At 71.0% G+C, this 56,772-nt stretch carries 50 protein-coding genes and 1 riboswitch (1 of these 51 running past the window's edge); of the genes, 17 read left to right on the top strand and 33 right to left on the bottom strand.

Annotated features, from left to right (window positions below; translation table 11 throughout):
• Positions 1 to 376, top strand: the 3' portion of a protein-coding gene (locus tag OG892_RS05485; RefSeq protein ID WP_073739418.1) for a nuclear transport factor 2 family protein. The gene continues 44 nt to the left of window position 1, outside the view; only the last 376 of its 420 coding nucleotides appear in the window; its start codon lies beyond the left edge, outside the window; its stop codon occupies positions 374 to 376.
• A 462-nt stretch (positions 377 to 838) separates the two neighbouring features.
• On the opposite strand, the gene OG892_RS05490 is transcribed toward OG892_RS05485, so the two are convergent.
• Positions 839 to 2,206, bottom strand: a complete 1,368-nt coding sequence (locus OG892_RS05490) for a peptidase C39 family protein (RefSeq protein WP_371628604.1) — start codon at positions 2,204 to 2,206, stop codon at positions 839 to 841.
• Between the two features lie 225 nt (positions 2,207 to 2,431).
• On the opposite strand from OG892_RS05490, the gene OG892_RS05495 reads away from it, so the two are divergent.
• Together OG892_RS05495 and OG892_RS05500 are read left to right on the top strand one after the other, a co-directional pair.
• Positions 2,432 to 3,043 carry a uridine kinase gene (locus OG892_RS05495; RefSeq protein WP_073739422.1) on the top strand — a complete coding sequence of 204 codons (612 nt, stop codon included), beginning with the start codon at positions 2,432 to 2,434 and terminating at the stop codon, positions 3,041 to 3,043.
• A 376-nt stretch (positions 3,044 to 3,419) separates the two neighbouring features.
• Positions 3,420 to 5,324, top strand: coding sequence for an AAA family ATPase (locus tag OG892_RS05500; RefSeq protein WP_199884563.1), 1,905 nt, complete (start codon positions 3,420 to 3,422; stop codon positions 5,322 to 5,324).
• A 49-nt stretch (positions 5,325 to 5,373) separates the two neighbouring features.
• Here OG892_RS05500 and OG892_RS05505 read toward each other — a convergent pair whose 3' ends face one another.
• The 11 genes from OG892_RS05505 to OG892_RS05555 form a co-directional block, all read right to left on the bottom strand.
• Positions 5,374 to 6,471: a hemolysin family protein gene (locus OG892_RS05505; protein WP_073739426.1), complete on the bottom strand. Its 1,098-nt coding sequence runs from the start codon at positions 6,469 to 6,471 to the stop codon at positions 5,374 to 5,376.
• The gene (locus tag OG892_RS05510; protein ID WP_371628605.1) at positions 6,468 to 7,838 is read right to left on the bottom strand and encodes a hemolysin family protein; all 1,371 of its coding nucleotides are present in this window, start codon (positions 7,836 to 7,838) and stop codon (positions 6,468 to 6,470) included. Before OG892_RS05510 ends, OG892_RS05505 begins: the two co-directional genes overlap by 4 nt.
• A gap of 184 nt (positions 7,839 to 8,022) precedes the next feature.
• On the bottom strand, positions 8,023 to 8,487 hold the full coding sequence (locus tag OG892_RS05515; protein ID WP_073739430.1) for a PH domain-containing protein: 465 nt from the start codon (positions 8,485 to 8,487) through the stop codon (positions 8,023 to 8,025).
• 22 nt (positions 8,488 to 8,509) lie between these two features.
• Complete coding sequence (gene hisG / locus OG892_RS05520) at positions 8,510 to 9,358, bottom strand: ATP phosphoribosyltransferase (protein ID WP_073739432.1); 849 nt, start codon at positions 9,356 to 9,358, stop codon at positions 8,510 to 8,512.
• Positions 9,359 to 9,417: 59 nt separating this feature from the next.
• Complete coding sequence (locus OG892_RS05525; RefSeq protein ID WP_073739434.1) at positions 9,418 to 9,690, bottom strand: phosphoribosyl-ATP diphosphatase; 273 nt, start codon at positions 9,688 to 9,690, stop codon at positions 9,418 to 9,420.
• 34 nt (positions 9,691 to 9,724) lie between these two features.
• Positions 9,725 to 10,210 carry a 6,7-dimethyl-8-ribityllumazine synthase gene (ribH, locus tag OG892_RS05530; RefSeq protein WP_024493156.1) on the bottom strand — a complete coding sequence of 162 codons (486 nt, stop codon included), beginning with the start codon at positions 10,208 to 10,210 and terminating at the stop codon, positions 9,725 to 9,727.
• Positions 10,211 to 10,263: 53 nt separating this feature from the next.
• Complete coding sequence (locus OG892_RS05535) at positions 10,264 to 11,562, bottom strand: bifunctional 3,4-dihydroxy-2-butanone-4-phosphate synthase/GTP cyclohydrolase II (RefSeq protein ID WP_073739436.1); 1,299 nt, start codon at positions 11,560 to 11,562, stop codon at positions 10,264 to 10,266.
• Positions 11,559 to 12,203, bottom strand: coding sequence for a nicotinamide mononucleotide transporter family protein (locus OG892_RS05540; protein ID WP_073739438.1), 645 nt, complete (start codon positions 12,201 to 12,203; stop codon positions 11,559 to 11,561). Before OG892_RS05540 ends, OG892_RS05535 begins: the two co-directional genes overlap by 4 nt.
• The gene (locus OG892_RS05545) at positions 12,200 to 12,817 is read right to left on the bottom strand and encodes a riboflavin synthase (protein ID WP_073739440.1); all 618 of its coding nucleotides are present in this window, start codon (positions 12,815 to 12,817) and stop codon (positions 12,200 to 12,202) included. Before OG892_RS05545 ends, OG892_RS05540 begins: the two co-directional genes overlap by 4 nt.
• A complete protein-coding gene (gene ribD, locus OG892_RS05550; protein WP_328867733.1) occupies positions 12,818 to 13,918 on the bottom strand; it encodes a bifunctional diaminohydroxyphosphoribosylaminopyrimidine deaminase/5-amino-6-(5-phosphoribosylamino)uracil reductase RibD in 1,101 nt (366 codons plus the stop codon).
• A gap of 155 nt (positions 13,919 to 14,073) precedes the next feature.
• Positions 14,074 to 14,204, bottom strand: a riboswitch (FMN riboswitch).
• A 516-nt stretch (positions 14,205 to 14,720) separates the two neighbouring features.
• Positions 14,721 to 15,938: an ROK family transcriptional regulator gene (locus OG892_RS05555; protein ID WP_371628606.1), complete on the bottom strand. Its 1,218-nt coding sequence runs from the start codon at positions 15,936 to 15,938 to the stop codon at positions 14,721 to 14,723.
• Between the two features lie 155 nt (positions 15,939 to 16,093).
• On the opposite strand from OG892_RS05555, the gene OG892_RS05560 reads away from it, so the two are divergent.
• Together OG892_RS05560 and OG892_RS05565 are read left to right on the top strand one after the other, a co-directional pair.
• Positions 16,094 to 17,323 (top strand): MFS transporter, encoded by a 1,230-nt coding sequence (locus tag OG892_RS05560; protein WP_073739446.1) that lies wholly within the window; start codon positions 16,094 to 16,096, stop codon positions 17,321 to 17,323.
• Between the two features lie 161 nt (positions 17,324 to 17,484).
• Positions 17,485 to 18,879: a uracil-xanthine permease family protein gene (locus OG892_RS05565; RefSeq protein WP_371631582.1), complete on the top strand. Its 1,395-nt coding sequence runs from the start codon at positions 17,485 to 17,487 to the stop codon at positions 18,877 to 18,879.
• Between the two features lie 78 nt (positions 18,880 to 18,957).
• Here OG892_RS05565 and OG892_RS05570 read toward each other — a convergent pair whose 3' ends face one another.
• The 6 genes from OG892_RS05570 to OG892_RS05595 all read right to left on the bottom strand — a co-directional run bounded on the left by OG892_RS05570 (position 18,958) and on the right by OG892_RS05595 (position 26,509).
• Complete coding sequence (locus OG892_RS05570) at positions 18,958 to 19,890, bottom strand: GNAT family N-acetyltransferase (RefSeq protein ID WP_328867731.1); 933 nt, start codon at positions 19,888 to 19,890, stop codon at positions 18,958 to 18,960.
• Positions 19,887 to 22,022, bottom strand: a complete 2,136-nt coding sequence (locus OG892_RS05575) for a peptidase C14 (protein ID WP_371628607.1) — start codon at positions 22,020 to 22,022, stop codon at positions 19,887 to 19,889. The genes OG892_RS05570 and OG892_RS05575 overlap by 4 nt, the downstream gene beginning before the upstream one ends.
• 74 nt (positions 22,023 to 22,096) lie before the next feature.
• Complete coding sequence (locus tag OG892_RS05580) at positions 22,097 to 22,936, bottom strand: SDR family oxidoreductase (RefSeq protein WP_328867729.1); 840 nt, start codon at positions 22,934 to 22,936, stop codon at positions 22,097 to 22,099.
• A 173-nt stretch (positions 22,937 to 23,109) separates the two neighbouring features.
• Complete coding sequence (locus tag OG892_RS05585) at positions 23,110 to 23,955, bottom strand: amidohydrolase family protein (RefSeq protein WP_073739454.1); 846 nt, start codon at positions 23,953 to 23,955, stop codon at positions 23,110 to 23,112.
• The gene (locus OG892_RS05590) at positions 23,952 to 25,139 is read right to left on the bottom strand and encodes a mandelate racemase/muconate lactonizing enzyme family protein (RefSeq protein ID WP_371628608.1); all 1,188 of its coding nucleotides are present in this window, start codon (positions 25,137 to 25,139) and stop codon (positions 23,952 to 23,954) included. The genes OG892_RS05585 and OG892_RS05590 overlap by 4 nt, the downstream gene beginning before the upstream one ends.
• Positions 25,139 to 26,509: an aspartate aminotransferase family protein gene (locus OG892_RS05595; RefSeq protein ID WP_311306808.1), complete on the bottom strand. Its 1,371-nt coding sequence runs from the start codon at positions 26,507 to 26,509 to the stop codon at positions 25,139 to 25,141. The genes OG892_RS05590 and OG892_RS05595 overlap by 1 nt, the downstream gene beginning before the upstream one ends.
• Positions 26,510 to 26,797: 288 nt before the next feature.
• Between OG892_RS05595 and OG892_RS05600 the strand changes: the two genes are divergently transcribed.
• From OG892_RS05600 to OG892_RS05645, 10 genes are all read left to right on the top strand, one after another.
• Entirely contained in the window at positions 26,798 to 27,655 is an 858-nt protein-coding gene (locus tag OG892_RS05600) for an IclR family transcriptional regulator (RefSeq protein WP_328867728.1), read from the top strand.
• Between the two features lie 208 nt (positions 27,656 to 27,863).
• Positions 27,864 to 30,011: a peptidase C14 gene (locus OG892_RS05605; protein WP_371628609.1), complete on the top strand. Its 2,148-nt coding sequence runs from the start codon at positions 27,864 to 27,866 to the stop codon at positions 30,009 to 30,011.
• A 41-nt stretch (positions 30,012 to 30,052) separates the two neighbouring features.
• Positions 30,053 to 31,309 carry a Gfo/Idh/MocA family protein gene (locus OG892_RS05610; protein ID WP_073739462.1) on the top strand — a complete coding sequence of 419 codons (1,257 nt, stop codon included), beginning with the start codon at positions 30,053 to 30,055 and terminating at the stop codon, positions 31,307 to 31,309.
• 41 nt (positions 31,310 to 31,350) lie between these two features.
• A complete protein-coding gene (locus OG892_RS05615) occupies positions 31,351 to 32,607 on the top strand; it encodes an ABC transporter substrate-binding protein (RefSeq protein WP_073739464.1) in 1,257 nt (418 codons plus the stop codon).
• A gap of 93 nt (positions 32,608 to 32,700) precedes the next feature.
• Complete coding sequence (locus tag OG892_RS05620; protein ID WP_073739466.1) at positions 32,701 to 33,606, top strand: carbohydrate ABC transporter permease; 906 nt, start codon at positions 32,701 to 32,703, stop codon at positions 33,604 to 33,606.
• Positions 33,607 to 33,608: 2 nt separating this feature from the next.
• Entirely contained in the window at positions 33,609 to 34,556 is a 948-nt protein-coding gene (locus OG892_RS05625) for a carbohydrate ABC transporter permease (protein ID WP_079193691.1), read from the top strand.
• Between the two features lie 6 nt (positions 34,557 to 34,562).
• A complete protein-coding gene (locus tag OG892_RS05630) occupies positions 34,563 to 35,591 on the top strand; it encodes an NAD-dependent epimerase/dehydratase family protein (protein WP_371628610.1) in 1,029 nt (342 codons plus the stop codon).
• Between the two features lie 8 nt (positions 35,592 to 35,599).
• On the top strand, positions 35,600 to 36,703 hold the full coding sequence (locus tag OG892_RS05635; protein WP_371628611.1) for a dihydrodipicolinate synthase family protein: 1,104 nt from the start codon (positions 35,600 to 35,602) through the stop codon (positions 36,701 to 36,703).
• On the top strand, positions 36,687 to 37,712 hold the full coding sequence (locus OG892_RS05640) for a hydroxyacid dehydrogenase (RefSeq protein WP_371628612.1): 1,026 nt from the start codon (positions 36,687 to 36,689) through the stop codon (positions 37,710 to 37,712). The genes OG892_RS05635 and OG892_RS05640 overlap by 17 nt, the downstream gene beginning before the upstream one ends.
• A gap of 58 nt (positions 37,713 to 37,770) precedes the next feature.
• Positions 37,771 to 38,619 carry a fumarylacetoacetate hydrolase family protein gene (locus OG892_RS05645; RefSeq protein ID WP_073739474.1) on the top strand — a complete coding sequence of 283 codons (849 nt, stop codon included), beginning with the start codon at positions 37,771 to 37,773 and terminating at the stop codon, positions 38,617 to 38,619.
• Positions 38,620 to 38,625: 6 nt separating this feature from the next.
• On the opposite strand, the gene OG892_RS05650 is transcribed toward OG892_RS05645, so the two are convergent.
• From OG892_RS05650 to OG892_RS05670, 5 genes are all read right to left on the bottom strand, one after another.
• Positions 38,626 to 40,326: an NAD(P)/FAD-dependent oxidoreductase gene (locus OG892_RS05650; protein WP_073739476.1), complete on the bottom strand. Its 1,701-nt coding sequence runs from the start codon at positions 40,324 to 40,326 to the stop codon at positions 38,626 to 38,628.
• A gap of 50 nt (positions 40,327 to 40,376) precedes the next feature.
• Positions 40,377 to 41,174: a carbon-nitrogen hydrolase family protein gene (locus OG892_RS05655; protein WP_073739478.1), complete on the bottom strand. Its 798-nt coding sequence runs from the start codon at positions 41,172 to 41,174 to the stop codon at positions 40,377 to 40,379.
• Positions 41,175 to 41,382: 208 nt separating this feature from the next.
• Positions 41,383 to 41,838 carry an Lrp/AsnC family transcriptional regulator gene (locus tag OG892_RS05660; RefSeq protein ID WP_371631583.1) on the bottom strand — a complete coding sequence of 152 codons (456 nt, stop codon included), beginning with the start codon at positions 41,836 to 41,838 and terminating at the stop codon, positions 41,383 to 41,385.
• Positions 41,839 to 41,976: 138 nt separating this feature from the next.
• Entirely contained in the window at positions 41,977 to 43,434 is a 1,458-nt protein-coding gene (locus OG892_RS05665; RefSeq protein ID WP_073739480.1) for an aldehyde dehydrogenase family protein, read from the bottom strand.
• Between the two features lie 220 nt (positions 43,435 to 43,654).
• A complete protein-coding gene (locus tag OG892_RS05670) occupies positions 43,655 to 45,121 on the bottom strand; it encodes a GuaB1 family IMP dehydrogenase-related protein (protein WP_073739482.1) in 1,467 nt (488 codons plus the stop codon).
• 307 nt (positions 45,122 to 45,428) lie between these two features.
• On the opposite strand from OG892_RS05670, the gene OG892_RS05675 reads away from it, so the two are divergent.
• Entirely contained in the window at positions 45,429 to 46,445 is a 1,017-nt protein-coding gene (locus tag OG892_RS05675; protein WP_073739522.1) for a terpene cyclase, read from the top strand.
• Between the two features lie 69 nt (positions 46,446 to 46,514).
• On the opposite strand, the gene OG892_RS05680 is transcribed toward OG892_RS05675, so the two are convergent.
• The 10 genes from OG892_RS05680 to fmt all read right to left on the bottom strand — a co-directional run bounded on the left by OG892_RS05680 (position 46,515) and on the right by fmt (position 55,940).
• Positions 46,515 to 47,531: a sugar-binding transcriptional regulator gene (locus OG892_RS05680; RefSeq protein ID WP_024488660.1), complete on the bottom strand. Its 1,017-nt coding sequence runs from the start codon at positions 47,529 to 47,531 to the stop codon at positions 46,515 to 46,517.
• A 164-nt stretch (positions 47,532 to 47,695) separates the two neighbouring features.
• Positions 47,696 to 48,379, bottom strand: coding sequence for a ribulose-phosphate 3-epimerase (gene rpe, locus OG892_RS05685; protein ID WP_073739484.1), 684 nt, complete (start codon positions 48,377 to 48,379; stop codon positions 47,696 to 47,698).
• Positions 48,380 to 48,562: 183 nt separating this feature from the next.
• Positions 48,563 to 49,660, bottom strand: a complete 1,098-nt coding sequence (locus tag OG892_RS05690; protein WP_328867721.1) for a glycosyltransferase family 4 protein — start codon at positions 49,658 to 49,660, stop codon at positions 48,563 to 48,565.
• 87 nt (positions 49,661 to 49,747) lie between these two features.
• Positions 49,748 to 50,635 carry a class I SAM-dependent methyltransferase gene (locus OG892_RS05695; protein ID WP_073739489.1) on the bottom strand — a complete coding sequence of 296 codons (888 nt, stop codon included), beginning with the start codon at positions 50,633 to 50,635 and terminating at the stop codon, positions 49,748 to 49,750.
• Between the two features lie 120 nt (positions 50,636 to 50,755).
• Complete coding sequence (folE, locus tag OG892_RS05700; protein WP_073739491.1) at positions 50,756 to 51,406, bottom strand: GTP cyclohydrolase I; 651 nt, start codon at positions 51,404 to 51,406, stop codon at positions 50,756 to 50,758.
• Between the two features lie 48 nt (positions 51,407 to 51,454).
• A complete protein-coding gene (locus OG892_RS05705; RefSeq protein WP_073739493.1) occupies positions 51,455 to 51,973 on the bottom strand; it encodes a 6-carboxytetrahydropterin synthase in 519 nt (172 codons plus the stop codon).
• A complete protein-coding gene (queE, locus tag OG892_RS05710) occupies positions 51,973 to 52,608 on the bottom strand; it encodes a 7-carboxy-7-deazaguanine synthase (protein ID WP_073739495.1) in 636 nt (211 codons plus the stop codon). The genes OG892_RS05705 and queE overlap by 1 nt, the downstream gene beginning before the upstream one ends.
• Entirely contained in the window at positions 52,605 to 53,306 is a 702-nt protein-coding gene (gene queC / locus OG892_RS05715; protein ID WP_073739497.1) for a 7-cyano-7-deazaguanine synthase QueC, read from the bottom strand. Before queC ends, queE begins: the two co-directional genes overlap by 4 nt.
• 194 nt (positions 53,307 to 53,500) lie before the next feature.
• Positions 53,501 to 54,934, bottom strand: a complete 1,434-nt coding sequence (locus OG892_RS05720; protein ID WP_073739499.1) for an RsmB/NOP family class I SAM-dependent RNA methyltransferase — start codon at positions 54,932 to 54,934, stop codon at positions 53,501 to 53,503.
• Positions 54,935 to 55,007: 73 nt separating this feature from the next.
• Positions 55,008 to 55,940 (bottom strand): methionyl-tRNA formyltransferase, encoded by a 933-nt coding sequence (gene fmt, locus OG892_RS05725; RefSeq protein ID WP_073739501.1) that lies wholly within the window; start codon positions 55,938 to 55,940, stop codon positions 55,008 to 55,010.
• A 241-nt stretch (positions 55,941 to 56,181) separates the two neighbouring features.
• Here fmt and OG892_RS05730 point away from each other — a divergent pair, with 241 nt between their 5' ends.
• Positions 56,182 to 56,724, top strand: a complete 543-nt coding sequence (locus tag OG892_RS05730) for a hypothetical protein (RefSeq protein WP_073739503.1) — start codon at positions 56,182 to 56,184, stop codon at positions 56,722 to 56,724.
• Positions 56,725 to 56,772 lie beyond the last annotated feature (48 nt).

Raw genomic sequence — 56,772 nt, forward strand, 5'->3', positions numbered from 1 at the left:
CGCCGAGGACAGGGACGTCGCCGGATGGATCGCGGCCTTCACCGATGACGGGACCTTCACCGACGAATCCATCCCGCGCACCTACCGCGGCGCGGAAGAGCTGGGCAAGACGGTCGAGGTCTACGCGAAGGCGTTCCCCGACATGCACCGTGAGCTCGGCCGGTTCTACGTGACCGGTGACGTGGTCATCGTGCAACTGAGCTTGCAGGGCACCCACCTCGGTCCGCTCGAACTGCCCTCGGGAACCGTCCCGCCGACCGGCAAACGCATGGATGCCCCGTGCTGCGACGTGTTCGAGCTGACCGACGGCAAGATCAAGCGCTTCGACTGCTACGCGGAAGGATCCGTCGTCGCTGCCCAACTCGGCCTGACCTGAACCCAGGACGGACGTGAGCCTTCAAGCCGAGGGATGGGGCTTCGGCTTGAAGGCTTGCGTGATGGGGATCACGACCACCGCGACGCCAGAGTCAGGTGTAAAGGCGCACGGATGGTTCACCTGGCGACTGCGAGCAGGCTCTTGGCGAATGCCCGCAGGCGAAGGACCCCGCCCAGAGCTCGCCGCAGGCCGCATGTCGCCCAGCCGGTAGTTCAGAGAACCGAATTAACCCACACGTAAGACCCTGATCATGCACGATCGCGTTGAAAGGCGAGTGCTCCGGATCCGTCGTCAGTGACGACGGTGAACCCTTCACCCGGAGCCATGCGGACGGCGCCGTCGAGGCGAGTCCTCGGACATCGCTCGATCAAGGTCACGGTCGACCAGTACGGCCACCTCACACCGGACGGCCATGAGCGCTGCCGCCAGGTGGTCGAGGTGGCCGTGTGGGGCCCTACATGCTCACAGCAGGCCTAGCGACCTCAGAGCGCGGTGCTGAGCGGGTGCTGGGTCAGACGGCCAGTAGACGTAACAGACCCCACCCGTACCACTTTTGACCTGCCCGTTCGCGTCGTAACGCTTGGTGCGGAGCCAGATCGTCTCCCACTCGTGCCGCTTGTAGACGTGGCGGACCGCCTCGTCGTCCGGGGACGCCGGGTCGTTGGCGATCACGTCGCCGTCCGCGGTGAAGCCGATCACCGTCATCAGGTGACCGGAGGTGCCGTAGCCCGCGCCCGTCAGCTCCTCCTTGAGGAACGACTGAGACGTTATGGCCGGAATCCCCGCCCGGACCAGGGTCTCCAGGTCCTTCAGCGAGCCCAGCCGGGTCACCACGGCGCTCATGTCCTCGTACGTGGCGGCGTAGGCGGCGTTGAACGGCCAGTTGCCGCAGCCCTCGTACTGGTTGTCGTAGGTGAACCGCGCCGCGTGGCAGACCTGTGGGTCCGCCAGCCCCGGCTTGACCCAGGCGAGGTCCGCCGCGCTGGGGTGGCGGCCCCAGTACTCGATGATCATCTGCGAGGAGGTGGGACTGCACCACGCCTCGCCGCCGTTGTCGTACTCGGGGTACTGGCCCGCGTGCACGTTCTGCGAGTAGCGCGGCACCCGCAGCTCCCGGACCAGTCCGGGGACGGAGGCGGGCACGGTGAAGCGGTCGGGGATGTCGGAGGCCATCGCGCCCAGACGCCACACCGTGGGGGTGAGCCGGGTGCCCGGGGTGCGATACAGGGTCAGCCGCAGCCGGTAGGACGCGAGCCGCAGGCCGCTCGCCGCGTCGTCCACCGAGAAGGTGTCGGTCCAGATGGAGCTCTTGCCGTCGCTCTGGCCGTCGACGGACGTACGGCGGATGTCGCCGTCGCCGTCGCCGGACGCCCAGCGCCCCATGACGTACCAGGGGGTGTCCGTGCCGTCCGAGTAGGTGCCCCGGAGCTCGATCTGGATCCAGGTGCCGGCCGGCGTGTGCGCGTTCCAGGAGGCGATCACCTCGGTGGCCGGGACGGCGGAGCGGTGGACGGGTGAGGTCCAGGTCGCGTACTCCCAGGCCGCCGTCGTACCCGTGTGCGGGTCGGTGTAGTCGGTACGTCCCAGCGGGTGGCCGATCACCAGGCCCGCCCGGCGCCCCGCGACGGCGCGGGTCCCGGCGCCGGAACCGCAGCGCCAGTCGGTGTACGTACTCCAGGAGTGGTTGTCCACGGGAGAGGCTGCCGCCGAAGGTGCGTGACGCGGGACACGGGAGGGAGCGGCGGAAGCGGTGGACGACACCGCTCCGGCTCCGGCCGCTGCCGCGATGGCGGCGGCGAGTACGGTTCGGCGTGAGGTCGGACTGGGCATGGGCGAGACCCCCGGTCGTAAGCGGAATGGGGCTTCAGGTGCACGACAGTGCGCCAACTATCGCGGCTTCTTCCCCGGTTCGGCCAGCGATTCGCCTCGCGCCGCCCGACCAATATTGGTCTCGACCACTGGCGTGACCTGCGACGGCTACGCAGCGGCTCGTAGACCGGACGCACTCGCGGGCCGGACGGACTCGTAGGCCGGACGGACTCGTAGGCTGGACGGATGAGCGACCTCTCGCAGCACGCCGCGCGGCTGCGCACCCTGCCACCGTCCTGCGGGCCGGTCCGGCTGATCGCCGTCGACGGCCACGCGGGATCGGGCAAGAGCACCTTTGCCGCCCGGCTCGCGGCAGCGCTCGACGGCGCACCCGTACTCCACCTGGACGATCTGGCCAGCCACGAGGAGATGTTCGACTGGACGGCCCGGCTCCGGAGCCAGGTGATCGAGCCGCTGTCGCACGGGGAGCCCGCACGCTACGAGCCGTACGACTGGACCGCCCGGCGCTTCGGCCCGGCGCGCACCCTGGAACCCGCCCCGGTGGTCCTGATCGAGGGGGTCGGTGCCGGACGACGGGCACTGCGCCCCTTCCTCGCACACCTGTTGTGGATGGATCTGCCCGCCGCCGAGTCCTGGGAACGGGGCCGACGGCGGGACGGTCCGGCCCTGACGGCGTTCTGGGACGACTGGACCGTCGCTGAATCGGCTCATTTCTCGGCCGATCCCTCCCGCCCCTCGGCCGAAACGTTGGTGCGTCAGTTGCCTGTGGGGTACGAGTGGTTGAAGGGATCCGGCGCGACAGCAAAAGCGAGTCGTTCCGTCACCCAAAGTGATTAATCGGCACCGCCATACCGACCAGTCGGAAATCGGTCCGGAAGTGCCCCGGCTCTGCTTGACCCGGCGCGGTACAGGTCTTACGTTCTCAATGTGCGGCTTTTCGGAGCCCCCGCAGACGCGAAGCCCCCGGTTGTTCCCCCGTGATCGGGGGCTTCGTTCTGTGCCCCACGCCGGTTCCCGGCCACCTTTCACCCCATGCCGCTCACCCTGGGTCACGACCCCTCTTCGGCCTGCGGCGCCCTTAGTCGGACACTCCCTGCGCAGGTACGATGCCTCTCGGTGCGGTCAATTCCCGTTCGCGGCACAGCGGTTCGGCACGCCTCGGCGGGCAGCCGTGCGGCGGGACATCCTGGGGGCACGGTTTGTGGGGGACCAGATGGACATCGGCACGCAGGGCGCACAGGCCCCGGCCGACCTCGCCTGGCTGCGCGGCGTGGACGCCTACACGATGGGCGCCTACCCGCAGGCAGAGGAGGAATTCAGAGCTGCGGTACAGCTCGATCCCGGCATGGCGGACGCCTGGCTGGGCCTCCACGCGCTGCGGGTCGACACCACATCGGCACTGCTGCACATGTACAGCCATCGCGACCGCTTCGGGGAGCAGCGCGGCCGCCACCGCCGCACGCTGAACTCCTGGTACTGGCTGGGCTGGTGGGTGCAGCCGGTGCTGGAGAGCCCGCGCGACCTGCTGCTGGCGCACGCCTCGCACTGGCTGGACGGACGCCATGTGCCGGAGCTCGACCGGGCGTTGGCCGGTCTGCCGCCGGTGGACGCCGACGCGCAGGTGCGCTTCCTGCACGCCTGCCGGTCCTACCTGGTCAAGGACTGGGAGCAGCTCGTACGCCATACGGAACAGCTGATCGAGGACCCGCTGCTGGGCATCGAGGCGGGGCTGTTCGGCGGTATGGCACGGGTCCGGCTGGAGATGTACGGACAGGCCGAGCCGCTGCTCTCCACCGCGCTGATGCGCTGCCGCAGCGAGCAGCCGCAGCGCAAGGAGCTGCGCTACTGGCTGGCCCGCGCGCACGAGGGAACCGGCCGCAGCGCGGCCGCGCTGCCGCTGTACCGGGCCGTGCACCGGATCGATCCGGCGTTCATGGACACCTCGGCGCGGCTGGCGGCGATCGCGGACTACGACGGGCTCGACGGCTCCGACGAGTTCTCCGGGCTGGCCGCGGTCTCGCTGACCGGCCTGGGCGGCGACGGCGCCTTCGTGGAGGCCCAGCCGGACGGCGACGCGGTCCTGGGCACCGACCTGGTGGACGGCCGGGATCTGCGCCCCGGCGGCGGGGAACCGCAGGACCTGCCGGGGGTCGGGGTGTCGCCTCCGCCCGGTGGGGCGCGGGAGAAGACCTCGGTACCGGGCCAGTCGGCGCCGTCGCTGTTCCCGGCGGGCCCGAGCGATCCGGTGCTGCTGGCCGAGGCCTTGGCGGAGCTGGAGCGGATGGTCGGGCTGGAGCCGGTGAAGCGGCAGGTCAAGGCCTTGTCCGCGCAGCTGAACATGGCGCGGCTGCGGGCCGGCCAGGGGCTCCCCGTGCAGCCGCCGAAACGGCATTTCGTCTTCTCCGGGCCGTCCGGCACCGGGAAGACCACGGTGGCCCGCATTCTGGGCCGGGTGTTCTACGCACTCGGCCTGCTCGGCGGGGACCATCTGGTCGAGGCCCAGCGGGCGGACCTGGTCGGTGAGTTCCTGGGCCAGACGGCGGTCAAGGCCAATGAGCTGATCGACTCCGCGCTGGGCGGGGTGCTGTTCGTCGACGAGGCGTACAGCCTCTCCAACACGGGCTACAGCAAGGGCGACGCGTACGGGGACGAGGCCCTTCAGGTGCTCCTCAAGCGTGCGGAGGACAACCGGGACCATCTCGTCGTCATCCTGGCGGGATACCCGGAGGGCATGGACCGGCTGCTCGCCACCAACCCCGGGCTGTCCTCTCGGTTCACCACCCGGGTGGACTTCCCCAGCTACCGCCCCCTTGAGCTCACCTCGATCGGTGAGGTCCTGGCCGAGGAGAACGGGGACGCGTGGGACGAGGAGTCGCTGGACGAGCTGCGGGCCATCAGCGGCCACGTCGTCGACCAGGGCTGGCTCGACGAACTGGGCAACGGACGGTTCCTGCGCACGCTGTACGAGAAGAGCTGCGCCTACCGCGATCTGCGGCTCTCCGGCTATGCGACGGTGCCGACGCGGGACGATCTGGCGACGCTGCGGCTGCCGGATCTGATGCAGGCGTACGGCGAGGTGCTGTCGGGGCGCCGGCCCCCGGAGCGGCCGGCCGGGTGATCCCGGGCCGTCGGACGGGTCCAGCGACCCGTCCGACGGCCCGGGAGCCTCAACCGACCAGGGCCGTGAGTTCGTCCGAGCCGGTCTGCCTCTCCCCGGTGCGGCGCGGCTCCGAGACCCGGTGGGCCGGGTCCCGCACCTCACCGACCAGCATCTCCAGGACGTCCTCCATGGCGACCAGGCCGAGTACCCGGCCCGAGGCGTCCGCGACCTGGGCCAGGTGCGTCGCGGCGCGGCGCATCACCGTCAGGGCGTCGTCCAGCGGGAGTTCGGCCCGTACCGTGGCCATCGGGCGCCATACGTGCTGCGGGACCGCCCGCTCGCCGTCCTCCAGGTCGAGGACGTCCTTCACGTGCAGGTAGCCCATGAACGGGCCGCCGCCCTCCGCGCAGACGGGGAACCGCGAGTAGCCGGTCCGCACCGTGAGCGCCTCGATCCGGTGCGGGGTGACGGACGGGTCGACCGTCACCAGGTTCGCCCGGCGCAGCAGCACATCGGTGACGGGCCTGCTGCCCAGCTCCAGGGCGTCCTCCAGCCGCTCCTGCGCGTCCGGCCCCAGGAGTCCGGCCTGTCCGGAGTCCTCGACCAGCCGGTTGAGCTGCTCGCTGGTGAAGACGGCCTCCACCTCGTCCTTCGGCTCGACGCCGAAGAGCCGGAGCACCAGCCGGGCGCAGGCGCCCAGCGCGGAGGTGACCGGGCGGCAGAGGCGGGCGAAGCCGACCAGGCCGGGGCTGAGCCACAGCGAGGTCTTCTCCGGGGCGGCCATCGCCAGGTTCTTCGGGACCATCTCGCCGATGACGAGGTGGAGGAAGACGACGAAGACCAGCGCCAGCACATAGCCGAGCGGATGGATCAGGCCCTCGGGCAGGTGGACCGCGTGGAAGACCGGCTCCAGCAGCTGGGCGACGGTCGGTTCCGCGACGGCGCCGAGAGTCAGCGAGCAGATGGTGATGCCGAACTGGGCGGCCGCCATCATCTGCGGCAGGTTCTCCAGGCCGTACAGCACCTGCCGGGCCCGGCTGGACCCGGTTGCCGCGAGCGGTTCGATCTGGCTGCGGCGTACCGAGACGAGTGCGAACTCGGCGCCGACGAAGAAGCCGTTCGCGAGGACCAGGAGTCCGGCGAAGAGCAGTTGGACCAGGCTCATCGCGCCGCCTCCAGGACGCCGCGGGCCGCCGGTTCCGCGGTGAGCTGCTCGTTGACCCCGGCCAGCCGCACGAAGCGGACCTTCTCGGCCCGGTAGTGGCCGACCTGGCGGACCGAGATGCGCCAGCCGGGCAGTTCGGCCCGGTCTCCGGGGGCGGGGATCCGGCCCAGCAGATCGGCGACGAGACCGGCCACGGTCTCGTACGGGCCGTCGGGTACGTCGAGCCCTATCCGGCGCAGGGTGAGGACTCGGCAGCTGCCCTCCGCGTCCCAGGCGGGCCTGCCGTCCTCGGGGGCGGCGGGGGCAAGCTCGGGACGGTCGGCGCCTTCGGCGTCGTGCTCGTCCCTGACCTCCCCGACGAGCTCCTCGATGATGTCCTCCAGGGTGACGACACCGGCGGTACCGCCGTACTCGTCGACCACGACGGCGATCGGCTGCTCCTTGCGGAGCCGCTGGAGGAGCTGTTCGACGGGCAGCGTCTCCGGGACCAGCAGCGGGGGCACCGCGATCCGGCCGGCCGTGGTGCGCAGCCGGTCCTGGGAGGGAACGGCGAGCGCGTCCTTGAGGTGGATCATGCCGACGACCTCGTCGATGCGCTCCCGGTAGACGGGGAAGCGGGAGAGGCCGGTGGCCCGGGTGAGGTTGAGGACGTCGGCCGCGGTGGCGGACGTCTGGAGGGCGCTGACCTTCACCCGAGGGGTCATGACGTGCTGGGCGGTGAGGCCGGCGAGCGACAGGGTCCGTACGAAGAGATCCGCGGTGTCCTGTTCGAGGGTGCCGGCCTCTGCGGAGTGCCTGGCCAGCGAGACGAGCTCGCCCGGGGTGCGGGCGGAGGCCAGTTCGTCGGTCGGCTCCACGCCCAGCAGCCGCACCAGCCGGTTGGCGACGGTGTTCAGCAGCCCGATCACGGGCCGGAAGACCATGGTGAACCGGTGCTGGGGTCCGGCGACGAACCGGGCGACCTGGAGCGGCTTGGAGACCGCCCAGTTCTTCGGTACGAGTTCACCGATCACCATCTGGACGGCGGCCGCGAGGAGCATGCCGATCACCACGCTGATGCCGGGGACGGCACCGTCGGGGAGACCGGTCAGGGTGAGGGGGCTCTCCAGCAGCTGGGCGAGCGCCGGCTCGGCGAGCATGCCGACCACCAGTGAGGTGATCGTGATGCCGAGCTGGGTGCCGGACAGCTGGAAGGAGAGTTCGCGCAGGGCGTCGACGACGGTACGGGCCCGCCGGTCGCCCTCGGTGGCGGCGCGCTCGGCGTCCGCCCGTTCCACGGTGACGAGCCCGAATTCGGCTGCCACGAAGAATCCGTTGGCGAGGATGAGAAGGAATGCCGCACCGAGAAGCAGCAGGGGGGTGGTCATGCCGCCGCCTCCACAGAAGGGGCGGCGCAGGTACTACCGGAAGATCCGTCCATTGCTGGAGGGAGTCACTCCTTGGGTCGCAGGAAAGCCCCGCGGGTCTCAAAGACCTCTGGTGGGGGCGGGGCGCCACAGGGCGCCGCCGCCCCCCAGAGTAATCAACAAGAGGCCCTGCGGGGCAGGGGGCTCAGCCGTTGTCCGTACCCGTGCCGTGGTTCTCGGCGAGGGCGCGGAGCGCGCGGGCGTCGCGAATGGCCTGCTCCTTGGCGATTCCGGGCTGGATGCCGAGGGCGGGCATGCTGGTGCCGTCGCTGAGGTCGAGGAAGACCCAGGGGTCACCGACGCGCAGGTTGACGCGCACGATCTCGGCCCAGGACAGCCGCCTGGTACGGGTGAGATTGACCACGGTCACCCCGCTGTCGTCCGCGACGACCTTGGGACGGCTGAGCAGCGCCAGCACACCGAGGAAGACCAGCGCGGTGAAGACGAAGCTGGCCCGCTCCCCGTTGCTGAGCTGCTCCAGGGTGAAGGCGACGACGGTGATGACGACGAACATCATCACGCCGACGCTCAGCAGGACCACGCGGGTGCGGGTCGGCCGGAAGGTGACCGGAAGCGCGGGGGCTCCGGCCGGGGGTACGGGGGCTGACATGGTCTTCTTCCGTGTCCCGCCGTCAGAGCCGGCAGGCGTGGATGGCCGTGGTGAGGATGGCGCGGGCGCCGAGGTCGTACAGGTCGTCCATGATCCGCTGCGCCTCCTTGGCGGCGACCATGGAGCGGACGGCGACCCAGCCCTCGTGGTGCAGCGGGGAGATGGTGGGCGACTCCAGGCCCGGGGTGAGGGCGACCGCGCGCTCCAGGTGCTCGACGCGGCAGTCGTAGTCCATCATCACGTAGCTGCGGGCGACCAGGACGCCCTGGAGGCGGCGCAGGAACTGCTGCACCTTGGGCTCGTCGTCCGGGGCGCCGACGCGGCGGATGACGACCGCCTCCGACTTCATGATCGGTTCGCCGATGACTTCGAGGCCGGCGTTGCGCAGGCTGGTGCCGGTCTCGACGACGTCGGCGATGATCTGCGCGACACCGAGTTCGATCGCGGTCTCGACGGCGCCGTCCAGGTGGACGACGGAGGCGTTGACCCCGACATCGGCCAGGTGCTTGGCGACGATGCCCTCGTAGGAGGTCGCGATCGTCAGCCCGTCGAAGTCCTGCGGGCCCGCGGCCGTGCCGGGCTTGGTGGCGTAGCGGAAGGTCGAGCGGGCGAAACCGAGCTGGAGGATCTCCTCCGACTCGGCGCCGCTGTCCAGCAGCAGGTCACGGCCGGTGATGCCGATGTCGAGGCGGCCCGAGCTGACGTAGATCGCGATGTCGCGCGGCCGCAGGTAGAAGAACTCCACCTGGTTCTCGGGGTCGACGAGGACGAGCTCCTTGGACTCCTTGCGCTGCTGGTAGCCGGCCTCATGGAGCATCGCCATCGCAGGCCCTGAGAGTGAACCCTTGTTGGGGACGGCGATGCGCAGCATGAGGTCGGGTTTCCTTTGCGAAAGGGGTCTGGGAGCGTCGGACGGGTGCGAGGTCGTGCTCAGAGATGGGCGTAGACGTCGTCGAGCGAGATTCCGCGCGCGACCATCATCACCTGGACGTGGTAGAGCAGCTGGGAGATCTCCTCGGCTGCCGCGTCCTTGCTCTCGTGCTCGGCGGCCATCCAGACTTCGGCGGCCTCCTCCACGACCTTCTTGCCGATGGCATGCACACCCTTGTCCACCAGTTCGGCGGTACGGGAGGTGGAGGGGTCGCCGTCGGCGGCCTTGAGCTGCAGCTCGGCGAAGAGCTCTTCGAAGGTTTTGTTCGCCATGATGTCCTTAGAATACGGGGTCCCGGACACGCACTCAGCGCCAGGGTTCGCTGACCGAGCGCAGCGTGGTGGCGGTGGCGACGGCGGCGGTGACCGCTTCGTGCCCCTTGTCCTCGTTGGACCCCTCGATGCCCGCCCGGTCGAGTGCCTGCTCCTCGGTGTCACAGGTGAGGACGCCGAAGCCGACCGGTACACCGGTGTCGACCGCGACCTGGGTGAGGCCGTTGGTGACGCCGTGGGACACGTATTCGAAGTGCGGGGTGCCGCCCCGGATGATCACGCCTAGCGCGACGATCGCGTCGTACCCGCGCCCGGCCAGTACCTTGGCGACCACCGGGAGCTCGAAGCTGCCGGGGACCCTCAGCAGGGTCGGCTCGTCGATGCCCAGCTCGTGCAGGGCGCGCAGCGCGCCGTCGACGAGTCCGTCCATGACCTTCTCGTGCCACTGCGCGGCGATGACCGCCACGCGCAGGTCACCGCAGTTGCGTACGGACAGTTCGGGTGCGCCCTTGCCGCTCATGTCTCTCCTACCGCTCGTTTCCTTGATGGCTGCTGGAAGTGCTGGTGGTCCGGCTACTGGTTGCCGCAGGTCGACACCGTGGCGGCGTCGAGCCAGGGCAGGTCGTGGCCCATCCGGTCCCGCTTGGTGCGCAGGTAGCGCAGATTGTGCTCGCCGGCCTGGACGGGCATCGGTTCCCGTCCGGTGACGGCCAGTCCGTGCCGCAGGATCGCGGCGGTCTTGTCGGGGTTGTTCGTCATCAGGCGCAGGCTGCGGACGCCGAGGTCCTTGAGGATCTGGGCGCCGGCCGCGTAGTCGCGGGCGTCGGCGGGCAGTCCGAGCTCCAGGTTGGCGTCGAGGGTGTCGACGCCGCGCTCCTGGAGCTCGTACGCGCGGAGCTTGGAGACCAGGCCGATGCCGCGTCCCTCGTGGCCGCGCAGATAGACGACGACGCCGCGTCCCTCGTCCGTGATGCGTCGCATCGAGGCGTGCAGCTGGGGGCCGCAGTCGCAGCGCTCCGACTGGAAGATGTCGCCGGTCAGGCACTCGGAGTGGACCCGGACCAGGACGTCGTCGCCGTCCCCGATGTCGCCGTGGACCAGCGCGACGTGCTCGACGCCGTCCACGGTGGAGCGGTAGCCGTACGCGGTGAACGCGCCGAAGTCCGTCGGCAGCCGGACCTCTGCCTCGCGGCGGACGGTCGGCTCCGAGGTGCGCCGGTAGGCGATCAGGTCCTCGATGGAGATGATCGTGAGCCCGTGCTTGCGGGCGAACGGGACCAGCTGGGGAAGGCGCAGCATGACGCCGTCCTCGCCCGCGATCTCGACGATCGCCCCGGCGGGCCGCAGTCCGGCGAGCCGGGCGAGGTCGACGGCCGCCTCGGTGTGCCCGTTGCGCACGAGCACACCGCCGGTACGGGCCCGGAGCGGGAAGATGTGGCCGGGCCGTACGAAGTCACCGGGGCCCGCGACGCCGCCGGCCAGCAGCCGGAGCGTGGCGGCCCGGTCGGCGGCGGAGATGCCGGTGGTGACGCCGTGCGCGGCGGAGGCGTCGACGGAGACGGTGAAGGCCGTCTTCATCGACTCGGTGTTGTGGTCGACCATCTGCGGGAGTTCGAGCCGTTCCAGCTCGGCGTTCTCCATGGGCGCGCAGATCAGTCCGCGGCACTCGCTCATCATGAAGGCGACGATCTCGGGGGTGGCCTTCTCGGCCGCGATGACGAGGTCGCCCTCGTTCTCCCGGTCCTCGTCGTCGACGACCACGACGGGCCGGCCCGCCGCGATGTCGCGGATGGCCTGCTCGACGGGGTCCAGGGTGAGGTCCTCCGCGGGCGCGTGGTGTTCCCGGTGCAACCAGGTGGGCTGGGCAGTCATGCCGTGGCTCCTTCCAGAGCGGGTGTCCGCGTACGCAGCCACCAGTCGCGCATGCCCCACAGGACGAGGGCCCCGTAGACGACGTAGATGAGACCGGAGAAGGCGAGACCGCTGTGGAAGTTGAGCGGTACGCCGACCAGGTCGACGAGGAGCCAGGCGAACCAGAACTCGACCATGCCGCGGGCCTGGGCGAGCATCGCCACGAGCGTGCCGGCGAATATGTACGCGTCCGCCCACGGGCTCCACGAGAGCGAGGGGAACGCGGTGAACAGGCCGCCGACCGCGAGGGTGCCGACCGCCGCCCCGCCGAGCAGGTAGCCGCGCTCGCGCCAGGTGGCGAACCGTACGGCGATGGAGCCGTCCTGGGCCTGCTGCCTGCCCCGGGTCCACTGCTGCCAGCCCCAGACGGCCACCGCGATGACGATGACCTGTTTGCCGACGCTGCCCGCCTGGTGCACGGAGACGTTGGCGGCGACCAGGACGACGCCGGACAGCAACTGCGCCGGCCAGGTCCAGATCGAGCGCAGCCAGCCCAGCGTGAGGGCGATCAGACCGATCGTGTTGCCGATCATGTCGGACCAGATGATGTGCTGTCCGAAGACGCTGAACGCCTCCGAGTTCAGCCAGTGCAGAGCGCTCACTTCACCGGCTCCTCTGGCTCCTGCGCGCGGTGGCCGAGCAGCCGCTCGACGTACTTCGCGATGACGTCCACCTCTAGGTTGACCGGGTCGCCGGGCTCCTTGTGGCCGAGCGTGGTCAGGGCGAGGGTGGTGGGGATGAGGCTGATGGTGAAGTAGTCGGGTCCGGCGTCCACGACGGTCAGGCTCACGCCGTCGACGGTGATCGAGCCCTTCTCCACCACGTACCGGGTGAGCTCGGCGGGGAGGGAGACCTTCACGATCTCCCAGTTCTCGGAGGGCTTGCGCTCGACGATGCGGCCCGTGCCGTCCACATGGCCCTGCACGATGTGCCCGCCGAGCCGGCCGCCGACCGCCATGGGCCGCTCCAGGTTGACCCGGGAGCCGGCCCGCAGTGCGCCCAGACTGGACCTGTTCAGCGTCTCGGCCATCACATCGGCGGTGAACTCCTGCCCGCCGTGGTCGACGACGGTCAGGCAGACACCGTTGACGGCGATCGAGTCGCCGTGCTTGGCGCCCTCGGTGACCACGGGTCCGCGCAGGCGGAATCGGGAGGAGTCGCCGAGGTTCTCGACGGCGGTGACCTCACCCAGTTCTTCGACAATTCCGGTGAACACTCAGTTTCCCTTCGGAGCAGGGCCGGGGACGGCGGTGATGCGCAGATCGGGGCCGATACGCACGGTCTCGGTCATCTGGAGGCGCAACGCCTTGGAGATGGTGGGGATTCCGGCGTCGGCCAGGGCCGCGGGGCCCGCGCCGAGGAGCACGGGGGCGAGGTAGCCGACGATCCGGTCGACGGCTCCCGCCGCGACGAAGGCCCCGGCCAGGGTCGGCCCGCCTTCGAGGAGTACGGAGCGGATGCCGCGCCCGTGGAGGGCGGCGAGCAGCGCGGCAAGGTCCAGCCCGGGGCCGGGCACGGCGCGCGGCAGCCGCAGGACGGCCTCTTCCGGAAGGTGGCGGACGTCCGCGTCGTCGGCCACGGCGATCAGAGTGGGGGCGCCCGCGTCGAGAACCCGGGCGCCGGGCCGGACGGCGGTGGCGGCGGTGTCCACGACGACCCGCAGCGGCTGGACCGCGCCGTCGATGCCCCTGACCCCGAGCTGGGGGTCGTCGGTGCGGGCGGTTCCGGAGCCGACGACGACGGCGTCCGCCTCGGCGCGCAGCCGGTGGACGTCGGCGCGGGACTCCGCTGAGGTGATCCAGCGGCTGGTGGCGTCGGCGGCCGCGATCCGGCCGTCCAGGGTGGCCGCGTACTTCCAGGTGACATGGGGCCGGCCCAGCCGCACGGAGGTCAGCCAGGCTGCGTTGCCCTGCTCGGCCTCCTCGGCGAGGAGGCCCTGCTCGGCCTTGACCCCGGCGCCGCGCAGGGTGTCGGCACCGCCGGTGGCCTGCGGGTTCGGATCCCCGACCGCGTACACGACGCGGGCGATTCCGGCCGCGATGAGCGCCTGGGCACAGGGGCCGGTGCGGCCGGTGTGGTTACAGGGTTCGAGGGTGACGTAGGCGGTGCCGCCCCGGGCCTTCTCGCCGGCCGCGCGCAGGGCGTGGACCTCGGCGTGCGGCCCTCCGGCGCGCTGGTGGAAGCCCTCACCGGCCGGCCGGCCCGTCGCGTCGAGGACGACACATCCGACGACCGGATTGGGGCTGGTGGAGCCGAGACCGCGGGCTGCGAGCGCGATGGCTCGGCGCATTGCGGTGGTGTCGGCTGCGGTGTCCACCGGGTCCTCCTGCCTCTTCGGGCACGGACTCCGGGGCCTGTCGATGACGACAGATGAAGCGGAACGCGGAACGGGGACGCCGAATGCCGGAAAAACGGATGGATCGGTCGCCCGAAAACCATCCGCCGACGGCGGCGTACCCGCGAAACGGCCCGCCGCGCACTGCCTCCCATCCGGACTTTAACCGTCGGTCCAGGAATCCCACCTGGTCAACCGGCCGCTGGATGCGGACGGGTCGCGGACTATAACCGCCGGTTCGGAATTGCACCGACCCCGGAGTGCGCTGCTGCTGGTACAGGATCAGTGTGCCACGACTGGCCGTGGGCCATGCGGGTGAACGCTGTGGAGTGGCTCACAGACAGCCCGTGACGTTGCGGCTTTTCCTTGGTGCGGGGTTTTGTCCTCAATCGCCGGACGGGCTTGGGTGCGGGTGCTCCGCCGGGTGCGGGGTGCGCTTTCCCGGTGGGTGGGGGTCCGGGGTCCCTCCGGGGCGTCTCCTCGAACGACGAACGTGCGGCGGGTCCGCATTGCGTACCCGGGTATCTGTTCGTCGTTCTGCGGGGACTCCCCTGCACGCCCCCGAACCCGGCCGCCGCGCGTCTGCGACAGCAGCTCCGCCGGTGTGCAGACGCGACTGACGCTGGGGTGGGGACGTGCAGGGGAGTCCCCGCAGGAAATGGCGTACGACCCGGGTCCCTCACGTACCCGGGTGAACACGCCATTTTCGAGGAGACGCCCCGGAGGGGCACCACCCCCCCACCCACCGGGCAGGCGCACCCCGCACCCGGCGGAGCACCCGCACTCAAGCCCGTCCGGCGATTGAGGACGGAACCCCGCGCCCCGGGGACCCGTCACCGAACAGCGCGTCCTGCGCCGCCTCCCGCGCCGCGAGCAACGCGCCGCGCAGGACCGCCGTGCCGCCGAGCAGGCCGGCCCTGACCTCGGTGCGCAGGGGGGACATCACGGCGAGCCGTTCCTCGACCCGTGCGGCCAGCGCGTCGCCGCCCGCGAGGCCGACCTCGCCCGACAGCAGCACGCACCCCGGGTCCAGGACCGAGACGACGGCTGCCGCGCCGATTGCCAGCCGGTCGGCGAGCGCGCCGAGGAACGCCTCGCTGTCGCCCTCCCCCGCCAGGGCCGCGCGGACGGCGTCGGCGGCGCCCGGCTCCCGGCCGCCGGACGGCGTGGCGATGCCGTGGTCGGCGGCCAGTGCACAGAGCGCCACCGAGCCCGCCAGCGAGTGGAAGCCGCCGTCGCAGCTGACGGCCGACGGGATACCGATCGTGCCGGGCACCGGGAGGAAACCGAGTTCGCCCGCGCCGCCGGAGGCACCGCGGCGCACCTTCCCGTCCAGCATGACGGCCGCCCCCACCCCGTGCCCGAGCCAGAGCAGGACGAACGTGTCGTGGTCACGGGCCGCTCCGACCCGGTGCTCGGCCACAGCCGCCAGATTGGTCTCGTTCTCGACGAGCACGCCGGCAGGCAGCCGCTGCTGGAGCGCCAGGACCAGTCGGCGGTGCCAGGCCGGCAGTCCTGTGGTGTCGCGGAGTTCCCCGGTGACCGGGTCGATCAGGCCGGGGGCGCCGATGCCGACACTGTGCAGCGGCGCGGTGCCGGCCCGGCGCGCGGTGCGTTCGAGGAGGGCCACGGCCTGCTCGACGGCGTCGTCGGTGGCGGTCTCGCTGCCGATCGGCAGGGTGGCCTCGGCCAGGGTCGCGCCCAGGAGGTCGGCGACGACCACCGCGAGGCTGTCGGTACGGACGTCGAGGGCGGCCAGATGGGCGCGGTCCGCGACGATCCCGTAGAGCCGGGCGTTGGGGCCGCGGCGCTCGGCCCCGGCCTCTCCGACCACCCGGACCAGACCCGCTCCCTGGAGCCGTTCGACCAGGTCGGCGACGGTGGGCCGGGAGAGCCCCGTCAGGGTCTTCAACTGCGTGGCCGTCAGCGGGCCGTCCTGCTGGAGGAGCCGCAGGGCGAGCCGGTCGTTGATGGCCCTGGCGGTGCTCGGTGATGCGGGCATGCCGGGATCCTTCCAGACCGTCGCCGCTGTCGATGCCGGCACGGCCTATTTATCAGGCAGGGTTCCTGATAGTTTACTGCCCGCATCGTGGAGAAGGGCGCCGGGGAGCGTCGGAACCACGGCAGCGGAGAATTCCCAGGGGAGGGCACGGCGGCATGACGACGGATTCCACGGCAGCGGTCTTCAGCACGGAGCAGGTGAGGCGCGCCAGGTACGCCATCGCCGCGGTCTTCGCGGTACACGGGGCGGTGACCGGCAGTTTCGCCACCCGGGTGCCGTGGATCCAGGACCACGCCGGGCTCAGTGCCGGACAGCTCGGCATAGCCCTGGCCTTCCCGGCGATCGGCGCCTCGCTGGCGATGCCGCTGGCCGGCGCGATCAGCCACCGCTTCGGCGCCCGAACCGCGCTGCGCGGGCTGCTGATGCTGTGGACCCTGGCGCTGATCCTGCCTTCCATAGCCCCCAGCCTGCTGACGCTGTGCGCGGCCCTCCTGGTGTACGGGGCGTCGGCGGGCATGTCGGACGTGGCGATGAACGCGCTCGGGGTCGAGGTGGAGAACCGCCTCAACAAGTCGATCATGTCCGGGCTGCACGGGATGTGGAGCGTGGGCGCCCTGGTCGGATCGGCGGCCGGCACGGTGGCCGCCCATCTGGGGGCCGACGCGCGACTGCACCACGCCATCGCCGCGCTCGCCCTCACCGCGCTCGGCCTGATCGCCTGCCGGCAGGTGCTGGATCTGCACAGCGAGCCGGACGCGGAGGCTCCGCCGCGCTTCACCCTGCCGCCCAGGTCGGCCCTGATCATCGGCGCGGTGGGCTTCTGCGCGGTGTTCGCGGAGGGCGCCAGCCTGGACTGGTCGGCGGTCTACCTCCGGGATGTCCTGGACAGTTCCGCAGGTCTGGCGGCCGCGTCGACGACCGCGTTCGCACTGACGATGGCGGTGGCCCGGATCGCCGGTGACCGGGTCGTCGACCGCTTCGGCGCGGTGCGGACCGTACGGACCGGCGGCGTGCTCGCCACGGTCGGCGGGGTCCTGGTGGTCACCGCGCCCAACGTGGTCCTGGCGTTGTGCGGCTTCGGTCTGATGGGCCTCGGCATCGCCGTGGTCGTACCGCTCGCCTTCGCGGCGGCCGGGCGCAGCGGGTCGAACCCGAGCCGGGCGATCGCGGGTGTCGCGACGATCACGTACACCTCGGGGCTGATCGCCCCGTCGGCCATCGGCTCGCTGGCCGAGGCGACCTCGCTGGTCGTCTCCTTCGGCCTGGTCTCGGTGCTGGCCTTCGGGCTGGTGCTCGGAGCCGGAGTGCTGCGGGCGGGCGATCGCAAGGTGTCCTCCTCCGACGCCGGGGTACCGGGACCGGCTCCGGCCGAGCCGCGCCCCTGAGCCGTCCTGGTCACCGGGCGCGGCGGGCGGTGGCTCGCTGTGCCCGGATCCCGGCGGGGGGCGGTTGACGAACCGGCACTAACATGGCGCTGATCTTTTCCGCGGTCCGCGCCGTGCCCCGTGAGGCACCGGCCCGCCGCACCTACACACAGGGAGCAACCATGGGCGGCCTCGGCGTGCGCTGGACCTTGCACGGCGACGGGAAGACGCCCGCACCGGGAGCGGTCGTCCGCCCCGACGAGCGGCTCTCCTGGCCGCGGACGTTCGTGCTGGGCGCCCAGCACGTGGTCGCGATGTTCGGCGCCTCGTTCGTCGCCCCGGTGCTCATGGGTCTCGACCCGAACCTGGCGATCATGATGTCGGGTGTCGCGACGGCCATCTTCCTGCTGGCCACGCGCGGGCAGGTGCCCAGCTATCTGGGCTGTTCGCTCTCGTTCGTCGGGGTTGCCGCGACCATCCGGGCCAGTGGCGGCAGCAGTGCCGTGGTCACCGGGGCGGTCTTCGTGGTGGGGGCGGTGCTCTTCCTCGCCGGCCTCGCGGTGCAGCGGTTCGGCGCGCGGATCATCCACGCGGCGATGCCGCCCGTGGTGACGGGTGCGGTCGTGATGCTGATCGGCTTCAACCTGGCGCCGGTCACCGCGTCGACGTACTGGCCGCAGGACCAGTGGACGGCCCTGCTGGTGATGCTGTTCACCGGACTGGCCGTGGTCTGTCTGCGCGGTTTCCTGTCCCGGATCGCGATCTTCCTCGGGCTGGTCTTCGGCTATGTCCTGTCCTGGGTTCTGGACCGGGTGTTCGGGAAGATCCACTCGCCCGCCGGGGGCGCCGAGGCCGTGGACCACTGGCGGCTGGACCTGTCGGGGGTGGGCAAGGCCGACTGGGTCGGGCTGCCGTCGTTCCACGCCCCGAGCTTCGAGTGGTCCGCGATCCTGGTCGCGCTGCCCGTGGTCATCGCGCTCATCGCGGAGAACGCCGGCCACGTGAAGGCGGTCGGCGAGATGACGGGCCGCTCGCTGGACGGCAAGCTCGGCACCGCGATCGCCGCGGACGGTGCCGCCTCGATGCTGTCGACCGCGGTCGGCGGTCCGCCGAACACGACGTACTCCGAGAACATCGGCGTGATGGCCGCGACCCGGGTGTACTCCACCGCGGCCTACTGGGCGGCCGCCTGCTTCGCCCTGCTGTTCGGTCTGTGCCCCAAGTTCGGCGCGGTCGTGGCGGTCATTCCGGGCGGGGTCCTCGGCGGCATCACGGTGATCCTCTACGGCATGATCGGTCTCCTCGGTGCCCAGATCTGGCTGAACGCCAAGGTCGATCTGCGCAACCCGCTGAACCTGGTACCGGCCGCGGCGGGCATCATCATCGGCGTCGGCGGGGTCAGCCTGAAGGTGTCCGACAACTTCGAGCTGAGCGGGATCGCGCTCGGCACCATCGTCGTGATCACCGGCTATCACGTGCTGCGGGCCTTCGCCCCGGCCCACCTCAAGACCCAGGAGCCGCTGCTCGACTCCGGGACCTCCGGCTACGACGGGAAGCCGCCGGCCGACGAAGCCTGACCGCCCGGCGGCCCGGGCGGTACGCATGGCCAGGCCGTCGACAGGCGGCGCGGCCAGCAGCAGTCGCCGTACCGGCGCTCAGAAGCAGTCGCCGTACCAGTGGACCGCGCCGGGCGCCGTGACCGCGGCGCGCACCGACCCGGCCGGGGCGTGCAGCGGCCGTGCCATCCCCACGTGCTCCGTGACCTGCCCGGCGTCCGCCAGCAGGACCGGCAGTGCGGCCCGCACCCCGGGAGTGACGGGAATCCGGACCCGGGCCCTGGTCAGCCCCGCCGCACGGGCCCGGGAGCCGACGGCGGCGAACAGCGCCCCCAGACACGCGTCCGCACCCGCGAACTCGCGCACCTCCACGCACTCCCCCGCGTGCTGCGCCACGATCCAGCCGGTGAGCGCACCGGAAGCCGGGTCCCGCGCCACGAGCGACTGTTCGAGCGCGCCGTACCAGGCGGGCACGCGCACCGCCCAGTCCTCCGGGGCCCGCAGCGAGCTGAGCGGCCGCCGCGCGTTGTACGCGTGGTGCAGCGCGGCCACCTCCACGGCGTCCCGGGCCGTGGCCGCACGGACCGGGAAGGGCTCCGGAGCGGACGAGGGTGCGAGCGTCCCCTCGGTGTAGCTGCTCGCGAACTCCTGCCACCCGGAGCCCCGGTAGACGCCGGGCGTTCCGGTGAACAGCAGCGACCATGCGCACTGTTCGGCCGTCATGGTGCGCTCCGCCGCCACCAGCAGCCGTCGCACCAGTCCCTGCCCCCTGGCCTCGGGGCGGGTCGCCACGCTGCCGATGCCGCCGACCCTGCGCGGGGTGCCGTCCGCGTCCCGGATCAGCCTCGGTACGTAGACGACGACCGCGTCGATCCCCTCCCCCGCGTCGTTCTGCGCGACGAAGGTGTGCCGGTGGCGGTCCGGGTCGAGCGCGTGGAGGGCCGCGAGGTGCGGGGACTCGAAGCACCTCTTCCACAGGGCGGCCAGAGCCGGGTCGTCGGCCGGGGTGGCGGTGCGGACGGTGGCGCTCACAGGATCAGGTTCCCGTCCGTGCGCACCCGTTCGCCGTCCTTCGGCATCGCGCTGCGCCGGGCGCCGTCCTCCACGCACCCGGTGTGCAGGACCGAGTCCAGGGCTTCCGGGGCGAGATGGAGGACGCCGCCGGTGAAGCGGCTGCCGGTCGCCGCGTAGTGGTTCACGCCGTCGGCGATGCGGATGTGCGCGGTGTCCGCCCCGGCGGCGGTGCTGCTGAGACCGGTGAGGTCCCAGGTCGTGCTCCCGGAGCCGGCCGCCCGGCCGAGCAGCGCTCCCGCCTTGTTGCCGCCGGTGATCCTGGCGCCGCCGGTGACGGTGATCCGCTGGTCGCGCACGCCGCTGAGTTCGATACCGGTGTTGTGGAACGTACCGCCGTCCAGTCGCAGATCGGCCGAGCCGACCGAGAGCGGGGCCGCGTCGTCGGCGCCGGTGACGGTGCAGTCGGTGAGGTGGACGGGGCCCGCACCGCGCAGGACGACACCGTCGACGCCCTTGAACGTGCAGCGCACGAAGTGGACGGGTGCGGTGACGGGAGTCTGGACGAGGACGGCTCCGGCGGGCGGTTCGAAGGAGCAGTCGCTGACGGTGGTCGGCCGGGTGGAGCGGTCTGAGCGCTGGGCGACGGCGAAGGTCTTCGCGGTGCAGCCGCGCACCTGGGCCCCGTCGGCGTTCACCGTGAGGGTGCCGGCCTGGTCGAAGGTGGGGCGGGCGATCACCGTGACGTCGTCCAGGGTCAGATCCGTGATCTTGGTGTTGGCGGTGAACCAGGAGCAGACGTGTCTGCGTACGGTGATCCGCTTGGCGGAAATGCCCCACTGGGCACCCGAGTTGGCGATGTCCATGAGCCCGGAGTTGCCGTCGAAGAGCAGATCGTGTTCGTACTGGCCGTGGGTGGTGAAGGGGTTGCCGCCGGCGTCGTCGCCGTCGCCGTGGCAGTTCACGACGGTGCAGTAGGCGGAGGCGGTGAGGTCGTTGAGGTGGCGCACGTTGCTCGTGGTGCAGTCGGCCACCCGCCCGTACAGGCAGTAGATCTGCTGGGTGAGGTAGCCCGCGCCGCCGTACTCGACGGTGGGCGGGTTCTTCAGCGAGCAGCTCTCGGTACGGAAGCGGGTGCACCAGCGGCGCATGACGACCGGCCAGAAGGTGCCGGTGGCGTGGATGCCGGAGACGTCGCAGCCGACGGCGTACTCGAAGCTGACGGGGTGGGAGCCGGTGTACTCGTCGGGGCCGGCGCCCTCGAAGAGCATGTTGCGGATGTGGCTGTTGCGGACCGGCTCGATCCGGGTCCAGTTGAGGGTGCGGCCGGCGGCGAGTTCCCAGCCGTTGAGGTAGCCGATCCGGATGTGGCCCGCGTCGATGATCTCGGTGACCTCGACCAGCTTCTGGAGCTCGCGCTCGTCACCGCCGCCGCCCTCGACCGGGTCGACCTGCACCGACCACCACTGACCGACCTCGAAGGCCTTCGCGTCGGGAACCGGGAAGGTGTCGGTGAGTTCGATGACCTTGCCGGAGAGCGGGTGCGTGACGGTGGTGTCGGTGACGGTGCCTCGGAAGGAGAGGACGGCGCCGAAGGGGTTGTCGTGGGTGTTCTTCTCGATGCCTGTGGTGTGGATGTGGTGTCCGCCGAAGTCGAGTTCGATGTTCGAGCGGTCGAAGAGGTGGCGCTTGGTGAACAGGAGGTCGGTGTGGGCCTCGATGCGGTGGACGCTGTTGTCGTTGACCATGGCGTCGAGTGCTGCGTCGGCCGGGGTCTTGGCGTCGAAGTGGCCGAAGGTGCGGAAGTCGAGCGTTCCGGTGTGGAGCTGGTGCCAGCGGCCGGTCTTCGCCCCGTCGGGGGCGATGACGGTGCCGCCGTTGTGGGCGGCGGTGGACTTCTTGTTCCAGCGCAGGGCCATCGCGCCGCCGTCACCGGGGGTCCGGTAGCCGGCCAGCAGGATCTGGGTGCCATCGGCCAGTGGCTTGGTGTTCAGGGCCCGCAGCGCGGCGACCGTGTCCAGGTTCAGTACGTCGCCGGTGTGGGCGGGGGTGGCCTGGGCGGACCCGGCGGCCACGGCCGAACCGGCCATGACCAGACCGGCGAGACCCGAGGCCCGCAGCAGATTCCGGCGGGACGAAGCGTTCGCGGACATGACGGAGGTGCTCCTCGCGTGGTCGGTGCGTGCTCGATGGGGCTCGAAGGGAACCGGCTGCCGCCCGGTCGCGGTCAGATCGTGCTGCGGTACGGCGGCATGAAGCGCATCCGCGGCATCTGGTCGGCCAGCACCCCGCCGTCCACGACGATCCGCGTCCCGGTGAGGTAGGCACCGGCGTCGGAGGCGAGCAGCAGCAGGGCGCCCACGCACTCGTCGGGCTGTGCGTACCGGCCGAGCGGGATGCGCTCGCGGTACGCGGACTCGAAGGCCTCCCGGTCGAAGGGGAACTCGCCGTCGATGGGGGTCTCGACCATTCCGGGGGCCAGGGTGTTGGCGGTGATGCCGTACGGGGCGAGCTCGACCGCCAGGGTCTCGGTGAGCAGTTGGGCGGCGGCCTTGGAGGCGTTGTAGTGGGCCAGGCCCGCTTCGGCCACCAGGGCGTTCTTCGAGGTGATGGTGATGATGCGGCCGGCCACGGAGTCCGCCGTCATGTGTTCGGCGACGCGCTGGCTGAGGAAGAACACCGCGTCCACGTTGACCCGCATGATGTGCGACCAGCTGGCCGGGGTGATCTCGTTGAAGCGTTCCAGCGCCGCCGTGCCCGCGTTGTTGACCAGGATGTGCAGCGGACCGTTGTCGGCGCGCACCGCGTCGGCGAAGCCGGCCAGCGCGTCGATGTCCGCGAGGTCCTGGCCGTACACCCGGCAGCGCCGCCCGAGCGCCTCGACCTCCGCCCGGGTCCGCTCGATGCCCTCCGCCCCCGGTAGGTCGACGAGCACCAGATCGGCGCCCGCCTCCGCCAGTCCCACGGCGAAGGACCGGCCGAGGCCCCGGGCGGCCCCGGTCACGAGCGCGGTGCGGCCGGTCAGGTCGAAGCGGTCGGTGCCGCGGGGCGGGACGGCTGCGGTCATGGCGGGGCTCCTCCAGGCGGAGAGATACGGAACAGGGCCTTGCCTTCGGGCTGGGTCGGGCCGCCGCGCGAGGGGACACATGGGTGAGTGCGCGGCGGCCCTGCTACCGGCCGGCGCCCCTGGACAGGGGGTGAACCGGGGCGCCGTACCGGTAGTTCGGGGGGAACGGCGGGTCAGCCGTTCAGGCCCAGCAGATCGAGCGAGGGCCGGTGGATGATCTCCTCGATCGCGTCCGCGTCCAGCGGCGGCAGCCCGGGGATGCCGGGGATACGGGCGATCTCCCGGAGCCCCTTCACCGAGTCGTCGACCGTCGTGAACGGGTAGTCGCTGCCGAACAGCACCTTGTGGAAGACCCCGTAGTCCTGGACCAGCCGGAGGCTGTGCCAGAGCTGGAAGGGCCGGTAGTGCAGGGCGCTGAGGTCGGCGTACACGTGCGGGTGCTTGCGGATGACCGCGATGCACTCGCCCTCGAAGGGGTGGCCGAGGTGGGCCAGGACCATCCGCAGCTCGGGATGGCGGATGGCGACCGCGTCCAGGTGGCGGGGCATCGCCCACTCCAGCGGCGCGCTGGACACGAACGTTGTGCCGGTGTGCACCAGGAGCGGCAGCCCGTGCCGTTCGGCGTACGTGTACAGCTCGTCGTACTCCTCCGCGGCCGGGTCGAAGCCCGCGTACATCGGCATCAGCTTGATGCCGCGCAGGCCCAGCTCCTGGTGGCCGTAGCGCAGCTCCTCCTGCCAGCCGGGCTGGGTGGGGTCGAGCGCCAGGTAGCCGATCAGCCGGTCGGGGTGTTTCCCCACGTACGCGGCCACGGCGGCGTCGTCGACCCAGAGGCCGCTGCGTCTGGCCTTGCCGCCGACGACGATCGTGCGGGTGGAGTCGGGCGCCGTGGCGGCGTACTCCTCCCACTTCACCGTGAGGTCGACCTCGCCCGCGTGGGCGCGGGCGGAGTCGGAGCTGAACGGGTCGGTGAAGTCGTGGCTGTGCCGGAAGAGATGGGAGTGGACGTCGGTGATCATGTGCGGTTCCGCTTCTCCCAGCCGTCCGCGAACATGTTCCAGAAGCGGTGGCTGGGCGGGTGTTCCTCGAAGACCTCGTCGACGAGTTCGACGCCGAGCCCGGGGGCGGTCGGCAGCCCGATGCGGCCGTCCTTCATCGGGAGGGTGCCCTTGAGGGCGTCGAAGACGAACGGCTCCAGGAGCCCGTCGAAGGTTTCGAGGATCTTGAAGTTGGGGATTCCGAGCGCCGCGTGCACCGAGACGGTGGTGCAGAGCGGCGAGTTGGAGTTGTGCGGGGCGACGAGCATGCCGTGGGTGTCGGCGATCGCGGCGAGCTTCCTGACCTCGGTGAAGCCGCCGGCCATCGACAGGTCGGGCTGGATGATGTCGACGGCGTTGGTGGCGAAGAGCTGCTTGTACTCGTAGCGGTTGTGGAAGTGCTCGCCGCCGGAGATCGGGAAAGTGGCGCGCTGGCGCAGTTCCGCGTACCGCTCGATGTGGGTCCAGGGCATCGGCTCCTCGAACCAGCCGATGTCGAACGGTTCCAGTTCCCGTACGAGACGGGCGGCGGTCGGCATCGCGAAGCGGGCGTGGCCCTCGATGAAGAGGTCGATGTCCGGTCCGATGGCTTCGCGGACGGCGGCGACGAGGTCGATGGAGCGGCGCAGTTCGGCGCGTTCCAGCTCGTGCAGGCCCGGGCCGAAGGGGTCGAACTTGAGGGCGGTGAAGCCCTTGGCGACGGTCTCCTTCGCCTTGGCCGCGAAGGTCTCGGGCTCGCGTTCCCCGGTGTACCAGCCGTTGGCGTAGACGCGTACGTCGTCGCGGCAGGCGCCGCCGGTCAGCCGGTAGGCGGGGACGCCGAGCGCCTTGCCCATCAGGTCGTACATCGCCTGGTCGAGGCCGGACAGGGCGACGCCGCCCATGTCGCCGCCGCGCAGGAAGTCGCCCTGGTAGACGCGGAGCCAGAGTTCCTCGACGTCGAAGGGGTCGGCGCCGATCAGGTGGCGCCGGGCGATGGCCTCGGTGAGCGCGCAGACCTCGCCGACCCGGTAGGGGTGGGTGATCTCCCCGATGCCGGACAGGCCCTCGTCGGTGTGGACCCGGACGTAGCCGAAGTCGCGCCAGGAGGTGCCGAGCATCAGGGTCTCGACGCGGGTGATCCGTCCGGCGGGGCCGACGGGGCGGGTGCGGTTGACGGTCAGCATCAGCGGGTCGCTCCACCCATGGTCGAGGTGTTCTCCAGGTCGCGGGCGCCGCCGTCGGCGAGGACGGCCTTGACCGCGGCCTCCGTGCCCTCGATCAGGCGGTCCACGTCGGCGTCGGTGTGCGCGTAGCTGATGTGGCTGCGCTTGAGGTTGAGCGGCAGCTCGAACAGGCCGTGCTCCAGGAGCTTGCGGCGGTAGCCGACGAACAGCGAGGCGTCGTTGTTCAGCAGGTCCGCGTAGGTGCGGGGGGCCTCGCCTGGCATGAAGTAGCTGACGAAGACGGAGCCGTAGCCGGTGACGACGGCGGGGACGCCGAGGCGCTCGTACAGTCCGGTCAGTTCGGTGCGGACGCGGCCGCCGAGCCGGAAGACGTGGTCGTGGACCGGCTCCTCGCGGAGTTTGCGCAGGGTGGCGAGGGCGGCTGCGACGACGGAGGGGTGGCCGTTGTACGTGCCGGCGAAGAAGGCCGGGGCGCCGGGGCGGGTGGAGAAGAGGTCCATCAGCTCTGCGCGGCCGCCGATCGCGCCGACGGGGGCGCCGTTGGCGATGGCCTTGCCGAGGGTGGTGAGGTCGGGGGTGACGCCGGAGATCTGCTGCCAGCCGCCCAGCGCGTGGCGGAAGCCGGTGATGACCTCGTCGAAGATCAGGACGCTGCCGGCCTTCGTGGTCTCCTCGCGCAGCGTGGTGAGGAACTCCTGGTACGGCAGGAGCGCGCCGACGTTGTGCGGGACGGGTTCGACGATGACGGCGGCGATGTCGGAGCCGTGCTCGGCGAAGGTGCGCCGGACGGCCTCGCTGTCGTTGAACGGCAGGACGAGGGTGGCTTCGAGGACCTCGGGCAGGATGCCTGTCGAGATCGGGTCGTGGCCGCCGACCTTCTCGGGCGCGGAGATGACGTTGAGGCTCACCGAGTCGTGCCAGCCGTGGTAGCAGCCCTGGAACTTGACGACGAGGCGGCGGCCGGTGGCGGCGCGGGAGACCCGCAGCGCGTGGAACGTGGCCTCGCTGCCGGTGCTGGTGAGCAGCACCTTCTCGATCGAGGGGATCAGCTCGGTGAGCTGCTCTGCGAGGAGGACCTCGCCCTCGGTGACGCCGACGCCCATGTGGCCGAGGGTCGCGCCGGCCTCGGCGGTGGCGGCGGCCACGTCGGGGTCGTTGTGGCCGAGCAGCGGCGGGCCGAACGCCGAGTGGAAGTCGGTGTACTCGCGTCCGTCGGCGGTTCGGAACCGTGCTCCGTCGGTCCCGGTGACGACCAGGTCGGTCAGTCCGGGAACGCTGCGCTGACCGCTGTTCACGCCGCCGGGTACGACCTGGCGGGCGCGTTCGGCGAGTCGGGCTCCGGATTCGTTGCCTACCGGGCCTGAACTCATGGTGCTTGCTCCTTGCGTCGAGAGTCGTCGGTTTTCGCGGGCCCTGCCCGGCCCGTGAGTCCCTGGCGCCATCCGCCCGGCAGTCGCCGCAGGAAGAGGTGATCCGTGGTGCTCGGTACTGCGTTTCACTTTTTCAGAACACTGTTCTGTAGAGCAGAACAGTGCCTGGATATTACGTCCGCCCCTGAGACCGGTCAACCCCCTTTCGGCCACTCAAGGCGCCGATTTCCGGGTTTTCTTGACTCGCACGTGCACCACAAGACCCCACAGGCACTAGGCTGTTCTGCTATGACGAACAGTGCTGCCCCTGAGGAACCGAAATACTGGGTCAAGAGTGTGGCCAGGGCAGCCGACATCCTCGAAGCTCTTGCCGCCCCCTCCCAGGGGAACGGTCTGAGCGTCACCGAGGTCGGCCAGGTCTGCTCCATCTCCAAGAGCGCCGCGTTCGGCATGCTCCAGACCCTGCGCGCCTACGGCCTGGTCTCGGACGACGGCGAGGGCATGAACCGCCGCTACCGGCTCGGCATGAGCCTGGCCAGGCTCGGCGACCGGGCCAGGTCCCAGGTCTCGCTGCGCGGGGTCGCCCACCCCGTCCTGCGCGAGCTCAGCCGCGCCACCGGCATGGCCTCCAGGCTCGCCGTCCCGGAGGACGGCCACGCGGTCGTGGTGGACCAGGTCGAGCTGGACCAGCGCGTCCGGCTCGATCTGCGGATGGGCCAGCGCGAGCTGCCGCACTGCACGGGCCTGGGCAAGGCGCTGCTCTCCGCGGTGCCGCAGGGCGAGGCCGCCTCGATCGTCGAGCGGTTCGGGCTGCCCCGGCGCACGTCCCGCACGATCACCGACCCGGCGACCTTCCTGTCCCACCTCCGCGACATCGCCAGGGTCGGCTACGCCCTGGACGACGAGGAGGACGCCGAGGGGATCATCTGCATCGGCGCACCGGTCTTCGACGACCGCTCGGTGTGCGCCGGGGCCGTCTCCATCACCGGCCTGAAGACCGGACTGCCGGCCTGGCGCTACCAGGAGCTGGGCGGCCAGGTGCGGGACTCGGCGCACCGGATCAGCGTCTCGCTGGGCTGGGTCGACGACCCGGAGGACGGCGTTTCGGACACCACGACGTCGCATTCCGACGAAATCGGGTCTTGACCGATCGGCACAACCCGCCGTAGGTTCCCTGCCAACCCCGGTGACGCTCACCCGTCACCGCCGATTTACCCCTCCCGGTCCGATTCCGACGCCTGCCCAGCGCGTCGTGAACATCCGACGGCCGGACCCTTTTCAGCCATCCGCCCCATGGCAGTCCACCGCAGGAACGCTCCCTCACTTGTCGCGCTTCTTGGAAGGCGAAGTCCGCATGAGCGTTCCGCACCACTCCACCCCTGCCTCGTCCCGTCGCAATGTGCTGCGGGCCTCGGGTCTCGCCGGTCTGGTCATGGCCGGTTCGGCCGTGGCCGCCGGGTCCGCCCAGGCCGCCCCCGCCCACACGGGCGACGTACTGAACCTGGACACGGTCGCCGCGCTGCGGGCCCTGAACACCAAGCCGCTGGCCGATGGCACCCAGATCCTGCTGGCCGGCTACCGGACCCCCGGTGACGGCGGCGCGATGGCCCTGCGCTGGGACAAGAAGTCCACCGCCGCCCACAACGGCGGCACCGTCATCGCCCCCGACGGGGCGAAGACCGGCCGCTGGCACCAGCTCCACACCGGAACGCTCGACTTCCGCACCTTCGGCCACTTCGACGCCAAGACCCCGGCCGACGCAGCACTCGACGCCATGGTCAACGACAACAGCGTCCACCGCATCGAGGCCCACACCGACCTCCTGTTCACCAAGCGCCACCTCTTCGACCGCTCGAACATCGAACTCGACTTCGGCGGACACCACATCCACACCACAGGCATCGAGAAGAACACCCACGACAACCCCTTCGGCGCCGTCCTCTCCTTCCGCGGCACCGTCACCGACACCACCATCAAGCACACACTGAGCGCGGCGATGCCGGATCTCTCCGACCTCTTCGAGGTCGGTGACGCGTCGAAGTTCGCGGTCGGCCAGTGGTGGGCCGTGGAGATCAACGCCCTGGCGGGCACGTACGAGAAGGAGATCCAGCGGCTCGTCCAGGTCACCGGTGTCGTCGACGCCACGCACATCCGGGTCAACTACCAGATCGGCTGGGACCTGGCCGCCGGACGCACCCTGAACTGGACCCGGATCGAACCCGTCGACCGCGCCCACGTGCGCAACATGGTCTTCGAGGGCTGGGGCGAGGACGAGATGACCGGCTCGCACCCGGTCGCCTACGAGTACGCGGTGCGCTGCGACGTCTCCGGGATCGAGGCCATCGGCACGTTCTGGCCGGTGGTGATGCGCCGCTGGTGCACGTACTACCGCACCGAGCAGTGCTCGCTGACCAACCCGAAGTCCGTCACCTACGGCGGCGCGGGCTACCTCACCCAGCAGATCTACTGCCTGTACGGGCACGTGGAGGACTGCCACACCTCCAACGCCCGCCATCTGAACGACTTCACGGCCTCGGCCTACTGCTACGTCACCAACTGCCACGGCGACGGTGACGACGAGGGCCCGTTCGTGACGCACGGCCAGTTCGAGCACGACCTCACGTACACCGGCAACTCCGGGCTGATGACCTTCGCCAACTCGGGTGCGGCCTGGGGCGGCCGGGCCAAGCGGATCACCGTGCGCAGGCACGCCTGCTCCTGGTTCGTGGCCCGCGTCAAGATCACCGATCTGACTCTTGAGGACGTCCTGGTCATCGGCAAGAAGTCGCTGGACGGCTCCGGAATGCTCTGGGTCAACGCGGACGGCGTGCAGATGCGGGGCTGTACGGCGACGGGCCCGCTGATCGTCTCCCGGGCCTCCGACCTGTCCACCCGCCCCAACGTGATCGCGGACTCCTCCTTCTCCTTCGCGGCGGGCGCGGAGATCACCCAGGCAGGCGTCACCGTCCCGCTCACCCTCCAGCGCACCACCCTGAAGGGCGTCGACGGCGCGCTGTTCAACGGCACCGGGCCACTCGTCCTCGACCAGTGCACGCTGACCGGTTCCAAGGACACCGCCCCGGTCTCGCTCGCCCACTCCGACGTCACCGTCCTGGGCGGCGAACTCCGCGACACCGGGCTGAAGCTGACCTCGGCCAAGGACCAGCGCCTGCGCATCGACGGCACGCGGCTGTCCGGCACCAACAAGGACGGCGCCCTGCTCGCCCGTACCGGCTCCGGGCGCACCGTCGACTGGCAGCTCGGCGGCATCGACTCGGCCGCGTCCGGGGACACCGCCCATGTGCTGCTCACCGAGGGGCCCAACCGCTACCGGGCCACCGGCTCCACCTTCACCGGTGGCCGGCTCGAACTGCGGCCCGCGGCGTTCGGCGGCTCCAGCCATCTGCTGCACACCGGCTGCGTCGAGGACGGCACCGAGCGCACCGCGCTCCCGGACGAGGGCGACCGCGTCGCCCACACCGCGGCCACGCTGCGCTTCTGACCATCTGGGCCCCCGCGCCCATCGAGCACCAGGGATTCCCCGTGTCCACGCATACCCCGATCACCGGCCGGCCCGTACGCGTCGCACTCGTCGGCGCCGGCAACCGCGGTCTGACGTACGCCGAGTGGATCAAGGCGCACCCGGAGCGCGCCGAACTCGTCGCCGTCGCGGATCCGCGCCCCGCGGCGCGGGCGGCGGCGGGCGCGCCCGTCGAGTTCGACGACTGGCGGCCGCTCGTGGAGAACCGCATCGCGGACGCCGTCATCGTCGCCACCCAGGACCGCTTCCACGTGGAGCCGGTGCTGGCGCTGGCCGGGGCCGGTTACGCGATCCTCGCGGAGAAGCCGCTCGCCCCGACCGAGGAGGAGACCCGGCGGATCGTCGAGGGGGTGGAGCGGGCCGGGGTGCTGTTCGCGGTGTGCCACGTCATGCGGTACACCCCGTACACCGACCTGGTGAAGGAGGTCGTGGACTCCGGGGTGCTCGGTCAGCTCGTCTCGCTCGACCATCTGGAGCCCGTCGGCTGGTGGCACTACGCCCACAGCTACGTACGCGGTCCGTGGCGCAGCGAGAAGGACTCCTCCCCGATGCTGCTGGCCAAGTCCTGCCACGACCTGGACTGGATCACGTACATCATGGGCGGCCGGATCGAGCAGGTCACCGGCTTCGGCGGGCTGAAGCACTTCCGGCCGGAGAACGCTCCGGCCGGCTCCTCGGAGCGCTGCCTCGACTGCGCGGTCGAGGCGGACTGCCCGTACAGCGCGCTGAAGCTGTACATGCCGACGCTGCGCGAGAAGGGCGCGGTCTGGCCGGTCACCCATGTCACGGAGGCGACCGACGAGGCCGGTCTCCTGAAGGCCCTGCGCGAGGGCCCGTACGGGGTCTGCGCGTACCGGAGCGACAACGACGTGGTGGACCACCAGGTCCTCGCCATGCAGTTGACGGACGGGGTGACCGCGACCTTCCAGATGGTCGCGTTCACCGAGCAGACCCACCGCCAGACCCGGATCTTCGGCTCGCACGGCTGGCTCATCGGTGACGGTGAGCGGGTCACGGTGCAGGACTTCCGGACCGGCGAATCCACCGTCCACGAACTCGGCACGTCCGGTTCGAACGCGGCCGACGGGCACGGCGGCGGGGACGCCGCACTCGTCGAGGCGTTCGTCACCGCCGTCGCCACCGGCGACTCCGGGGCCGTCCGCTCCGGTCCCGCCACCTCGCTCGGCAGCCACCTCGCGGCGTTCGCCGCAGAACGCGCCCGGCACACCGGCACCGTCCAGACGGTCCCGGCGCAGTGACTTCCCCTCTTCCCGCCCTCAGGTTCCCGGAGGACCACCTCATGTCCCGTCTCCTCACCCGCCGTTCCAGAGTCCGCGCCCTCGCCGCGCCCGTCCTGGCCACCGCGCTCGCCGCCGGTGTGCTGGCCGGCTGTTCCGGCAGCGGCGACGACGGCAACACCGTGACCATGTGGACCTACCCGGTCATCTTCGACGAGGCCAAGAACAAGGCGTACTGGGACGGCCTGGTCAAGGCGTTCGAGAAGAAGCACGACGGCGTCAAGGTGAAGGTGGAGACCTTCCCCTGGGCCAACCGCGACACCGCCCTGGCCACCGCGATCGCCTCCGGCAAGGGCCCCGACGCGGTCTACCTGATCCCCGACCAGCTGCCGAAGTACACCAAGAGCATCATCCCGGCAGGCGACTACATGCCGGCCTCCGCCAAGTCGGACTACACCGACTTCGCGCTGAAGTCCGTCACCGTGGACGGCAAGCCGCTCGCCACCCCGATCCTGACCAGCGCCAACCCGCTGATCTGCGACAAGCGGGTGTTCGACGCGATCGGTGAGAAGAGCTACCCGTCGAGCTGGGCCGACCTGGAGTCGCTGGCCCCGAAGCTGAAGAAGAAGGGCTACTACGCCACCAGCTACAGCGGTGACACCCAGCAGACCCTGAACATGACCTTCTACCCGCTGCTCTGGCAGGCCGGCGGCGACGTCTTCTCCGAGGACGGCAAGAACGTAACCTTCAACGACGCGGCCGGCGTCAAGGCCCTGACGTACCTGAAGAAGCTGGTCGACGGCGGCTACACCGACAAGGACCTGGTCACGACCACGCCCAAGCTGGAGCAGACCCCGACCGCCAAGGGGAAGGTGGCCTGCACCTGGCAGAACACCCCGGCGGACGTCGAGCCGTTCTGGGGCAAGGAGAACATCGTCGTCCAGCCGCCGCTGAAGGACACCGCGTCGGTCGGTTACGGCACCGTGGGCGCGCTGGCGATGCTGAAGGGCGCCGACAAGAAGAACACCGGCGACTGGCTGAACTTCGTCGCGGAGTCGAAGAACTCGGCCGGGCTGCAGAAGGCCGCCGGCTACTTCCCGGCCCGCAAGTCCGGCGGCGACCTGTACCCGGACGACAAGCTCCAGACCGCCGTCGGCGCCACGCTGCCGAGCATGGACGTGGGCCCGCTCCAGGACAAGGCGCGTGAGGTCCAGGGCGTGCTCGCCCCGGAGATCCAGGCCGCGCTGCTCGGCAAGAAGAGCCCGCAGGACGCGCTGGACACCGCACAGAAGGCCGCGCAGGCGATGCTCGGCCGCTGACCCACGGTCGCGGGGGCCGGTTTCCGGCCCCCGCGACCCCTGGGGCACTCCCCCAAACCCCCCGCAATTCCCCCGTACCGCAAGGAGATCCCCGTGGCAGTCGTCGCGGAACCCACCCGCCGGGGCCGTCGCAGCGGGCCGCAGGCGCGCCGCGAGGCCCGGATCGGCCTGCTCTTCGTCCTCCCGTGTTTCCTGCTGTTCCTCGCCTTCCGGTTCGGACCGGGCGTCGCCGGTGTGCTGATGAGCTTCACCGACTACTCCCTCACCGGCGGCGGCAGCTTCATCGGGCTCGACAACTTCACCCGCCTCTGGGCCGATCCGCTGTTCTGGCAGGCCCTCAAGGTCACCGTCCTGTACACCGTGATCGCCGTACCGGGCACGCTCGCCGCCTCTGTGTGCCTGGCGCTGATCACCCGCCGCGCGTTCCGCGGCGCCAAGTTCTTCCGTTCGGTGTTCTTCCTGCCGGTGGTCACCTCACTGGTGCTGGCAGCCACCGTCTTCGTCTGGATCTTCTCGACCGGCGGCCCGTGGTCCACCCTGATGGGCTGGTTCGGGCTGTCCGAGGGCTCCTGGCTCTCCGACGACGTGCTGGTGCTGCCCGCGCTCGCGATCGTCGGCATCTGGTCCCGCTTCGGCTACGGGATGCTCATCCTGCTCGCCCGGATGCAGGACATCCCGCGCGAGCTGGAGGAGGCCGCGCTCACCGACGGGGCGGGGCCCTGGCAGCGGTTCCGGTACATCGTGCTGCCGCAGCTCAAGCCCGCCCTGTTCTTCCTCGCCGTGATCGAGACGACGGCCTCGTTCCAGGTGTTCGACGCCGTCTACACCATGACGGGCGGCGGACCCGCCAACGCCAGTTACACGCTCGTCTTCCAGCTCTACGACGCGGGCTTCAAGTACTTCGACCTGGGTTACGCCTCCGCCATCGGGGTCGCGCTCTTCGTGCTGACCGTGGTCGTCGCGGTGATCCAGCGGCTCGTGATCGGGAAGGACCAGTGACCATGACAACGGCACCCGAAGAGACGAAGGCCCCGCCCGTCCGCAAGGCCCCGGCGCCCCCGGACCGCGCCGCGCGCCGGGCCGAGCGCAGGCTGCGCAAGCTCTCCGAGCAGGACACCGTCCCGTACGGCATGCGCCCGAGCCGGGCCGGCCGGATCGCGCGCGGCGCGCTGCTGACGGTGGCCGCGCTCGTGACGGTCTTCCCGTTCTACGCGATGGTCGTGCTCTCGCTGAAGCCGTCCGCGGCGGTCGACTTCCCCGGCAGTCTGCTGCCCTGGCCGCTGACCGGCGAGGCGTACGACACCGTCATGGGCGCCCAGGACGTACCGCGCTGGCTGCTGAACACGCTGATGTACTCGGTCGTCTCGGTCGTCGGCGTGCTGCTGCTCGCCTCGCTCGCCGGATACGCGTTCGCCAAGAAGCGCTTCCCCGGCCGGGAGGCCATGTTCTGGTCGTTCCTGTCGATGGTGATGGTCCCGTACCACGTCACGATGATCCCGACGTTCGCGATGATCGCGAAGCTCGGCGGCGTCGACACGTACTGGGGACTGATCGTGCCGACCCTGGCCAACGCCCAGGCGGTGTTCCTGATGCGGCAGTTCATCCAGGGGCTGCCCGACGAACTCTTCGAGGCGGCCCGGCTCGACGGGTGCAGCGAGTGGCAGATCTTCTACCGGATCGTGCTGCCGCTCCTCAAGCCGATCCTCGCCACGCTCGGCGTCTTCGTCTTCCTGTGGCACTGGAACGACTTCCTGTGGCCACTGGTCATCGGCCAGTCCACCGACATGCGCACCCTCACCGTCGGCATCGCCTCGCTCCAGCAGCAGAACGTGCCGCTCAACGTGGTGCTGTCCGGCTCCGTCATCGCGTTCGTCCCCATCTTCGCCGCGTACATGGTGGGCCAGCGCTACTTCACCGAGGGCGTCACCGCGTCCGGAATCAAGGGATAGCCAGGTATGTTCACCGATGAGGCCGCACTCGAAGAGCGGCTCGCCACCCCCTCCCCCGCGCTCGTCACCGACCTCGGCCGCCTCGAAGGCGATCTGCTGGTCCTCGGGGCGGGCGGCAAGATGGGCCCCAGCCTGTGCCGGCTGGCCCGCCGGGCGCTGGACGCCGCCGGCCGCACGGACGTGACCGTGTACGCGGTCTCCCGCTGGTCGGACAAGGCCGCCGCGGACGAGCTGGAGGCCGCCGGGGTCCGCACGGTCGCCTTCGACCTGATGGACCCGGCCGCCGATCTGGCCGAACTGCCCGACGCCGGGAACGTCGTCTTCATGGTCGGCGCCAAATTCGGCTCCGCCGGGGCGCCCTCGCTCGCCTGGGCGGTGAACGCCGCGATGCCGGACCGGGTGGCGCGCCGCTGGTCCGGCGCGCGGATCGCCGCGTTCTCCACCGGCAACGTGTACCCGCTGGTACCGCTGTCCTCCGGCGGCTGCACCGAGACCGACCCGGTCGGCCCGGTCGGGGAGTACGCCATGTCGTGCCTCGGCCGGGAGCGGATCTTCGGCCACGCCGCGCTGACCCTCGGCACCAGGGTCGCCAACATCCGGCTCAACTACGCGGTCGACCTGCGCTACGGAGTCCTCGCCGACATCGCGTACCGGGTCCGGGCCGGCGAGCCCGTCGATGTGACGACCGGTCACGCCAACGTCGTCTGGCAGGGTTACGCCAACGAGGTCGCGCTGCGCTCGCTGCTGCACGCCACCGACGGCGAGCCGTTCACCCTCAACCTCACCGGCCCCGAGACCGCTTCGGTGCGCCGCATCGCGCAGTGGTTCGGCGAGGAGTTCGACCGTGAGCCCGTCCTCGCCGGGACAGAGGCGCCCACCGCGCTGCTCTCCGACGCGAGCCGCTGCCACGCCCTCTTCGGCTACCCGGACGTGGCGCTGCGCACCCTCGTCGAGTGGCAGGCCGACTGGCTGCGGCGCGGGCTCCCGCTGTCCGGCAAGCCCACCAAGTTCCAGGTCCGTGACGGAAGGTTCTGATCCACTCCATGTCCGCTTCCCCCCGCCCGTCCACCCAGGCTTCCGCCCGCCCGTCCACCCAGGCTTCCCCCCGCCCGTCCACCCCCGCTCTGGATCTGCTCGCCCGGGGTGCGGCGATACCCGCCCATCCGCTGGCGCTGCACGCGGACGGCACGTTCGACGAGCGCCGCCAGCGCGCGCTGACCCGCTACTACCTGGCGTCCGGGGCGGGCGGCGCCGCCGTCGCCGTACACACCACGCAGTTCGAGATCCGCGAGCCCGGCGTCGGTCTCTTCCGGCCCGTCCTGGAACTCGCGGCCGAGACGATCGACGCCGAGGCCGGCCGCCCGTTCGTCAAGGTCGCCGGCGCCTGCGGCTACACCGCGCAGGCCGTCTCCGAGGCCACCACCGCCGCCGAGCTGGGCTACGACGCGGTACTGCTCTCCCCGGCCGTGCCCGGCGCCGACGAGAAGGGGCTGCTGGAGCGGGCGCGGGCGGTCGGCGAGGTACTGCCGGTGATCGGGTTCTACCTCCAGGAGGCGGTCGGCGGACGGTACTTGTCGCCCGGCTTCTGGTCCGCGTTCACCGACCTGCCGAACACCGCCGCCGTCAAGATCGCCCCCTTCGACCGCTACCGCACCGCCGATGTAGTACGGGCGGTGTCCGCCGCCGACCGGGCCGGCGAGGTGGCCCTGTACACCGGCAACGACGACGACATCATCGGTGACCTGCTCACCCCGTACGGCGCGGCGGACGGGCCCCGGCGCTGGTTCGCGGGCGGGCTGCTCGGCCAGTGGGCGGTGTGGACGAGCTCCGCGGTCACCCTCCTCGACGACGTCCGGCTGGCCCGCGCCGGGGACCACGACGCGATGGTCCGCTGCCTGGCCCGCCGCACCGAGCTGACCGACGCCAACAGCGCGGTCTTCGACGTACGCAACGCGTTCCGCGGCTGCATCGCCGGAGTGCACGAAGTGCTGCGCCGCCAGGGCCTGTTGGCGAACATCCGCTGCCTGGACCCGACCGAGACGCTCTCCCCCGGACAGGCCGAGGAGATCACCCGGGTGGCCTCGGCCTACCCTTGGCTGACCGATGACGCCTTCGTTGCGGAGCACCTCGATGCCTGGCTCTCCTGAAACCGCCGACCGCTCCTCCCGGGTGGTCGTCGCCGTACCCCCGCACCTGCGCGACCAGTTCTTCACCGCGGAGGTGTGGCAGGAGCTGGAGCGGGCCGCCGCACTGACCGTCCTGGACGACCACAGCGACCGGGAAGCGCTCAAGGCGGCGCTGCCCGGCGCCCGCGCGCTGATCCTGTCCTGGCGGGCGCCCAAGGTGGACGCCGGACTCCTCGCCCACGCGGACCGGCTGGAGCTGGTGGCGCACACCGGCTCAGCGGTCGCGCCCTATGTCACCGAGGACGTGTTCCGGCGGGGCATCCTGGTCACCCAGGCCGGCGACGAGATGGCCCGCCCGGTCGCCGAGGTGGCCCTCGCCTTCACCCTCTCGCTGCTCCACCGCATCCAGCGCTTCGACCACGCCCTGCGCGGCGGGCAGGACTGGGCGGCGGCGAGCACGGCACCGCCGCGCCACGAGATCCACGGCAGCGACATCGGGGTGATCGGCGCCTCCCGCACCGGACGGGCCTACATCCGGATGGTGCGGGCGATGGGCGCACGGGTCAGCGTCACGGACCCGTTCCTCTCCGAGGCCGACGCGGAGGCGCTCGGCGTGCGGTCCGTACCGCTGGAGACGCTGCTCTCCGGCAGCCGGATCGTGGCCGTGCACGCACCGGTCACCGAGGAGACCCACCGGATGATCGGCGCCGAACAGCTGGCGCTAATGCCGGACGGGGCGGGCCTGGTGAACACCGCCCGCTCGTGGCTGGTCGACGAGGACGCGCTGCTGGCCGAGCTGACCACCGGCCGCCTCGACGCGGCGATCGACGTCTACGACGCCGAGCCGCTGCCCGTCGGCCACCCCTTCCGCGCCCTGCCGAACGTGCTGCTCACCCCGCACCAGGCGGCCGGCAGCGTCGAGTGCCGGCAGCGGCTGGGCACCAGCGCCGTCAACGAGGTGCTGCGCCTGCTCGCCGGGCGCCCGCCGGTGCACGCCGTCACCGCCGAGGCGCTCGCCCGGCTGCGCTGACCACCACCCGTACCGAAACCCGTACCCGTCCCCGTACCTGTCAGGAGATCCACCCGTCATGCGACTGATGCGCATAGGCGAGCCGGGCCACGAGCGCCCGGTCGTCGTCTGCCCCGAGGGCCGCCACTACGACCTGTCGGGCATCACCGACGACATCGACGGCGCGTTCCTCGCCGCGCTGGCCGACAACCCGCACCTGATCCCCGCCGAACCGAAGCTCCCGGAGACCGACATCACCGGGCAGCGGGTCGGCGCCCCGGTGGCCCGGCCCTCCGCGCTCCTGTGCATCGGGCAGAACTACGCGGCCCACGCGGCGGAGTCCGGCGCCGAGCCGCCCGAGCAGCCGATCCTGTTCTACAAGTCCCCGAACACCGTCGTCGGCCCGTACGACGACGTGCTCATCCCGCGCGGCTCGAAGAAGACCGACTGGGAGGTGGAGCTGGCCGTCGTCATCGGCCGCCGCGCCTCCTACCTGGACTCCCCCGCCGACGCGGCCGCGCACATCGCGGGCTACGCCGTCAGCAACGACGTCTCGGAGCGCGCCTTCCAGCTGGAGGAGTCGGGCGGCCAGTGGTCCAAGGGCAAGAGCTGCGCCACGTTCAACCCGCTGGGCCCGGTGCTGGTGACGGCCGACGAGGTCGGTGACCCGCAGCGGCTCCGGCTGACCAGCCACGTCAACGGGGAGCCCCGGCAGGACTCCTCCACCGCGGACATGATCTTCAGCGTGGCGCATCTGGTGCACCACCTGTCGCAGTACCTGGTGCTGGAGCCCGGAGACATCATCAACACGGGTACGCCGCAGGGCGTGGCGCTGTCCGGCCGCTTCCCCTACCTGGGCCCGGACGATGTGATGGAGGTCGAGATCTCCGGCCTGGGCCGCCAGCGCAGCGTCTGCCGGCCCGCGTAACCGGCCTCAGTCCTCCGGGAGTTCGACCGGGGCGAGCTCGTCGAACAGGTCGCCGGGGCCGGGGTTGGCCGCGTCGGTCGCGCCGCCGAACTGGGTCATCACGCCCCAGACGGCGTTCAGCGCGGTCTGCACGGCCCCCTCGGCCCAGCCGGCCGTCCAGGAGATGTCGTCGCCCGCCAGGAACACCCCCCGCTTGTCGGCGGGCAGCCGGTCCTGCATGAAGTGGGTGAACAGCCGCCGCTGGTAGCGGTAGTGGCCGGGCAGGTTGGCCTTGAACGCGCCCATGAAGTACGGCTCGTTCTCCCAGGACACCGTCACCGGGTTACCGGTGATGTGCTTCCTGATGTCGACGCCCGGGTAGATCTCGCCGAGCGACTTCAGCATGACGTCCATGCGCTCGGTCGCGGAGAGCGGCAGCCACTTCAGGCTGTCGTCGCACCAGGTGTACGAGAGGCAGATGCTGGCGGGCCTGTCCGGGCCGTCGTCGAGCAGGTACGTGCCGCGCGTCATCCGGTCGGTCAGCGTCATCGACATGGTGTCGCGACCGGTGGTCTCGTCCTTGTCCAGCCAGAACGGCCGGTCGACGGGGACGAACAGCTTGGACGACTCCATGTAGTGGGTGCGCTCCATCGCCGTCCAGTGGTCGATCGGGAAGAGCGCGTCGTCGCAGGCGATCTTGGAGAGCAGCAGCCAGGACTGCCCGGTGAAGACGGCCGCCCGGAAGGTGCGGATGTCGCCGGAGGCGTCGGTGACGGTGATCCGGTTCCCCGCGGTGCGGTTCAGCCGGGTCACCGCGGGGCGCGGCTCGCCGTCGTGCAGCGAGGCCAGCGAGGTGCCGAGCGGCCAGTGGATGATCTTCTGCGGTTCGCGTTCCCACAGGCGCAGCGGAAGCTGCTGGCTGCCGCCCACGATGGAGCGGTGGTGGTCGTCCGCCTCGGTGTAGACGACGCGCAGGATCTCCAGGATGGAGTTGGGGAAGTCGGTGTCCCAGCCGCCGGTGCCGAAGCCGACCTGGCCGAAGATCTCGCGGTGCCGGAAGGACTTGAAGGCCTCGGAGTCGCAGAGGAAGCCGTAGAAGGTCTGGTTGTCGAGCTTCTCGACGAGCCGGGCCCAGATCTCCCGGATCCTCGGCACGTCGCGCTCGCGCATCGCCCGGTTCATGTCGGAGAAGTCGGCGCCCTCCTCCAGGCAGCTGTTCCAGGCGTCCATCACGTCCCGGTAGATCTGCGGGAGGTCGTCGATCGTACGGGCGTAGTGCGATTCGCCCTTCAGGTCGACGACGGTCGAGGGGGTGACCGGGGAGAGCGGGTTGGGGAACGGCTTGGTCTCCAGGTCGACCAGGTCGATGTAGTGCTGGAGCGCGGTCGAGGACGGCGGGAAGCGCATGGCGCCCATCTCGGCGGTGAGCGGCTCCCCGTCCACCGTGCAGCCGTCGAACTCGACCGTGCGCAGCCGGCCGCCGATCCGGTCGGCCTCGTACAGGACGGGCCGCAGCCCCATCTTCATCAGCTCGTAGGCGGTGATGATCCCGGAGAGCCCGCCGCCGATGACGGCCACCTCAGCGCCGTGCTCGGTCGCCGGTATCTGGCCGAGCCCGGCGGGGTGTGCGAGGAAGTCGTCGTACGCGTACGGGAAGTCCGGCCCGAACATGGTGATCGGCGGGGCTGCCTCGGTGTGCGGGACGGCGGTGGGCACCGTGGACGTCATGGGGTACGGACTCCTTGCGGGAAAAGGTGTGGGTGAGCGGAGCGGCGGGCTCAGACGAGGGAGCCGTACAGGCCGGGGCGGCGGTCGGCCAGATACGGGTTGGCGGCCCTGGACGCGGTCAGCAGGGCCGGGTCCACGTCCGCGAGTACGAGCTCCTCGCCGCGTCCGGCCCGGGTGCGGACCGTGCCGTCGGGACCGGCGAGGCAGCTCAGCCCGACGAACTCGAACTCGCCTTCCGGGCCGGTCCGGTTGACGTAGGCGATGTACAGCTGGTTCTCGAAGGCACGGACGGGGACGAGGGACTCCGCGACGAACTGGAAGGGGTGCATCTGGGCGGTCGGCACCAGCAGCAGATCGGTGCCGGCCAGCGCGTGCGCCCGGACGTTCTCCGGGAACTCGACGTCGTAGCAGATCATGAGCCCGAGGCGGACGCCGTCCAGCTCCGCCTGGACGACCGGCTGCTCACCGGGGGTGAACCAGCGCTGCTCGAAGCCGCCGAAGAGGTGGGTCTTGCGGTAGTTCGCGAGCGGGGTGCCGTCCGGGCCGATGAGCTGGGCGGCGTTGTACAGGGTGTCGCCGTCCCGCTCCGGGTAGCCGTAGTGGACGGCGATCCGGTGCCGTGCGGCGATCCGGGCGACGGCCTGCGCGGCGGGCCCGTCGGCGGCCTCGGCCAGCCGGGGCACGTCGTCCCCGATCGCGTACCCGGTCAGGAACATCTCGGGGCAGACGAGCAGCCGTGCCCCGTCTGCGGCGGCGCGCCGTGCGGCGTCGTCGAGCGCCTCGGTGTTCCGGGCCACCGAGCCCGGAGTTCCGGAGCTCTGGAGCAGGGCGGTGCGCAACGGCGGCATGGCTGACCTCGGGCGGTGCGGGCGGGGCGGGGACGTATTGACGGTACGGTCCGCGCTTACTCCCGGACAAGGCGCGACCGTTGCGCATGGACCATTGATCCATTGCGTCTGTCCACCCCGGTGCGGCGATTCGTTGCGCCTGAGGTCTCCGGCCGGCCGGATCCGGCCCGTCCGGCGTTCGAGGACAACGCCGTCGGCGGAGGACCGGCTACCCCGGCGCCCCCGACGAGTACCGCCGCACCAGCGGTGAGAGCACCAGTACGGACTTCGTCCGCTCCACGTAGGGCTCGCCCGCGATCCGCTCCAGCACCTGCTCGAAGTGGCGCATATCGGCCGCGAACACCTGGACGATCGCGTCGGCGTCCCCGGTCACCGTGGACGCCGACGCGACCTCCGGATACCGGGCGAGGCCGTCCTTGATCGACTCCGGCGAGGTGTTGCGGCTGCAGTAGATCTCGATGAACCCCTCGGTCTCCCAGCCGAGCGCCGCCGGGTCCACCCGCACGGTGAACCCCGTGATCGCGCCCTCGGCGCGCAGCCGGTCCACCCGGCGCTTCACGGCGGGCGCGGACAGTCCGATGATGGAGCCGATGTCGGCGTAGGAACGGCGGGCGTCTTCGGCGAGGGCGTGGACGATGCGTTCGTCGAGGTCGTTCAGTCGCACGTCGTACGGGTCACTTCTCTGCGAGGGCGATGGCCGGGTGACGGCCATGGCGACGGCCGGTTCGGGGGCGGCGGTGCCGCCCCCGAAGTAGACCATGGGCCCGCCCGGCAGGGCGCGCTCACCGCAGGTGGAGCGGGGTCAGAACGGGAACTGGGAGCGTCCGTGCTGCACGGAGATCCACTTCAGGGTGGTGAAGGCGTCGAGCATCGAGTCGCCGTTCAGCCGCCCGAGTCCGGAGCTCTTCTCGCCGCCGAAGGGGACGATCGGCTCGTCGTGGACGGTGCCGTCGTTGATGTGGATCATGCCGGTGCGGATCCGCTGCCCGACCCGGACACCGCGCTCGATGTTGCCGGTGTGCACCGCGCCGCTCAGCCCGTACGGGGAGTCGTTGGCGATCCGGACGGCCTCGTCCTCACCGTCGAAGGGCACGAGGAGCGCGACCGGGCCGAAGATCTCCTGCGAGAGCACCGGGGAGTCGGCGGCCAGGCCGGTCAGCACGGAGGGGCTGACGAGGTTGCCGACGGCCTGCCCGTGCAGCAGCGCGGTCGCACCGGCCGCCACGGTCTGGTCGACGAGGGCGGTGATCGCCTCGGCCTGGGTGGAGTTGATCAGCGGGCCGATCTGGGTCGCCGGGTCGGCCGGGTCACCGACGCGCAGCGAGGCGACCTTGGCGACGAACTTCTCGGTGAACTCCCGCTCCACCGAGCGGTCGACGAGAATCCGGTTGGCGGCCATGCAGACCTGGCCCTGGTGCACGTAGCGGCTGAACACCGCCGCGTCGACCGCGTAGTCCACATCGGCGTCGTCGAGCACGATGAGCGCGCTGTTGCCGCCGAGTTCGAGCACGGAACGCTTCAGGTTGGCGGCGCACACGGTCGCGACGTGCCGCCCGACCTTGTCGGAGCCGGTGAAGGAGATGACCTGCGGTACGGGGTGCTCCAGCAGCGCGTCCCCGATCTCCGCGATGTCGGTGACCACCACGTTGAGGAGTCCGGCGGGCAGCCCGGCGTCCTCGAACACCTTGGCCACCAGGGTGCCGCCGCAGATCGGCGTGTTCTGGTGCGGCTTGAGGACCACGGCGTTGCCGAGCGCCAGGGCGGGGGCGACCGACTTCAGCGACAGCAGGAAGGGGAAGTTGAACGGGCTGATGACACCGACGACTCCGGCGGGCACGCGGTAGACCCGGTTCTCCTTGCCCTCGGTCGGTGAGGGCAGTATCTGTCCGGTGGACCGCAGCGCGAGCTGGATCGACTCGCGCAGGAACTCCTTGGCCAGGTGCAGCTCGAATGCGGCCTTGAGGCGGGTGCCGCCCAGCTCCGCGACGATCGCGTCACCGATCTCGGCCTCGCGGTCCTCGACGATCCGCAGCGCCTTCTCCAGTACGGCCCGCCGGGCGTAGGCGTTGGTGTCGGCCCACGCCTGCTGAGCCGTCTCGGCCGCCCGGTAGGCCTGGTCCACCTCGTCGGCCGTGGCGACCGTGATCGAGGCGAGCTTCTCCCCGTCGAAGGGGTTGAAGTCGATGATGTCCCACGAGCCCTTGCCCGGCCTCCACTCGCCGTCGATGTACTGATGGGCCAGGTCAGTGAAGAAGGACATGAGATCCCTTACCGCAGAGAGGCGGGCAGCTGATTGGGGTTCATGTTACTTAATTTTCAACTGAGTTGGAAAGCGTGAAGGCCTTCGCAGGCACCGGGATCCGGACACCTGAACGACCCCCCACGAGCCCCCCGTGAACGCCCCTGAGCTCCCCGGAAACGCCGGGACCCCCTCCGGCGCGAACGGCCGGAAGGGGCACGGGTGGTGCGGTGGCCCGGGGTCAGCTCCAGCTGGAGTGCAGCGGCTTGCCCTCCGCGTATCCGGAGGCGCTCTGCACTCCGACGACGGCCTTCTCCGCGAACTCCGCGAGCGAGCCGGCACCGGCGTAGGTGCAGGAGGAGCGGACGCCCGCGATGATCGAGTCGACCAGGTCCTCGACGCCGGGACGGGTCGGGTCCAGGAACATCCGCGAGGTGGAGATGCCCTCCTCGAAGAGCGCCTTGCGGGCCCGGTCGTACGCCGACTCGTCGGAGGTGCGGTTCTTCACGGCGCGCGCGGACGCCATGCCGAAGGACTCCTTGTAGAAGCGGCCGTCGGCGGACTGCTGGAGATCGCCGGGCGACTCGTACGTCCCGGCGAACCAGGAACCGATCATCACGTTGGACGCGCCCGCGGCGAGCGCCATGGCGACGTCGCGCGGGTGGCGGACGCCACCGTCGGCCCAGACGTGCTTGCCGTACTTCTTCGCCTCGGCGGCGCACTCCAGGACGGCGGAGAACTGCGGCCGGCCCACTCCGGTCATCATCCGGGTGGTGCACATGGCGCCGGGTCCGACACCGACCTTGATGACGTCGGCGCCGGCCTCGATGAGGTCGCGCACACCCTCGGCGGCGACGATGTTGCCCGCGACGATCGGCACCTGCGGGTCCAGTGCCCGCACCGCGCGGACCGCGTTGATCATGGACTCCTGGTGGCCGTGCGCGGTGTCGACGACCAGGGTGTCGGCTCCGGCGTCGAGGAGCTGCTTGGCCTTCCCCGCCACATCACCGTTGATCCCGACGGCGGCGGCGATCCGCAGCCTGCCCTTCGCGTCGGTGGCGGGGGTGTAGAGAGTGGCGCGCAGTGCGGCCTTCCGGGTGAGTATGCCGACGAGACGGCCCTCGGCGTCGACCGCGGGGGCGAGCTTGCGGTTGGCGCCGTCGAGCTTGTTGAACGCGTCGCGCGGGTCGATGTCCGCGTCGAGCAGCACCAGGTCCCTGGACATGACCTCGGAGAGCTGCGTGAAGCGGTCGACGCCGGTCAGGTCGTGGTCGGTGACCACGCCGACGGGCCGCCGGTCGCTGTCGACGACGACACCGGCGCCGTGGGCGCGCTTGGGCAGCAGGGACAGGGCGTCGGCGACGGTCTGTCCGGGGGCCAGCTCGATGGGGGTGTCGAGCACGAGGTGGCGCGTCTTGACCCAGCTGATGACCTCGGTGACGACCTCGATCGGGATGTCCTGCGGAATGACGACGAGACCACCGCGACGGGCGATCGTCTCGGCCATCCGGCGGCCCGCGATGGCCGTCATGTTCGCGACGACGAGCGGGATGGTGGTGCCGGTGCCGTCGGGCGAGGACAGGTCCACGCCCTGGCGGGATCCGACCGCCGACCTGCCCGGGACCATGAAGACATCGTCGTACGTGAGGTCGTACGGGACCGAGGGGGACTCTGTGTATCGACCGGTGCCGGGCTCAAGAAAACGCATAACACTCATTTTTTCATACGAAATGGCGCAGGTCGTTTCCACGAAGACACAACAAACGACTCCCGCCTTCGTATGTTCCTCCGAGGAACAGGACCGGGAGCCCCGGGCAAGTGGAACCTGCCTTACCCACAGACCCTACCCCCACCGCCTCCGGATCATTGGGGATCATCATCCCTGGACCTGGTGACAAGGGGTCAGGTAGCTTCAAATCCGCAGGTCCGACGGGTCAGCCAGACACCCCGGAGGAACAGGCGGAATGCTCACAACTTCCGTCGCAGGCACGACCGGAGAGGATCACGACCCGCCCGTGGAGAGCGAACTGCCGGACATCTACTGCCCGTTCCCCCAGCGCACGAACCCGCACGTCGGGCACGTACGGGAACACCTCGACAGCTGGACCCGCAACACCGGTCTGGTGCACCGGGATTCAGCCAGGGACCGCTTCGAGCAGGCCGACTTCGGGGCCTTCGTCGGCATGGTGTACCCGACCGCCGACAGCGAGAATCTGGACCTGGTCGCCGACTGGTTCGTCTGGCTGTTCCTCGTCGACGACCAGCTGGACGACGGACACCTCGGCCGCAGCCCGGACCGGGTGCGCAGCGTGGTGGAGGTGATGCGTTCCGTGGTCGAGCGCGGTGCCAGGCCCGCGGACGAGGGGCTGCCGGCCGCGGTCGTCGCCCTCGTCGACCTGTGGGAACGCACGGTGCCGGCCGCCGCACCCCAGTGGCGGCGCCGGTTCACGTACCACCTGATGAAGTACCTCACGACCGCCACCACCTGGGAGGCCGGGAACAGGGCCGACGGGGTGGTCCCGGCCGAGGCGACGTACATCGAGAAGCGCCGGCACACCGGTGCGATCCACGTCTGCATGGACCTGATAGAGATCGTGGCGGGCATCGAGGCGCCCGAGTCGATCCACAACGACCCCCGGTTCATCACCGCGCTGGAGGCCTCGTGCAACGTCGTGTGCTGGGCCAATGACGTGTATTCGTACGAGAAGGAGCAGGTCCTGGGCGAGATCCACAATCTCGTCCACCTGGTCAGGCACCACCGCGGGTACGGCAAGCAGGAGTCGCTCGACCACGTCTGCGCGGAGATCGCCACCGAGACCGAGCGCTTCCTCTCCGCGGAGGCCGAGCTGCTCGCCGCCTATCCGCAGCTCGGCTGGATGCTGGAGCCGTATCTGGACGGCATGCGGAGCTGGATGCGCGGCAACCTCGACTGGTCCCGGCAGACACCGCGCTACAACCCGGCCGACGTCAGCCAGTACAAGGAGCCGGAGCAGTATCTGGAGGCCACGGTCCTGGGCGTCCCGCAGGACTGACGGGGCCGAGGGCGTCGAAGGACGTGGGGGCGGGGACGGCGACACCGTCCCCGCCCCCACGTCCTTCGCTCACTCGCCGTCCGGGTCGCGCCGCTCCAGCGCCGGCCTGCGCGGCGCGGCCGAGTCGGTCAGCAGGTAGTCGGCCGCCGCGGTGTCCGTCACCAGGCTGGTGACCAGACCGGACCGCAGCACCGCGCCGATCGCCGCGGCCTTGCGCTGGCCGCCCGCGATCGCCACCACCTCGGGGATCCGGCGCAGCCGGTCCGCCTCGACCGTGATGCAGCGCTCACCGAGGTCCCGGCCGACCCGCCGGCCCTCCGAGTCGAAGAGGTGCGCCGACATCTCGGCGGCGACGCCGAGCGAGGCGTAGTGCTCGCGCTCCTCGTCGGACAGCATGTCGTGCACCGTGGAGATGCCGGGCTCCCAGGAGCCGATGGACACCGCCGCGACCGTCACCTTGTCGAAGTACTCGAAGGCGCGGGCGATCCCCGTCTGGTGGCGCAGCGCGGCGGCCGTGGCCGGGTCGGGCAGCAGCATCGGCGCGTAGATCGGGTGGGCCTCGCCGCCGGAGACCTGCGCGGCCCGCCGGACCGCCTCGACCGAGCCGCGCTCGGCGGTGCCCGCGTCGTACACCCCGGTGAGCTGCACGACCGTGCACGGCGGGAGCCGGTCCAGGGCGGCGGCCATGTGGATGGTGGACCGGCCCCAGGCCAGCCCGAGCACATCGCCCTCGTTCACCAGTTCGCCGAGCAGATCGGCCGCGACCTCGCCCAGGTTCTCCGGATCGGCGGCGTCGTCCTGCTCCTCCGCGGGGGACTCGACCACGACCGCGTGGCGCAGCCCGTAACGCGCGCGGAGCGCGTCGGAGCGCTCGGCGTCCAGCTCTGCGGGGACCCGGATCTCGATCCGTACGAGGTCGCGCTCCAGCGCCGTCTCCAGGACCCTGGCGACCTTGAAGCGGCTGACGCCGAACTCCTCCGCGATCTGGATCTTGGATTTGCCCTCAAGGTAGAAGCGGCGGGCCATGGCCGCCGCCTGCACCAGCTCCGCGGGCCCCATCCGCAGGGCGGACCGGCCCGCCGACATTGCAGACACCGCGTTCTCCTCACTGCTGTTCACGCTCTCGATACGCCGTTCATCCTGTCAGATACGGCGATCCTTGATCGGCCACGTCGGGCCGCGTTCATCTGCCCTTGGCCGGACCGACCGGCGATCGGGGGCCGGAGCGGCTGCCTGCTCCGTCGCCCCCGTCAGTGGCCGCACGCCCACGGCGCCGAGGCGGTGGCCCCGTCGGCCTTCGCGCGCAGCGCCCGCACCGCCTCGGCCGGGTCCTTGGCGCCGTACACGGCGGAGCCCGCGACGAAGACGTCGGCGCCGGCGTCCGCGCACCGCTCGATGGTGGACTCGGAGACTCCGCCGTCGACCTGGAGCCACAGTTCGAGGCCGTGCCGGGAGATCAGCTCACGGGTGCGGCGGATCTTCGGCAGCATGATGTCCAGGAAGGACTGGCCCCCGAAGCCCGGCTCGACCGTCATGATCAGCAGCATGTCCAGCTCGGGGAGCAGGTCCTCGTACGGTTCGATGGGCGTCGCCGGCTTGAGCGCCATGGAGGCGCGGGCGCCCTTGGCCCGGATCTCCCGCGCCAGCCGTACGGGGGCTGCCGCGGCCTCCACGTGGAAGGTGACGGAACCCGCGCCCGCCTCGACGTACTGCGGGGCCCAGCGGTCCGCGTCCTCGATCATCAGATGGCAGTCCAGCGGGGTGTCCGTGGCCCTGCTGAGCGATTCCACGATCGGCACACCGAGGGTCAGATTGGGCACGAAGTGGTTGTCCATGACGTCGACATGAAGCCAGTCGGCGCCTTCGACGGCCTGTGCCTCCTCGGCGAGGCGTGCGAAGTCGGCGGAGAGAATGCTGGGGTTGATCTGGGCCATGGGTCCAGCCTGCCATGTTCTGCGGCACTTCCCCGCTTCGGTGCGCTCCAAAGCCTCACGGGATCATTACGGTTCGCACATTCCTGGCTTTATCGCCCACGGACGATCACCAGGACAGCGGCCGTTCCCCGACGTCCGCGTCGTCGGCAGGCCACGGGCCTCTGAGGAATCCCAGGGGCCTCCTCAGAGGCCCGTGGCCCTCAGGAAGGCCTCCGCGATCCGCGCGGGGGTGTGTTCTGCGACCTGGAGGGGCGCCTGTCGTGCGGCGGCGTGGTAGGCGTCCGGGTCGTCGAGGAGTTCGGCTGTGGCCCGCCACAGACGTTCGGGTCCGTCGACGAGATCCAGCATCCGGCCGGCCGCGCCGGTGAGCGTGGGCAGGTGCCCGAGTCCGTAGCCCACCACCGGGGTTCCCACCGAGAGTGCTTCCGCGGCCACGTTGCCGAACGTCTCGGGGAGAATCGAGGGCAGCACGGCGACGGCGGCGCCCGCCAGGAAGGGCTGGACCTCCTGCCAGGGCAGGGCGGGGAGGATCGAGACGTCAGGCAGGGACGCGGCCAGGGCGCGGCACTCGGCGATCACCCGGTCCTGCATGCCGGTCCGGAACTCGAATCCGGCCGATGCCAGCACGATGTCCACCGGGCGGCCGAGGTCGTGGGGAAAAGCACGCAGGAGTTCGGAGATCCCCTTCTGCGGATCGGCGCGGGCCAGCGTCCGTACCGGACCGCCGCGGCGCAGCCGTTCACGCTCGTCGTCGGGGGGCGCGGTGCCCTGCCGGGGCAGGGCGTTGGGCAGCGAGAGCCAGCCTTCCGTGTCGAGTCCGGCCCGGCGGGCCTCGTCGGTCAGGAAGTCGCTGACGGTCAGCACGGCGTCCGGGCGGTGGGCGAGGCTCTCCAGCATGCGTTCGTCGGTACGCAGGAAGTGGACCATCAGAGCCGTGCGCACCCCGGGCGGCGCGGGTGCGAGGTACCCCAGACCCACGACCGCGTCGACCCAGCACACCAGGTCCACGTCGTGCTCGCGCAGAAGCCCGCGGACTTCGCGGCACACCGGTTCCGGATCTGCGAGCAGGTTCAGTGCCTCGTCGTAGACGATCGGCCGTGGCAGGGTCAGGCTGTCGAGCCTCAGGAGGTGGGGACCGTCCGCACCGGTGGCCGGACCGGCTGCCACGATCACGGCGTGATGGCCCAGTTCGCGCAGACCGTCGGCGAGCGAAGCGACGCTGCGCTCGATCCCGGCAGGTTCGCTGGGATTGTGCGTCAACAGGACGAAGGCGATGTTCACGCGGGGTGGTCCTCCGTGGCGGGTGCGTGGGAAGGGTGCCGGGCCGGGGCGGACTAGGTGTATTGACCCGGCCCGGCGGCAACGCGGTTACTCCTGGGGCGGGTTGGGGCGGGCGATCAGCGCGACGCCCTGATCGCCGATGGCGTGGGGGCGTCGCGCGAAGTGGCGACGTAGCGCGGGGGCGATGGCCCGTCGCATGTCGGGGGCGCGCGGATGGTCCTCGTACCAGAGGTTGACCAGGGATCCGGCGGCGGCGTGGACCCGTTCCTCCGGCGCGGTCTCAGGGAAGTGCAGGGCGGCCTCGGTCCGGTGCAGCGAGAAGTGCCGGAATCCGAGCGGGGCGAGGATTTCAGCGGCGGTGGCCAGCAGGAATCCCTGATGGTCGAGGGGTTCGCCGGAGAGCGGTACGCAGGTCTCGTTGAGCAGGCCCACGAGTTCGTTGTCCGGGGCTCCGCCGATCAGCACGATCCGGGCCTGGGGGTGGCCGATGTCGCATACCCGCGCCATCTCGCGTACGGACTGTTCCAGGTCGTCCACGTAGGGAAGGACCCAGGCGGCCAGCACCGCGTCGAAGCTCCGGTCGGGGAAGGGCAGCGATTCGGCGTGCCCGGGGACGGGCTCGACCGTCCCTGTGCGGCTGTCGCCGGCGTGCGCGTTGAGCGTGGCGACCCGGGAGCCGTGCGGTTCGACGGTGGTGCAGTGGCCCAGTTGGCTCGCGACCGCCCGGGTCAGTTCGCCGGTTCCCCCACCGACGTCGAGGACGCGGTGGCTGGCAGCGGTGGCACTGCGGACGAGGGCGATCTCCTCGCGGCGCTCCAGCCGTCCGGTGAAACCCAGCCAGCCTGCGTGGCCGAGGCGGTGGGGCCCGCGGTAGCGGACCGGCATCCGGTCGGAAGGCCCGCAGAGGGGGTGGCGGCGCACATCCAGGACATCGGTGACGGACGGAGTGACGGCGGTGGGCGTGTGGGTGGGCAAGGTGTTCTCCTGTGCCTGTCGCGGGACAGTCGGTCGGGTCGCGACGCGCCGTCCGGGCAGTGCGCGCCGTCTCGTCGGGCGGCATCGGCCGGCGTGCGTGCGTCGCCGCTCCGGTGGACGTCAGCGTCCGGTGCGGGTCGGTGCCAGAGCGAGGACCTGTGCGCGCAGGCCCGGGTCGGCGCTGAACCGGCCCGTCAGGTGGGTGGTGACCATCACCGCGCCATGCGCCTGGGCCCCCCGTTGGGTCATGCAGGCGTGTTCGGAACGGATCAGACAGGCCGCGCCGAGCGAGTCCAGATTCCGGGTGAGGGCGTCGGTGACCTGACCGCCCAGCCGTTCCTGCACCTGGGGGCGCGCGCCGTACTCCTGGAGCAGCCGGGCGAGCTTGGACAGGCCGACGATGTGGGCGTCGGGCCGGGGGAGATAGGCGACGGTCGCCCGGCCCACGAACGGCAGGACGTGGTGCTCGCACAGGGCGACGAAGGGGACGTCGACGGCGGCGATGACTCCCTGGTCCGTGGACTCGGGCGGGAACTGGACCCGCAGATGACGGTCCGGGTCGAGGCGGAGTCCGCGGGTCATCTCGGCCAGAGCCGTGACGAACCGGTGCGGGGTCTGTTCGGTCGAGGTGGTGTCGCAGTCGATGCCCAGGGCCGAGAACATCTCTCTCGCGTGTGTGGTGGCCTGCGCCAAGGCAGGTTCGCCCGGGGCGCCGATCGCGGCCGGGTCCGTCTCTGCTTCCGCTGTGCTCGGGTGGCTCGTGATGGTCATGCGCACCATTCCTGAACGGGTGACACGGAGGAACGGCCGCTGGACGGGTCAGGTCCGGGCATGGCGCCATCCCGCGGTGTTGACGTGTGTCTCGCTCACGACGACCTCGCTGACGACGGCGCCGGCGGCGGCGGACAGCTCAAGGAGGGCCTGGCCGACCACGCGTGCGAGCAGTTCGGCCACCGCCTCGACGGTCGGATGGGGAAGATCTACCGCGAAGCGCTCCGCCGGGCCGGGGTCACTCGCGCCGAAGCGGAAGACCTTGCTGCGGTGCTCGGCCAGGATGCCTGCGAGGGGGTCGTCCGCTCCGAGCATGGCCCCGTGGTCGAGGTGGGTGTCGATCCAGGATCTGACCCGGCCCTTGAAGGCCCCGAACTCGACGACCGTCCCCCGCTCCAGCAGCGGGGCCGTGACGGTGGCCTCCATCCACCAGGAATGCCCATGGAGGTTGACGCATTTGCCGACCAGATGCGGAATCCGGTGCGCGGTCTCGAAGTTGTGCCGTACCGATACCGAATGGGCCGCCTTCGGGCCTTCGGGTAACTCAGGCGGATGTACCGCGCCCATCAGGGAATTCCGAGGTACTTGTGGGTTTGCAGGGAGAAGTTCCACAGCGGGTGCTCCAGGCAGTACTCGACGGTGGCGCGGGTGTTGGCGGCGATGTCCGGTCCGTCCATCGGCTGGAGGCGGAACGAGTCGAAGTCCAGGTGCTCGAACCGTGCGGGGTCGCCGTGCTGCTGGGGGTAGACGAGTTTGAGTTCGTCGCCGCGCTCCACGACCATCCGCGAGCCGATCTTCGGGCTCACGCACAACCAGTCGATGCCCGGGGGCGGCACCCTGGTTCCGTTGGTCTCGACCGAGACCGTGAAGCCGCGGTCGTGCAGGGCTTCGACGGCGGGGGCGTCGAGCTGGAGAAGCGGCTCTCCGCCCGTGCAGACAACGAACCGCTGGGCGTCGGTGCGGGGCGCCCACTGCTCCAGGACGTTGTCGGCCAGCGCCTCGGGGGTCGCGAAGCGGCCGCCGTTCTCACCGTCGGTACCGACGAAGTCAGTGTCGCAGAAGGCACAGACGGCCCGGTGGCGGTCCTTCTCCCGGCCGGTCCACAGATTGCAGTTGGAGAAGCGGCAGAAGACCGCGGGCCGCCCCGCGTGCCGCCCCTCGCCCTGGAGCGTGTAGAAGATCTCTTTCACCCGGTAGGTCATGCGGGCGCGCCCTGGTAGGTGATCGGATCGGGGAATCCGGCCTCGGTGAAGCCCTTCAGCCGCAGCAGGCAGGTGTCGCAGTGGCCACAGGCCCGCCCGCTGTCGTCGGGGTCGTAGCAACTGGAGGTCAGCGCGTAGTCGACGCCGAGAGCGGTTCCCGTGCGGATGATCTCCGCCTTGGACAGGTCCAGCAGCGGCGAGTGCAGCGTGATCCGGCGCTTCCCCTCGACCGCCGACCTGGTCGCGAGGTTGGCCATCGCCTCGAAGGCCCCCAGGTACTCGGGCCGGCAGTCGGGGTATCCGCTGTAGTCGACGGCCGTGACTCCGGTGAAGATGTCCGCGGCCCCGACGACCTCCGCGTAGGCGAGCGCGAACGACAGGAAGATCGTGTTGCGGGCCGGCACGTACGTAGCCGGGATGCCCTCCCCCATCTCCGCTTCGCCGCGCCCCTTGGGGACGTCGACGCCGGCATCGGTCAGCGCCGAACCGCCGAAGACGCGGAGGTCGATGTCCGCGACGACGTGCCGCTCAACTCCTTGCCGCTCTGCGACCCTCCGGGCGGCGGCCAATTCGACGGAATGCCGTTGTCCATAGCTGAAACTGAGAGCGTAGGGAGTGAATCCCCGGTCTTTCGCCACCGCCAGGGCGGTCGTCGAGTCTAGGCCGCCACTGAGGAGTACGATCGCCGATTCCGCCATAGCATGTACCTTTCGCCCGCGCGAGCAAGGACACTTCACACCTATACATGCGCGGAGAAAAAGTCACCCAATCGGCCGCCTCATTAAACATACGGCAAAGCCGGGAAAGTAATTCAATATTCTTTGGCATTTGCCTTCTTTTCATATCCCGGGAAAAGGACATCGGAAAGGCGAATACACGGGGGCGGGTGTGATCAGCCGGTACGCCGCAGCACGGCGAGGTACATCGCGTCCGTGCCGTGCAGATGCGGCCACAGCTGGACGTCCGGTCCGTCACCCAGGGCGGGCACCCCGGGCATCAGCGGACGGGCGTCGACCCACTCGGCCTCGACCGGCGCGCCGCCGCGGCCCTTGAGCACGTCCTCGACGACCACCCGGGTCTCCGCCAGGTGCGGCGAGCAGGTCGCGTAGCCGACGACGCCGCCGACCCGTACGGCCTTCAGCGCCTCGCGCAGCAGACCGCGCTGGAGCGGCGCGAAGCTCTCCAGGTCCTCCTTGCGGCGCCGCCAGCGGGACTCCGGCCGGCGGCGCAGCGCGCCGAGGCCCGAGCACGGGACGTCCATCAGGATCCGGTCGAAGGTGCCGGGCCGCCACGGCGGGCGGGTGCCGTCGGCGGTGATCACCTGGTACGGGCCGGGGTTGCCGGCCAGCGAGCGCTCGACGAGCCGGGCCCGGTGCGGCTGCTTCTCGGCCGCCAGCAGGGCGGCACCCCGGCCGGCGGCGAGGGCGGCCAGCAGGGCGGCCTTTCCGCCGGGTCCGGCGCAGCCGTCGAGCCAGCGGGTGTCGCTGCCCTCCAGCGGCGCGTTGGCGAGGGCCGCGGCGACGAGCTGGCTGCCCTCGTCCTGGACTCCGGCCCGGCTCTCCCGCACGGCGGTCAGGGCGCCGGGCTCACCGCCCTCGGCCATCCGTACGGCGTAGGGCGACCAGCGGCCCGGGAGCCCGTTGTCCTCGCCGAGCGCATCCATCAGCTCATCGGTGGTGGAGCGGCCGGGGCGGGCGACGAGGGTGACCTCGGGCCGTTCGTTGTCGGCCTCCAGCAGGTCCTCGATGCCGGCCCGGCCGCCGCCGAGGGCGTCCCACAGCGCGGAGACGATCCAGCGCGGGTGCGAGTGCACGAGGGCGAGGTGGTCCTCCGCGTCGTCCTCGTAAGAGGGTGCGACCCGCGCCACCCAACCGTCGAAGTCGTCGGCGGTCACCTTGCGCAGGACGGCGTTGACGAATTTGGCCCGCCCCTCACCGAGCACCACCCGGGCCAGCTCCACACTGGCGGAGACGGCGGCGTGGGTCGGGATGCGGGTGCCGAGCAGCTGGTGCACGCCCATGTTGAGCACGTCCAGGACCGGCGGGTCGACCTCGCGCAGCGGCCGGTCGATGCAGGCGGCGACGATCGCGTCGTAGGTGCCCTGGCGGCGCAGCGTTCCGTAGACAAGCTCGGTCGCCAGCGCCGCGTCCCGGCTGTCGAAGTCGCCCGCCGCGCGGGCCTTCTTCAGCAGCGGGGGAAGGACGAGGTTGGCGTACGCGTCGCGTTCGTCGACGGCCCTGAGGGCCTCGAAGGCGAGGAACCGGACCGGGTCCTTCTTCGGTCGGCGGTGCGGTGTGGCGGGACGGCGACGCGGCTGGTCGTTCACGTGAAAGGTGCTCCGCTGATGGTGAGAGGGCGAACCGCCCCAGCCTACGTCCCCGCCCCGGCCCGCCGGTCCGTCAGCTGCCGACGAGCTCGCCGGGGACGATCCGCACGCCGCGCGCCCAGTCCGCGGCCCGCATCGGCTTCTTGCCCTGCGGCTGGACCCAGAGCAGCTCGACCGCGTGCGATCCGGTGCCCACGTACACGTTGTTCTTGGCCGCCGACAGCTCGCCGGGCGCCAGATCGGCCCGGTCCACGACGGGCACCGCCTGCACCAGCTTGAGCCGCTCGCCGCGGAAGAGCGTCCAGGCGCCGGGGGCGGGGGTGCAGCCGCGGACCACCCGGTCGACGCGCAGGGCGGGCGCCGACCACTCGATCCGGGCGTCCTCGACGCTGATCTTCGGCGCGAGGGTGACCCCCTCCGCGGGCTGCGGCACGGCGTGCAGGGTGCCGTCCTCGATGCCGTCCATGGTCGCGGCGAGCAGCCCGGCCCCGGCGAAGGCCAGCCGGGTCAGCAGGTCACCGCTGGTGTCGGTGGGCCGGACCTCCTCGGTGAGCACTCCGTACACGGGCCCGGAGTCGAGCCCCTCCTCGATCAGGAAGGTGGAGGCGCCCGTCACCTCGTCGCCCGCCATGACGGAGTGCTGCACGGGTGCGGCGCCGCGCCAGGCCGGCAGCAGCGAGAAGTGCAGGTTGACCCAGCCCCGGGCGGGAACATCCAGCGCGGCCTTGGGCAGCAGCGCCCCGTAGGCGACGACCGGGCAGCAGTCCGGCGCGATCTCCCGCAGCCGTGCCAGGAAGTCCGCGTCCCGCGGCTTGGCCGGCTTGAGCACCTCGATCCCGGCCTCCTCCGCCCGCTCCGCGACGGGACTGGCCACCAACCTGCGGCCGCGCCCCGCGGGCGCGTCGGGCCGGGTGACGACGGCGGCGACCTCGTGCCGGCCGGAGGCGATCAGTGCGTCCAGTGCGGGTACGGCTACCTCGGGGGTGCCTGCGAAGACGAGCTTCATGGGTGGCTGACTGCCTCTCAGGCCGAAACGTTACGGTGACGAGCAACGCACAAGTCTATGGTCCCGGGGGCCGGCGCCCTCCCAGGGGGCGTACGCACGGTTGCGCGCCCCTCGCAGGTGCGTATACGCCCCCGTAGCGTGACCAGATCCCCGGCTGAGGCGTTGGTCAAGTGAGATTGACCGAAGCGAGCCGCCACGGTGCGGCCCGATCCCTTTCAACGCCGGTTCGAGAGGCTTCTTCATGGCCGACCACGCAACCCACGACGCCCAAGCGCGGGCCAGCCTGCATCTTCTGGTGCGGGACATCGAGCGGGTCCGGCGGCAGGTGGACGCGCTGCGCACGCTCACCGCCCAACTGGGCAACGTCTACCGTCCGCGCCGCTCCGGCCCGTCCGCCGGCTTCGTCGTCTACGGCAGGGCCCCGGCCCCCACCGTCAGGCTGGCCCAGGAACTGCGGGACAGTGTCGAGACCCTGGTGACGGCGGCAGTGGACTTCGACCGTTCGCTGGGCTTCTCCTGGGACGCGGTGGGCTCCGCGCTCGGAGTCACCAAGCAGGCGGTCCACCGCCGCTACGGCACCCGGCGCGCCGCCGCCCAGCCGCCGGCGGCCGAGGCCCCGGAGCCCATGGCGCAGCGCCCGGAGCCCATGGCGCCGGGGTCCGCCGCTCCGGCGCTGCCCTCCGTGCCTGCCGCACGATCGATGCCGCCGCAGCCGTCGCCGGAGCGTCCGCCGTCGCGCGAGGATCTGCGCCCGGGCGCCTTCCCGGGACCGCGCAACGGCTGACACTCCCGGGCCCTTGGTGCGGGTGCTCCGCCTGTGCGGGGTGCGCCT

This window comes from Streptomyces sp. NBC_00341 (assembly GCF_041435055.1).
Classification (GTDB): Bacteria; Actinomycetota; Actinomycetes; order Streptomycetales; family Streptomycetaceae; genus Streptomyces.

Excerpts from the sequence above, each read along its gene's own strand:
- OG892_RS05510 (WP_371628605.1), bottom strand. The coding sequence starts at position 7,838 with ATGACCACCCCCCTGCTGCTTCTCGGTGCGGCATTCCTTCTCATCCTC.
- rpe (WP_073739484.1), bottom strand. The coding sequence starts at position 48,379 with ATGGCCCAGATCAACCCCAGCATTCTCTCCGCCGACTTCGCACGCCTC.
- OG892_RS05665 (WP_073739480.1), bottom strand. The coding sequence starts at position 43,434 with ATGTCCTTCTTCACTGACCTGGCCCATCAGTACATCGACGGCGAGTGG.
- OG892_RS05670 (WP_073739482.1), bottom strand. The coding sequence starts at position 45,121 with ATGCGTTTTCTTGAGCCCGGCACCGGTCGATACACAGAGTCCCCCTCG.
- OG892_RS05525 (WP_073739434.1), bottom strand. The coding sequence starts at position 9,690 with ATGGCGAACAAAACCTTCGAAGAGCTCTTCGCCGAGCTGCAGCTCAAG.
- OG892_RS05580 (WP_328867729.1), bottom strand. The coding sequence starts at position 22,936 with ATGACCGCAGCCGTCCCGCCCCGCGGCACCGACCGCTTCGACCTGACC.
- OG892_RS05575 (WP_371628607.1), bottom strand. The coding sequence starts at position 22,022 with ATGTCCGCGAACGCTTCGTCCCGCCGGAATCTGCTGCGGGCCTCGGGT.
- OG892_RS05615 (WP_073739464.1), top strand. The coding sequence starts at position 31,351 with ATGTCCCGTCTCCTCACCCGCCGTTCCAGAGTCCGCGCCCTCGCCGCG.
- OG892_RS05500 (WP_199884563.1), top strand. The coding sequence starts at position 3,420 with ATGGACATCGGCACGCAGGGCGCACAGGCCCCGGCCGACCTCGCCTGG.
- OG892_RS05605 (WP_371628609.1), top strand. The coding sequence starts at position 27,864 with ATGAGCGTTCCGCACCACTCCACCCCTGCCTCGTCCCGTCGCAATGTG.
- OG892_RS05565 (WP_371631582.1), top strand. The coding sequence starts at position 17,485 with ATGGGCGGCCTCGGCGTGCGCTGGACCTTGCACGGCGACGGGAAGACG.
- hisG (WP_073739432.1), bottom strand. The coding sequence starts at position 9,358 with ATGCTGCGCATCGCCGTCCCCAACAAGGGTTCACTCTCAGGGCCTGCG.
- OG892_RS05650 (WP_073739476.1), bottom strand. The coding sequence starts at position 40,326 with ATGACGTCCACGGTGCCCACCGCCGTCCCGCACACCGAGGCAGCCCCG.
- OG892_RS05655 (WP_073739478.1), bottom strand. The coding sequence starts at position 41,174 with ATGCCGCCGTTGCGCACCGCCCTGCTCCAGAGCTCCGGAACTCCGGGC.
- OG892_RS05625 (WP_079193691.1), top strand. The coding sequence starts at position 33,609 with ATGACAACGGCACCCGAAGAGACGAAGGCCCCGCCCGTCCGCAAGGCC.
- OG892_RS05730 (WP_073739503.1), top strand. The coding sequence starts at position 56,182 with ATGGCCGACCACGCAACCCACGACGCCCAAGCGCGGGCCAGCCTGCAT.
- OG892_RS05630 (WP_371628610.1), top strand. The coding sequence starts at position 34,563 with ATGTTCACCGATGAGGCCGCACTCGAAGAGCGGCTCGCCACCCCCTCC.
- OG892_RS05505 (WP_073739426.1), bottom strand. The coding sequence starts at position 6,471 with ATGAGCCTGGTCCAACTGCTCTTCGCCGGACTCCTGGTCCTCGCGAAC.
- OG892_RS05495 (WP_073739422.1), top strand. The coding sequence starts at position 2,432 with ATGAGCGACCTCTCGCAGCACGCCGCGCGGCTGCGCACCCTGCCACCG.
- OG892_RS05490 (WP_371628604.1), bottom strand. The coding sequence starts at position 2,206 with ATGCCCAGTCCGACCTCACGCCGAACCGTACTCGCCGCCGCCATCGCG.
- OG892_RS05590 (WP_371628608.1), bottom strand. The coding sequence starts at position 25,139 with ATGCTGACCGTCAACCGCACCCGCCCCGTCGGCCCCGCCGGACGGATC.
- OG892_RS05600 (WP_328867728.1), top strand. The coding sequence starts at position 26,798 with ATGACGAACAGTGCTGCCCCTGAGGAACCGAAATACTGGGTCAAGAGT.
- queC (WP_073739497.1), bottom strand. The coding sequence starts at position 53,306 with ATGGCGGAATCGGCGATCGTACTCCTCAGTGGCGGCCTAGACTCGACG.
- ribH (WP_024493156.1), bottom strand. The coding sequence starts at position 10,210 with ATGAGCGGCAAGGGCGCACCCGAACTGTCCGTACGCAACTGCGGTGAC.
- OG892_RS05645 (WP_073739474.1), top strand. The coding sequence starts at position 37,771 with ATGCGACTGATGCGCATAGGCGAGCCGGGCCACGAGCGCCCGGTCGTC.
- OG892_RS05555 (WP_371628606.1), bottom strand. The coding sequence starts at position 15,938 with ATGCCCGCATCACCGAGCACCGCCAGGGCCATCAACGACCGGCTCGCC.
- OG892_RS05635 (WP_371628611.1), top strand. The coding sequence starts at position 35,600 with ATGTCCGCTTCCCCCCGCCCGTCCACCCAGGCTTCCGCCCGCCCGTCC.
- fmt (WP_073739501.1), bottom strand. The coding sequence starts at position 55,940 with ATGAAGCTCGTCTTCGCAGGCACCCCCGAGGTAGCCGTACCCGCACTG.
- OG892_RS05705 (WP_073739493.1), bottom strand. The coding sequence starts at position 51,973 with ATGGGCGCGGTACATCCGCCTGAGTTACCCGAAGGCCCGAAGGCGGCC.
- queE (WP_073739495.1), bottom strand. The coding sequence starts at position 52,608 with ATGACCTACCGGGTGAAAGAGATCTTCTACACGCTCCAGGGCGAGGGG.
- OG892_RS05595 (WP_311306808.1), bottom strand. The coding sequence starts at position 26,509 with ATGAGTTCAGGCCCGGTAGGCAACGAATCCGGAGCCCGACTCGCCGAA.
- OG892_RS05535 (WP_073739436.1), bottom strand. The coding sequence starts at position 11,562 with ATGACTGCCCAGCCCACCTGGTTGCACCGGGAACACCACGCGCCCGCG.
- OG892_RS05560 (WP_073739446.1), top strand. The coding sequence starts at position 16,094 with ATGACGACGGATTCCACGGCAGCGGTCTTCAGCACGGAGCAGGTGAGG.
- OG892_RS05585 (WP_073739454.1), bottom strand. The coding sequence starts at position 23,955 with ATGATCACCGACGTCCACTCCCATCTCTTCCGGCACAGCCACGACTTC.
- folE (WP_073739491.1), bottom strand. The coding sequence starts at position 51,406 with ATGACCATCACGAGCCACCCGAGCACAGCGGAAGCAGAGACGGACCCG.
- OG892_RS05640 (WP_371628612.1), top strand. The coding sequence starts at position 36,687 with ATGCCTGGCTCTCCTGAAACCGCCGACCGCTCCTCCCGGGTGGTCGTC.
- OG892_RS05680 (WP_024488660.1), bottom strand. The coding sequence starts at position 47,531 with ATGTCGGCGGGCCGGTCCGCCCTGCGGATGGGGCCCGCGGAGCTGGTG.
- OG892_RS05515 (WP_073739430.1), bottom strand. The coding sequence starts at position 8,487 with ATGTCAGCCCCCGTACCCCCGGCCGGAGCCCCCGCGCTTCCGGTCACC.